The sequence below is a fragment of the Rhodobacter sp. NTK016B genome, assembly GCF_017303295.1.
GTDB lineage: Bacteria > Pseudomonadota > Alphaproteobacteria > Rhodobacterales > Rhodobacteraceae > Pararhodobacter.
The window spans coordinates 1-48,757 of the sequence record NZ_JAFKOK010000022.1 but is presented as its reverse complement, the minus strand read 5'-3'; the positions used below and the strand labels follow the sequence as shown (position 1 = coordinate 48,757).

The window sequence follows — 48,757 nt, the reverse complement described above, 5'->3', positions numbered from 1 at the left end:
AATTTGCCGTAAGGCAAAGAGGGGGGCAGACAGCCCCCCTCTCTTCAGCCCGCCAGAAGCCCGCCGGAAAGCGCGCCGTTCAGTGACCCAGGATCTGGCTCAGGAACAGCTTGGTCCGGTCCGATTGCGGGTTGTTGAAGAACTCGTAAGGTTCGTTCTGCTCGACGATCTGGCCCTGATCCATGAAGATCACCCGGTTCGCCACCGCCTGCGCGAAGCCCATCTCGTGGGTCACGCAGAGCATCGTCATCCCCTCTTCGGCGAGCTGGATCATGGTATCCAGCACCTCCTTGATCATCTCGGGGTCGAGCGCCGAGGTCGGTTCGTCGAACAGCATGATGCGCGGCTTCATGCACAGCGAGCGGGCGATCGCCACGCGCTGTTGCTGACCGCCCGACAACTGGCCGGGATACTTGTTGGCCTGTTCGGGGATCTTCACCTTTTCGAGGAAGTGCATCGCCGTTTCCTCGGCTTCGCGCTTGGGGATCTTGCGTACCCAGATCGGCGCCAGCGTGCAGTTTTCCAGAATCGTCAGATGCGGGAACAGGTTGAAGTGCTGGAACACCATCCCGACTTCCGACCGCACCTTGTCGATGTTCTTGAGGTCCGAAGACAGCTCGGTCCCGTCGACGATGATCGTGCCCTTCTGGTGTTCCTCCAGCCGATTGATGCAGCGGATCATCGTCGATTTGCCCGAGCCCGAGGGCCCGGCAATGACGATCCGTTCGCCGCGATTCACGGTCAGGTTGATATCGCGCAGAACGTGGAACTGGCCGTACCACTTGTTCATGTTGGTGATCTGGATCGCGACCTCGTCCGAGACCGTCATCTGGCTGCGGGTTGCCGCGGTATTCGTGGTTTCCATGGGTGGAACTCCTTAGCGATGGTCGGTCTGCAGGCGGCGCTCGAGATACATCGAGTAGCGCGACATCGAGAAACAGAAGACCCAGAAGATGGCACCGATGAAGATGAACAGCTCCCAGTAGATCCCCTGCCAGTCCGAGGTCGCGCGGATCGCGCTGGCCCGGCCGATCGGGTCGAGAAGGCCGATGAACACCACCAGCGTGGTATCCTTGAACAGGCCGATGAAGGTGTTGACGATGCCCGGGATCGAGATTTTCAGCGCCTGCGGCATGATGATCAGCCGCTGCGCCTTCCAGTAATCGAGGCCAAGCGCATCGGCCCCTTCGTACTGGCCGCGCGGCAGGGCGGCCAGACCGCCCCGGATCACCTCGGCCATATAGGCGGTGGCGAACAGCGTCACCATGATGATCACGCGCAGGATCAGGTCGAAATTCGTGCCCGGCGGCAGGAAGTAGTTCAGAAGCAGCGAGGCCGTGAACAGCAGGGTAATCAGCGGCACGCCGCGGATGAACTCGATGAAGACGACCGAGACGCCCTTGATGAGCGGCATGTTCGATTGCCGCCCCAGCGCCAGCAGGATCCCCAGCGGCAGCGACAAGGCGATGCCCGACACGCCGATGACGATCGAGATCATGAAGCCGCCGAATTCGCGCGACGGAACGGCCTCGATACCGATGGGCAGCGCAGTCGACAGCGTGTCGATGACCATGCCGGCAAAGAAAATCCACCAGATCAACGCCGCGATCACCGCGCCGCCGGTCTGGATCAGCGCACCGAACGCGCTGAGCAGGCGCAGCACCAGATAGCCGATGACGAAGCCCATCGCCGCGACCAGCACACCCCAGATCGGGCCGCCCCACAGCAGCCATACGCCGATGAACGGGTAGACCGCCGAGAAATACAGCAGGTTCTTGGGCGCTGCCGGAAACAGCACGGGCGCCACCGCGACAAGCAGCAGCACGAAGGCAAGGATCGGACGCCAGTAAAGCTCGGGCGGGTAGAAGCCGAAGATCAGCTGCAGCCAGTTGACCCGGATCACCGCCCAGCAGGCACCGGTCGCGCCGTCGAGGATCTCGCGGCATTCGGTCAGCGAATTGGCGTTCCAGACCGAATTGGCGAACCACGGGAACAGTTCATAGACCAGAAAGGCGACGGCGGCGATCGACAGCAGGGTCAGGATCGCGCTGACCCAGCCGTTGAACAGGTTCTCGCGAACCCATTTCGTCGCGCCCATCTCGCTGGCCGGGGGTTCGGCCTCGGGCAGCATCGTGTCGCGGACGAAGGGGACGGTTTGTGCGTGTGTGTCGCTCATCTCACCGCTCCTTCAGTCTGACGCGGTTGTTGTAGATGTTCATCGCCGTCGAGATCGCGAGGCTCACCACCAGATAGATGAGCATCATCAACATCATCCCTTCCAGCTCGCGTCCGGTCTGGTTGATGGTGATGCCGCCCAGCGTCGAGCGAAGGTCCATATACCCCACGGCAAGGCCCAGCGAGGTGTTCTTGGTAATGTTGAGATATTGCGAGATCAGCGGCGGAACGATGACGCGCAGCGCCTGCGGCAGAATCACAAGCCGCATCGTCTTGCTCGGCTGGACGCCCAGCGCAAAGGCGGCTTCGGTCTGCCCCTTGTTGATGGCAAGGATACCGGCGCGGACGATCTCGGCGATGAAGGCGCCGGTATAGATCGACAGCCCCAGCCACATCGCAAGCAGCGAGTTCCGCATCTGGATCCCGCCTTGGAAGTTGAAGCCGCGAAGCTCGGGATAATCCAGATGGAAGCCCAGCGCGAACAGCAGGATGGTGATCGGCGCCAGCAGGATCAGGATCGACTTCCACCACGTCTTGGGGCGGATGCCGGTGGCGTTCTGCACCTTGGCCGCGTGGCGCAGCAGCAGCACATTGGCCCAGATCGACAGCGCGATCACGGCGATCACCGCGATGATGTCAAGCGAGGGCTGCACGCCAAGGAAGTTGAACGAGCCGAGGCTGTTGTCGAAAAGCGGGCCGGGAACATAGACGCCGCGATTGGTGATGGCGACGGCGTCGAACACCATCGAGGCCGCGGGCGTGTCGCCGCGGAAGTCGCGCGGGGCGGGCATCGATTCCGACATCACCGCCGAGACGACGATAATCCAGATCAGCACCGGCACGTTGCGGAAGGTCTCGACATAGATCGTCATCAGCTTGGCGACGATCCAGTTCTTCGAGAGCCGCAGAACCCCGGCGATAACGCCGATGACAGTCGCGGTGGCGCAGGCCATGACCGCAAGGATCAGCGTGTTCAAAAGGCCGACGATGGCGGCGCGGCCATGGGTATAGGTGCTGTCGTATTCGATCGGGCGCTGCGAGATATCGTAGCCCGAGGTGCTCCAGAGGAAGTCGAACGAGAAGTCCTTGCCCAGAGCCGCGAGGTTGCGGATCGTGTTGTCCACCAGCCAGGCGGCGCCCAGCATCAGCAGGATCAAGGCGAAGATCTGGATCGTGTACGAGCGATAACGCGTGTCGTACAGCAGCATACCCAGAGTGAAGGACCTCTGTGGGGCCCCGCTGTCCATTGCCATAAAATGTCTCCCTGCATCCGTACCGATATTGTTATTCCTCGCGCCGGTCTTGCGGCGTCGGGTGGTACGGTTATGCGTTGTCTGAAAAGGAAAACGGCGCGCGATGGTCCCATCGCGCGCCGCTTGTCTTGCCCTTAGCGGAAGGGCGGTGCGTAGATCAGGCCGCCCTGAGTCCACTGCGCGTTCAGACCGCGCGCCAGACCGATTGGCGTCGCCTCACCGATCGTTGCGGCGAAGATCTCGCCGTAGTTGCCGCCCGCGGCAATGGCGTTGCGGGCGAATTCGGACGACAGGCCCAGCATCGCGCCGAGATCACCCTCGGTGCCCAGCAGGCGGTTGATTTCCGGGTTGTCGGTGCCGGCAGCCATCTGCTCGAGATTGGCCGAGGTCACGCCGAGCTCTTCCGCCGCGATCAGCGCGTTCAGCACCCAGCGGTTGATGTCGGCCCATTGGTCATCGCCCTGACGGACGAGCGGACCGAGCGGCTCTTTCGAGATGATCTCGGGCAGGATCACGTGATCGCCCGGGGTCTCGAACGAGGCGCGGGTGGCAGCCAGGCCCGACGCATCGGTGGTGTAGACGTCGCAGGCACCGGCAAGGTACTGCTGCTGCGCTTCGGCGTTGGTTTCGATCGGAACCGGCTCGTACGACATGTTGTTGACGCGGAAATAGTCCGCAAGGTTCAGCTCGGTGGTGGTGCCGGTCTGGATGCAGACGGTGGCGCCGTCCAGCTCGGTGGCCGAGGACACGCCCAGCTCACGCGGAACCATGAAGCCCTGACCGTCATAGTAGTTCACGCCCACGAAGGTGAAACCAAGGTCCACATCGCGCGAGAAGGTCCAGGTGGTGTTACGCGCCAGCAGGTCGATTTCGCCCGAGGCCAGCGCGGTGAAGCGGGTCTGGCCCGTGGTCGGCACAAAGTTCACGGCCATCGGGTCGCCCAGAACGGCAGCGGCGACAGCACGGCAGACAGCAACGTCAAAGCCCTGCCAGACGCCGTTGGCGTCGGGGGCCGAGAAGCCGTTCACACCGGTCGACACACCGCAGTTCAGCGTGCCTGCAGCCTGGACGTCTTCAAGCGTCGTGGCCGACGCGAAGCTCCCGGCAACAGCCGCTGCGGCCAGCGTCCCCAGAAATACCGATTGTTTCATCTTTACCTCTTCCTGTTTACACCGCTGATTGCGGCGGTCAGTTCGACCCCCTGCGGGGCCAAGCTCAGCCGGTTTGCTCCCGGCCCGTCATTGCTGTGGCAATGCGGCGCATCTTTGACGATGCTGCGTAAGCGAATTTGTGCCGATTATTATTGTCCGTCAAGTCAATCATTTCTGGGCAGCCTGCACAGGCAAGCGGCAACAGCCCGTGGCCGGGCGTGTTTTGGTGCAGCAAAACGGCTATGCGCTACAGGGTGCTGGCGGCGAAAAAACGGGCAGCGTTGGAAAAGGCATGACGTCGCGCCAAGGTCAGGCGCTGTGCCTCTTCATCCTCGCCCCATTGCTCGATCTGCCAGTCCTCATCGATTCGAGACGCGGCCCAGAGCGCGTCGACCGAGGCGATTCTCTCGGCTGCGGCAAGGCCGATCACCATGGACCCCGACATCGCCACCAGATCGTGAAAGGCGGTCAGCTGAAAGGGCGTGTAGCCTTCGACATGGCGGCGCAGTACGTCCAGCGTTTCGGGGGGCTGCGGGGTCGGCATGACGCCGGTGGTGACGTTCCAGCGCACCCCGTACCGGCCCGCCGACCATTCCAGAAGCGGGTCCCATGCCACGCGCTGACGCGCGACCAGCTCGGCGGGACTATCCGCGCGGTAGCACAGCAGATCCGTTTCGCCATACGCGGTGATGATCCCGGCCACTTCGGCGAACTGGCCGCGCACCTTGTCGATGGCGGCGTTGGCAGCGCGGGTGGCGGGCATCGTGTCGGGCACGATCTTGTCTTCCTGCGCGTGCCATTCGGCCGCGACCAGCTCTGCCATTTCCCGCGTCGGGATGACCAGCGGCGCCTTGGCGGGCGTTTTTACCGGACGGCCATCAAGGCGCACCGTGAAGCCCTCGGGCAGCTCGGCCACCGTGGCTTCGGTCCAGAATTTCTTGGGTGCCCAATCGCTCATGCCTGCCCCCATATCGTGTCGAGCGCCGAGTCGAGCTGATCGAAACCGTCGATCAGCCTGTCGGCCTGTGCCAGCCGCGTGCGCGGGTGATACCCCCATGTCACGCCAATGGTGTGGATGCCCGCCGCGCGGCCCATTTCGATGTCGAATTCGGTATCGCCGACGATGACCGCCTGCCCCGCCTCGACGCCCGTCTCACGCAGACAGGCCTCGATCATCGAGGGATGCGGTTTCGACGGGTGATCGTCGGCCACCTGCGTGGCGACGAAGACCCCCTGCAGCCCATGCGACTCGAGCAGGCTGTCGAGCCCGCGGCGGGACTTGCCCGTCGCGACGGCCAGTTGCATCAGCGGGTCGTCGCCCAGCCGGTCGAGCGCCGCGCGCGCGCCGGGATAAAGCGGGCTGCCCTTGGCGCCATTCTGGATCCGCAGCGCCTGATAGGCGCGCTTGTAGCCTTCGACCAGCGCGTCATGGGTGGCGGCGGGCACGTCGGGCGCAAGACGGATCATCGCCACGGGCAGCGACAGACCGACAATCCCCTTGATCGCGTCCACCGGCGGCACGATCAGATGCTGCGCCAGAAAGGCATGCGTCATCGAGGCGACGATATCGGCCTGACTGTCGACAAGCGTGCCATCGACATCGAAGATCACAAGTCGCAAATCCGTCATTCCTGTTCCTCGAACGGATCGGCGGGCACATCGGTCTCGCGCCAGCCCAGCGTCTTCCAGCTGCGCGCCATATGCTCGGGCAGCGGCGCCTCGATCAGGATCGGCTTGCCGGTGATCGGGTGTTCGAAGCTGATGCGGCGGGCATGCAGGTGCAGCTTACGGCTGATATCCCCGCCCAGCTGCGCACCCCAGCCATCGCCCAGATTCTCCTGCCCCGAGCCGCCGTATTTGCCGTCGCCGATGATCGGATGCCCCATCTCGGCCATATGCGCGCGAAGCTGGTGGGTGCGCCCGGTGATCGGCACCAGCGCGACCCAGGCCGCGCGGCTGCCCAGCCGGTCAAGCACGGCGTAATCGGTGGTCGCCCGCTTGGCGCCGTCGGTCTTCTCGACCTCGCCCGGATGGATGCAGCGCATCTTCTCGCTCTCGCCGCGCAAGCCCGCCTTCACCAACCCGTAGCGGATCGTGCCCATCAGCGGCTGCGGAACGCCCGCAACGATAGCCCAGTAGATCTTGCGCGTGTTGCGCGCGCGGAAGGCTTCGCCCAGACGGCGGGCGACGCGCGGGGTGCGCGCCAGCAGCAGCACGCCCGAGGTGTCCTTGTCCAGCCGGTGGACCAGCACGGGGCGGTCCTTGTAGCCGAATTTCAGCGCTTCGGTCAGCCCGTCGACATGGCGGTTGCCCTGCCCCGAGCCACCCTGCGAGGGCAGGCCGGGGGGCTTGTTGAGGGCGATGATATGCTCGTCCTTCCACAACACGCAGTCGCGGATCATCTCGGCATCGGCATCGGGGATACCGGGCACGCGCGTCGGCGGCGGCGGGGCGGCGTCGGGCAGCGGCGGGATGCGCACGCTTTGCCCGGCTTCGATCCGGTCGCCCGACTTCACGCGCTTGCCGTCGAGCCGCAGCTCGCCCTTGCGGCAGAACTTCTCCACCATGCCCTGCGTGACTTGCGGGAATTTCTTCTTCAGCCAGCGGTCGAGGCGCTGTTCGCCCTCGTCCTCGGCCACGGTAATGGTTTGCACGCCGCTCATGCCAAAAGGCTCCTTGCGATTGCCAGCCCGGCGAAAATCGCCGCCAGCGACAGACCCACCGAGGCCAGCACATAGAGCCCCGCCGTCAGGTGGTCGCCGCGCTCCCAGATCGTCATCGCGTCGAGGGAGAAGGCCGAAAAAGTGGTGAATCCGCCCAGCACGCCGGTCATCAGCAGGGGCGCGAAACGGTTGGCGCCGAGATGGCCCAGCGCGACGACGACAACGCCCATCACGAACGAGCCCACGACATTCACCGTCAGCGTTCCCCACGGAAAGCCCGGCCCTATGACACGGATCGCCGCCACCCCGGTCAGGTAGCGGCCCGAGGCGCCGATGGCGCCCCCGAGGGCGACTTGAAGAAGGGTTGTCAACATGGCGCTGCCTTCGCGCGGGCGGGCCGCAAAGTCAAGCTGAACAGGGGATCACGCGCCGCTGCGGCGGCTGCGAAGCTTGGCAAAATAGTCGACCCGCTTCTTCAGCTCACGCTCGAACCCGCGTTCGGGCGGCGCATACAGAACCGGGCGCTTCACACCGTCGGGAAAATAGTTCTGTCCGCTGAAGCCGTCCTGCGCGTCATGGTCGTATTGATAGCCCGCGCCATAGCCTTGTTCCTCCATCAGCTTGGTGGGGGCGTTGAGGATATGCGCGGGCGGCATTGCGCTGCCGGTCTTCTGCGCCAGCTGCCGCGCGGCCTTATAGGCCACGTAGACCGCGTTCGATTTGGGCGCGAGCGCCAGATAGACCACCGATTGCGCCAGCGCCAGTTCGCCCTCGGGGCTGCCCAGCCGCTCATAGGTCTGCCACGCATCCAGACACACCGCCTGCGCCTGCGGATCGGCCAGCCCGATATCCTCGACCGCCATCCGGGTCAGACGGCGGGCCAGAAAGCGCGGGTCTTCGCCCCCTTCGAGCATCCGCGCAAACCAGTAAAGCGCCGCATCGGGATCCGAGCCGCGCACCGATTTGTGCAGCGCCGAGATCAGGTTGTAATGCTCGTCGCCCGACTTGTCGTATTTCGCCGCGCGTCGCATCAGCCGCTTGGCCAGCGCGTCGGGCGCCAGCGAGCCGGGCACTTTCCACGCCATGACCTGCTCGATCAGGTTCAGCATCGCCCGACCGTCGCCATCGGCCATTTCCATCAGCACGTCGCGCGCCTCGACCGTGAGCGGCAGTTTGCGGCCCATCTCGTGCTCGGCGCGTTCGGCCATCCGTTCCAGATCGGCCAGCGACAGGCGCTTGAGCGTGATGACCTGCGCACGCGACAACACGGCGGCGTTCAGCTCGAAAGACGGGTTTTCGGTCGTGGCGCCGATCAGCAGGATCGTGCCGTCTTCCATATGCGGCAGAAAGCCGTCCTGCTGCGCCTTGTTGAAGCGGTGGATCTCGTCGACGAACAGCAGGGTCCCCTGCCCGTTCTGCCGCCGCATCTTGGCCGCCTCGAACACCTTGCGCAGCTCAGGCACGCCCGAGAAGATCGCGCTGATCTGAACGAAATGGAGGTCCGTCGCCTTGGCAAGCAGGCGGGCAATGGTGGTCTTGCCCACGCCGGGCGGCCCCCACAGGATCAGCGACGACAGCGTCCCCGCCGCCAGCATTGCGCCCAGCGGGCCGTCGGGGCCCAGCACGGCCTCTTGCCCGATCACTTCGTCCAGCGCCTTGGGCCGCAGCCGGTCGGCCAGCGGACGCGGGGCGTCTGCATGCGTGTCAGGGGCGCCGTCGGGCGAGGAATCGAAGAGGTCGGCCATGGCGCCAATGTAAAGGCTGCACGGGCGCACGGAAAGAGAGGGCGAACGCGCGACGTTATTCTTGCAACTGCAACGGCCCGTGTTGCATTCAGGCGGCATGGATGCATCTTTGACGGCATCAGGGAGATTACAATGTCCGACACGAAAACCTATGTTCACCAATCCATCGCGCAGGCCGTGCTGGATCATGGGATCACCACGATGTTCGGCCTGATGGGTGACGCGAACCTGTTCATGGTCGACCATTACGTCCGCGCCGGCGGGGGCCAGTTCGTGCCCGTGGCCTATGAAGGCAGCGCGGTGCTGATGGCCGCTGCCCATGCCCGCATCGCCCAGAGCGTGGCGGTCGCCACCGTGACCCATGGCCCGGCGTTGACCAATTGCGTGACCGCGCTGGTCGAGGCCGCCCGCGCGCAGGTGCCGATGGTGCTGCTGGCCGGTGACACGGCGGTGATGGCGCCGCAGAATCTGCAGAATATCGACCAGCGCGAGGTGGTTCAGATCACCGGCGCGGGCTTCTTGCAGATGCGCGCACCGGAAACGGCCAGCTACGATGTCGCCCACGCCATCCACCGCGCGCGGGTTGAACGGCGGCCCATCGTGCTGAACATGCCCGCCGATTTCATGTGGCAACAGGTCACGCATGAAGCCCGTGTCTTCCCGGTCTTCGGTGCGCCCGCCTATGTGCCCGAGGGCGACGATCTGGATCAGGCGGTGGGGATGATCGCCTCGGCCAAGCGGCCCATCGTGCTGGCCGGTGTGGGCGCTCTGGATGCCCGCGACAAGATCATCGCGCTGGCCGAACGGATGGAGGCCCCGCTGGCCACCACGCTCAAAGCCAAGGACCTGTTTCGCGGTCATCCGTCGAATATGGGGATCTTCGGCACGCTGTCGACGCCCGCCGCCTACGAGGCCATCGCCAAGGCCGATTGCGTCGTGGCCTTCGGCTCGAGCCTGCATCACTTCACCACCGATCAGAGCAAGCTGATGAAGGGCAAGCGGGTCGTTCAGATCAACTCGGACGCCACAGCGGCGGCGAAGAATTTCCGCCCCGACGCGGTTCTGGTCTCGGATGCGGGGCTGACCGCCGACAACATCGTCTGGTGGCTGGACGAGGCCGAGATCGCCCCCACCGGCTTCGCCAAAGAGCTGGATATCGATGAGCTGACGCGCCACCCGGTCGGACGCCCGAGCGAGACCGCCGAGGGCTGCATCAACTACGTGCAGGCGCTGGAGCGGTTGGAAAAGGCACTGCCGGAAAATCGTTTGCTGACCACCGATGGCGGGCGCTTCATGACCGAGGTGTGGTGCCGGATCTCATGCCCTGACGCGCGCAGCTTCGTCGCCACGACGAATTTCGGCTCGATCGGGCTGGGTCTGCAGGTGGCGATCGGCGCCGGCATCGCTGCGCCAGACCGGCCCGTGGTGCTGTTCACGGGCGATGGCGGCTTCATGATGGGCGGCGTGAACGAGTTCAATACCGCCGTGCGGCTGAAACAGGACCTGATCGTCATCGTCGCCAATGACAGCGCCTATGGGGCCGAGCATATCCAGTTTCTCGACCGGCAGATGGACCCCGGCCTTGCGCAGTTCGAATGGCCCTCTTTCGCCGATGTCGCCACCGCGCTGGGGGGACAGGGGATCCTTGTCACCTCGGACGATGAACTGGACACCGCGATGAAAGCCATCGAGACCCGCGACAAGCCGCTGCTGATCGAATTGCGGCTCGATCCCAACGACGTGCCGCGCATGCGGGCCTGATCAGATCCGGAAGCGCAACACGCTTCGACGGCCGCCACGCATCAGTTCGACCTCCCAGTAGCGCGAGGGATCGCTGAGCGCGCGGTCGAGCGCAGCGGTGTCGCCGACGCGCTGACGATTGACCGACAACAACACGTCGCCCGGCTGCAGGCCAGCGCGGGCGGCGAGATCGGCCACCTCGACCACGACGACGCCCGTCGCCTGCGGGTCAAGCCCCTGCTCTGCCGCGACCGCCGGGTTGATCGTCTCGGCCACCAGCCCGCGCAAGGCCATGCTGCGCACGGTCAGGCGGTTACGGGCCGGGGTTTCGGGCGGCGCGACAAGGGCCACGCCCGACTCGCGCCGGTCGGTCCCGCGCTGCCACGTCAGCGTGGCCTCGCCGCCGATGCCGCCCGCCGACAGGCGGAACATCATTTCCTGCGGCGAATTCACCGGCTCATCATTCACCGCCAGCACCACGTCGCCGCTTTGCAGACCGGCGCGGGCAAGCGGGCTTTGCGGATGAAGTTCGGTGATCGCCACGCCCTGCGGCAGACCCAGACCCAGCGCCTCGGCCAGCGTCGCGTCGACGGATTGCCCGCTCATCCCCATCCATGGGCGCTGAAAGGCGGTCGCGCCGCCCTCGGCCTGCGCCACGACCTGCGCCACAAGATTCGCGGGGATCGCAAAGCCGATCCCGTTCGACCCGCCCGAGCGCGTCAGAATCGCCGAGTTGATGCCCACCAGTCGCCCGGACATATCCACCAGCGCGCCGCCCGAATTGCCCGGATTGATCGCCGCGTCAGTCTGGATGAAATAGCCGGTCCCCGACCCCACCGCGAGGCCCGAGCGCGCCAGGGCGCTGACGATGCCGCTGCTGACGGTCTGTCCCACGCCGAACGGATTGCCGATGGCCAGCACCAGATCGCCCACTTCGGTCCGGTCGCTATCGGCAAGCTGGATGGCGGGCAGGTCGCTGGCGCCCTGCAGTCGCAGGATGGCAAGGTCGCTGGTCTCGTCGGCAAGGATCACCTCGGCGGTGAATTCGCGCCGGTCATTCAGCACGACGCGGATATCGTCGGCATTGCCCACGACATGGAAATTCGACACGACGATCCCGTCCGAGGTCAGGATCACGCCCGAGCCGAGCGCGTTCTGCACCCGGGGCGGGCGGCTGCTTCCCCCGAACAGCTGGCCGAAGAGCGGATCGTTGAAAAACGGAGATTGCTGCGCTTCGACCACGCGGCGGGCATAGATCGACACCACGGCGGGTGCCGTCTGCCGCACCACGGGCGCGAAGCTGAGCTGGATCTGCGCCTGACTGGTCGGGACTTGCGCCATGGCGGGCTGTTGCACCAGAACAGGCTGCACGGGGGCCTGCACGGGGGCCTGCACGGGGGCCTGCACGGGGGCCGGGCGCTGACCGGCATGCTGATTGGCGGGGGCTGCGGGCGGGATCGGAGAGACGGAGGGCGGCGCGGGGTTGGAAATCGACTCGGCACTGACCGGCGAGAGCGCCTGCATCGCCCCCATGGTCAGCCCCACCCCCGCGACGGCCCCGATCAGGACCAATCCGATGACGCGCATGACTGCCTCCGATGACGTTTGATGCAAGGCAGAATGGTCATGGCGCGCGCGCGGCGCAAGATATCTCACGCGAATGCGAACGCGGCGCTACAGCAGCCATACCGCTGCCAAGGCCAGAAGCGCGGGCACGCCCTGCACCAGAAAGATCCGGCGGCTGGCCGTCAGCGCCCCGTAGGCGCCCGCGACCAGCACGAAAAGCAGGAAACAGGTGGCGACGTTGCGCGCCCAGTCAGGGTCGGCGATGAACAGCGACCAGATCAGCCCGGCGGCGAGAAAGCCGTTATAGAGCCCCTGATTGGCCGCCAGCGTCTTGGTCTGCGGGAACAGCTCGCGCGGGAGCGAGCGAAAGGCGGCGGGTCCGCGCGTCTCCCATGCGAACATCTCGAGCCACAGGATATAGAGATGCAAAAGCGCAATCAGCGCGACAAGGATCATGGCGATCAGGGACATGGGCGCGGCTCCTGCGGGTTGCGACCCGGCCAAGCTTACGCCCCTGCCCCGCCCGGTCAAGCGGCCTGACAGAAAGGAAAAACCCCCGCAGCCGGGCTGCGGGGGTTCTGGTCCGGGCCGGCAGGCGGCGCGGCACTTATTCTTCCGAGGCGTCCTGCTCAAGGCGGGCCTTGTCGGCGGCGCCCTTGGCGTTCAGGTCGCGCTCGACGAATTCGATGATCGCCATCGGCGCCATGTCACCATAGCGGAAGCCGGCTTTCAGCACGCGCAGATAGCCGCCCTGACGGTCCTTGTAGCGCGGGCCGAGGACTTCGAACAGCTTGGCGACGTCCTTGTCTTCCTTCAGCATCGAGGCGGCCTGACGGCGCGCATGCAGATCGCCGCGCTTGGCGAGCGTGATCAGCTTCTCGACGATCGGGCGCAGTTCCTTGGCCTTGGGCAGAGTGGTCTTGATCTGCTCGTGCTCGATCAGCGAGCCAGCCATGTTCGAGAACAGCGCCTTGCGGTGTTCATGGGTGCGGTTGAGGCGGCGGTAACCACGGGCGTGACGCATGATGATCTCCTATGACGTCTTTTGCTTTGTGTTGCCTGCCGTGCGTTGCGGCGGGCGTCGTTGGGGCGGAATGCCCAGTCTGTTCCCCGGCTATCCGGGCATTTTGGGGGAAGGGCGGTGGCCGCCCGTCCCCGGGGCTGTAGGGTGCGTGCTATGGCACGCACCGATCCTTGCGACCGGTTCTCAGAACTGGTCTTCGAAGCGCTTGGCCAGCTCTTCGATGTTTTCCGGCGGCCAGTCTTCGACTTCCATCCCGAGATGCAGACCCATGCCCGAAAGCACTTCCTTGATCTCGTTGAGCGACTTGCGACCGAAGTTCGGGGTGCGGAGCATCTCGGCTTCGGTTTTCTGGATCAGGTCGCCGATATAGACGATGTTGTCGTTCTTCAGGCAGTTGGCCGAACGCACCGACAGTTCCAGCTCGTCCACCTTCTTCAGCAGAAGCGGGTTGAACTCGAGACCGTCGTCGTCCGCACCGCGACCAGCCGCTTCCGGCTCTTCGAAGTTCACGAAGACCTGCAGCTGGTCTTGCAGGATGCGCGCGGCGAAGGCCACGGCGTCCTCAGGCGTGACCGAGCCGTCGGTTTCGATTTTCATCGTCAGCTTGTCGTAGTCCAGCACCTGACCTTCGCGGGTCGGCGTGACTTCGTAGGCGACTTTCCTGACCGGCGAATAGATCGCGTCGATCGGGATCAGGCCGATGGGGGCGTCTTCGGGGCGGTTCTTGTCCGCGCCGACATAGCCCTTGCCGGTATTGACCGTCAGTTCCATGAACAGCTCAGCGCCGTCATCGAGGTGGCAGATCACGTGATCCTTGTTGAGGACTTCGATCCCGTTGGTCACCGCGATGTCGCCGGCTTTCACCAGCGCCGGACCACGGGCCGAGATGGTGACGCGCTTGGGCCCGTCCACATCCATTTTCAGGGCGACGCCCTTGAGGTTCAGCACGATATCCGTGACGTCCTCGCGGACCCCGGCGACCGAGGAGAATTCGTGCAGCACGTTGTCGATCTGCACCGAGGTGATGGCCGCGCCTTGCAGCGACGACATCAGAACGCGGCGCAGCGCGTTGCCCAGCGTCAGGCCGAAACCGCGCTCGAGCGGCTCCGCAACGACGGTGGCCTTCCGCGACGGATCGGCACCGGCGCGTACGTCAAGCTGCGCGGGCTTGATCAGTTCCTGCCAGTTCTTGTGGATCATGGATGTGCCTCCATTCTTGTGACCGGCTCATGACCGAAGCCGGACACGCCCGAGGGTCTCTCAATGACAGCATCGGACCGCACCCGTGAGGGCGCGGTCCGAGCAAGGTTTGCAGTCGTCAGACGCGGCGACGCTTCGGCGGGCGGCAACCATTGTGCGCCAGCGGAGTCACGTCGCGGATCGAGGTAATGGTCAGGCCGGCAGCCGCCAGCGCACGCAGCGCCGATTCGCGGCCCGAACCGGGGCCCTGCACTTCGACTTCGAGCGTGCGCAGACCGTGTTCCTGGGCCTTCTTCGCAGCATCTTCCGCCGCCAGCTGTGCAGCGTAGGGGGTCGATTTCCGCGAGCCCTTGAAGCCCATGGTGCCGGCCGACGACCACGAGATGGCGTTGCCCTGCACGTCCGAGATCAGGATCTTGGTGTTGTTGAACGTCGAGTTCACATGCGCCACACCCGCGGCGATGTTCTTCCGTTCCTTGCGCTTGACGCGCGCGACTTTGGTATCACGAGCCATTGGTCCTGCCTCCCCTTACTTCTTCTTGCCGGCGATAGCCTTCGCCGGACCCTTGCGGGTGCGGGCGTTGGTATGGGTACGCTGGCCGCGGACGGGCAGGTTACGGCGGTGACGCAGGCCACGGTACGAGCCCATGTCCATCATGCGTTTGATGTTCATCTGCGTCTCGCGGCGAAGGTCGCCTTCGACGGTCAGATTGGCGTCGATGTACTCGCGGATCGCCAGAACTTCGTCGTCAGTCAGCTGGTTGACGCGGCGGGCCGCATCAATGTTCAGCGCTGCGATGATCTGTTCGGCGGTCGAGGGGCCGATACCGGTGATATAGGTCAGCGCGACGGGAACGCGCTTTCCCGTGGGGATGTTGACGCCAGCAATACGTGCCACGCGGTTATTCCTTCTGTTGCGGTTCCGTAGTCCCAGAACCTTTTTTCACAACACGAGCCTGCGGGGCCGTGCCAAGCGAACTGACCGTTGACCTTGGGTCTGATGACAACAGGGCCAAAAAAACGATCCGAGTCGGCGAACGGCTCGGATTGCTCGGTCAGGGGCTTCGGGTAGGCGGTTTTCGGCTGGCCGTCAAGAGCCAGCGCGTTCTGTCAAGACGTTTTTCGGCTGTCCGCGCGCTTTGCGTGGGGTCACCCGTCCCTTGCGAACGACGCATCCGCTTTGAGGGATGACTATAGAGCACCCGGCATGGCGTTTCCAGAGGCTCGGTGCCCAAGCGGCGGGATTGCCGTCACCACCGGCAGCCGGAGGAAACCCACGGAAACGAAGACCCCCTCCCGCGCGGGCACGGGAGGGGGTCGGTATCGTGTCATGTCAGCCTGTGGGCCGTGTCTGTGAGCCGTGTCAGCCGTCCAGAGCCGACGCCACCTCTGCCGTGACCTTGGCCATGTCCTGCAGCCCGTCCACCACTTTCAGGTTGCCCTTGCAATGGTAGTAGCCGATCAGCGGCGAGGTCTTCTTGTAGTATTCCATCAGGCGCTGGCGCAGGCTGTCCTCGTTGTCGTCGGCGCGGCGCTTGAGATCGTGCGATCCGCAGACATCGCAGGTGCCTTCGACCTTCGTGGGCTTCGTGCGGTCATGATAGACCTCACCGCAATTGCCGCAGGTGAAGCGGCCGGTGATGCGATCCACCAGTGCCTCGTCATCGACGCGCAATTCCACCACGGCGTCCAGCGTCAGGCCCTTCTTGTCCAGCAGATCGCCCAGCGCGTCGGCCTGAGCCAGCGTGCGGGGGAAGCCATCGAAGATGAAGCCGGTGGCATCGACCGTTTCGATCTGCTCGGCGATCAGGCCGATGACGATCTCGTCGGTGACAAGCTGGCCCGCATCCATGATCGCCGCGACCTTCTGGCCCATCTCGGTGCCCGACGAACGCGCCGCACGCAGCATGTCCCCGGTCGAGAGTTGCACCATGCCACGACCCTCGACGAGAATGCGCGCCTGCGTGCCCTTGCCTGCGCCCGGGGCGCCCAGAAGAATAATGTTCATCGCAGAGCCGGTCCTTTCCGCGGGTTCTTGCCGCGGTTCTTTCCGCGCAGTTGCGAGCGCTCAAGCAGGCTTTCGTACTGATGAGCGACGAGATGGGACTGAACCTGGCTCATCGTGTCCAGCGTGACCGCCACGACGATCAGCACCGAGGTGCCGCCGAAGTAGAACGGGATCGAGAGCTGCGAGCGCAGGATCTCGGGCATCAGCGCCACGCCGGCCAGATAGATGGCACCGACAGTGGTGAGACGGGTCACGACGTAATACAGGTATTCTTCGGTCCGTTTGCCGGGGCGGATGCCCGGAATGAAGCCGTTCTGGTTCTTCAGGTTATCGGCCACGTCATCGGGTTTGAACGACACGTTCAGCGTGTAGAAGAACGTGAAGAACACGATGAGCGCCGTGAAGAACAGCAGGTAAAGCGGCTGACCGGGCCCGAAATAGGCAAGGATCGTCGCCATGATCGGGTTGGTCGACTGCCCCGAGAAGGTCGACAGCGTGGTCGGCAGCAGCAGCAGCGACGAGGCGAAGATGGCCGGGATCACGTTGGCCGGGTTCACCTTGATCGGCAGGTGCGACGAGCCGCCGTCATAGACCTTCATCCCCACCTGACGGCGTGGATATTGGATATGCACCTTCCTCAGCGCCCTCTCCATGAACACCACGAAGGCCACAAGCGCCACCATCATCGCCATGATGCCGATAATCACCGCCCACGAGATCGTGCCGGTCCGGCCCTGGCTGAGGAACTGCGCGAGCTGCGCGGGAACTTCGGCGATGATGCCGACGAAGATGATCAGCGAGACGCCGTTACCGATGCCGCGCGCGGTGATCTGCTCGCCCAGCCACATCAGGAACAGCGTGCCGCCCACCAGCGTGATCACGGTCGAAATGCGGAAGAACCAGCCCGGATCGGTCACCAGGTCGCCCGCTTCCAGCGAGATGGCCAGACCATAGCTCTGCACCAGCGCCAGAAACACCGTGCCGTAGCGCGTGTACTGGTTCAGCTTCCGCCGCCCCAGCTCGCCTTCCTTGCGCAGCTGTTGCCACGGGCCGTACATCGCCGCGACAAGCTGCACGATGATCGAGGCCGAGATATAGGGCATGATGCCCAGTGCGAAGATCCCCATCCGGGCGATGGCGCCGCCGGTGAACATGTTGAGCATGCCCCCGATCCCTGCCGCCGCCTCGGTCATGAACTCGCGCAGCGAAGCGCCGTCGATGCCGGGGACCGGAATATAGGTCCCCAGACGATAGACGATCAGCAGACCGATCGCGAAGAGGATACGTTGGCGGAGGTCCTTCGCCTTGGCGAGCGTGGCCCACGAAGTGTTAGCCGCCATTTGCTCTGCAGCAGAAGCCATGTTCCCGTCTCTTTCATGACAGCGCCGCCGGCCCGGGTTCCGGTCGGCGGCGCAGCAAAACCCATGGTGAAGATGTAAGGGGCGAAGCCCGCCCCCACAACACCTTATTCGGCCGTTTCGACCGCCGCCACGGTGGTCTTCAGCGAACCGCCGGCTTTCTCGACGGCTTCGATGGCCGATTTCGAGGCGCCCGACACGGTGATCGTGACCTTCTGGGTCAGCTCACCCTTGCCCAGCACGCGGATGCCGTCGAGCTTGCGGCGCACGAGGCCCGAAGCGACCAGCACGTCCTCGTTGATCTCGGCTTTGGCGTCGATCTTGCCGGCTTCGATGAACTTGGCGATGGCGCCGAGGTTCGTCACAGCCCATTCCTTGCGGTTCGGCTTGGTGAAGCCGCGCTTCGGCAGGCGGCGATACAGCGGCATCTGACCGCCTTCATAGGCGTTGATGGCCACGCCCGAGCGCGACTTCTGACCCTTGATACCACGGCCAGCGGTCTTGCCCTTGCCCGAGCCGGGACCGCGCGCAACGCGCTTCTTGGTCTTGGTGGCGCCGGGATTGTCGCGAAGTTCGTTCAGTTTCATTGTCGCATCTCCTGTGCCGGAATACCCCGCCTGCGACGGAAAGGGGCAACTCGGCGTGACGTTTCGTGAATCGGCGGGTTGCCGACCGGGGCGCGTATAGACGGGTTGGCGCGCGCGTTCAAGTGGGGGCTGCCATGCATGGCCTAGAGCAGCAGCAAGACCAGCACCTGCGGGGCGAAGATGCGCAACCCCATGACCAGCGGATAGACCGAGGCATAGGCAACCGACGCCGCCGGCGAGTCGCTTTGCGCATTGGCGAAGGCCAGCGCGGGCGGGTCGGTCATCGAACCGGCCAGCACGCCGCAAAGCGACAGATAGTTAAAGCCGAAGACCAGCCGCGCGGTCAGCCCCACGACCACAAGCGGGATCAGCGTGATGGCGATGCCATAGCCCAGCCATGCCAGCCCTGCCCCATGGATCAGTGTCTCGAGAAAGCGATCCCCCGCCTTGAGCCCCACCACGGCCAGAAACAGTACGATGCCGAATTCCCGCAGCGCGCGGTTCGCGACCGGCGGCATGGCCCACATGAACGGCCCCCAATGCCCCAGCCGACCCAGCACGATGGCCGCCACCAGCGGGCCGCCCGCAAGACCCAGCTTCAGCGGCGCGGGCAGCCCAGGCAGCGCCAGCGGGATTGCGCCCAGCAACACGCCCAGCGCGATGCCGACGAACAGTCCGGGGAAATCGACCTCGTCCAGCCGCTTGCGCTGATCGCCAAGAACGCCGCGCACGGTGTCCAGCGCCTCGGCCGGTCCCACCGCCGTGACGATGTCGCCGTATTCAAGCGTGCTGTCGGCTTCGACCGGCAATTCGACACCTGCGCGCAGGATGCGGCTGACGGTAACGCCATAGCTTTCGGTCAGCGCCAGCGCCCGCAGGCGGTGGCCCAGAACGCGGCGCTCGGTCACCACCATGCGCGCCCAGCGCAGCGCCGTGCCCTTGGTCGACAGGGGCTCGTCCACGCTCTGGCCAAGGACGCGCTGCAGGGTGCGGACCTTGTCCCCGGGTCCGACGAGGTGAAGCATGTCCCCCAGCGCGATAACCGTCTCGCGCCGGGGCACAATCAGCGCGTCGCCCTTGCGCATCCGCGAGGCGACGACGCCCGCATCGAACAGCCCCGGCACTGACGATAGCGGCAGCCCGTCGAAATTCGCGTTGCGCAGCACGATGTTGAGGCTGGGCAGCGTCGTGCCCTGTCGCCGGTCGGCCTCGTAGGCGTCCGCTGCGGCCTCGATCGACGAGCGTGTGACCACGCGCACCAGCAGCATCGACACCAAAATGCCGACGATCCCGAAAGGATAGGCGACGGCATAGCCAAGGGGCGGCGTCGCGACCTGTTCCGCGGAGGCCCCCGCATCGGCCAGCGCCTGCACCGCCGCGCCCAGACCGGGCGTGTTGGTCACCGCGCCCGACATCAGCCCGACCAGCGCCGGGACGGGCACCGCAAAGAGCAGATGGATCAGCAGCGTCACCGCCACGCCAAGCCCCACGATGGCCGCCGCCGCGACATTGAAGCGCAGGCCTGCGGTGCGCAGTGAGGCGAAGAAACCCGGCCCGACCTGAATGCCGATGGTAAAGACGAACAGGATCAAGCCGAATTCGCGGATGAATTCCAGCATCTCGGCGCTGAGCGCGATGCCCGTGCGCGCCAGCAGATCCCCCAGCAGGATCCCCGCGAACAGCACGCCGCCGATGCCCAGCCCGACACCCCACAGCTTGAGCCGCCCGAACAGAAGCCCCAGCGCCCCGGCCAGCGAGATCGCCAGCATGGTCAGGCCGATATCGCCCAGAAAATCGCTGAAGGGGGGCATTGGGGTCGCCTCGAAATCGCTGCGTCGCGGCATGCTGACAGGTTCGGGCGGCCAGCGTCAATGGTCGCTGGCCCGATGCCCCCAATGGCCGGGGCTTTCGCCCCTGCCCGTCAGCGCACCCGCACCGGCAGGCTTTCATACCCCCGGAAGCGCGCCAGCGGGACCATCCGCGCCTCGCCATTGGCGGCCAGCTTGGGGAAGCGCTTCACCAGCCCGCCGATGGCAATGCGCCCCTCGACCCGGGCCAGCGTCGCGCCGAGGCAGATATGGATCCCGGTCGCGAAGGCGAGATGCTTGTTGGGCTTGCGCCCCAGATCCACACGGTCGGGATCGTCGAACACCGCCGGATCCCGGTTCGCCGCCGCGATAGAGGTGTGAATATAGGTCCCCTCGGGCAGCACCACGTCGCCCAGATCGATCTCTTCGCCCGCCGTGCGGTTGCCCTGCTGCAGCGGGCTCTCAAAGCGCAGGAACTCCTCGACCGCCGTGGTGATCAGGTCGGGATCGTCCAGCAGGCGCCGGTGCTGATCGGGGTTGTTCAACAGAATGCCGACCGAGTTCCCAACAAGGCTGGTGGTGGTTTCGTGCCCGGCATTGAGCAGGAAGATGCAGTTCTGCATCAGCTCTTCATCGGTCAGTTTGCGCCCGTCGATCTCGCCGAAGATCAGGCTTTCAAGAACCTCGCCCTCCATCGCGCCCTCGCGGTTGCGGCGGCGGTGGTCGATGATGTCGGTCAGGATCTCGGTGAATTCGGTGACGGCCTCGTTGCCTGCCTTCAGCCGCTCGGGCGGAACAACCGGGTCCAGCGCCCCAAGGATCGCCAGCGAATAGCCGCGCAGCTTCTGGCGGTATTCGGGCGGAATGCCCAGCATGAAGCTGATGATCTCGGTCGGCAGGACCTTGGCGAAGTCGTCGATCAGGTCCAGCTCGCCCTTTTCCTCGACAGTGTCGAGCAGCCGGTCGACGATCCCTTCGATCAGCCCCTCGAACACCTGTAGCTTGCGCGGCGTGAAGGCCGAGGCGAGCAGCTTGCGCACCACGGTATGATAGGGCGGATCGTTGAAGACGAGGCTGGTCGTGTGGTGAGTCTTCAGCGGGCATTCGCCAAACTTCTTGCCGAATTCCTCGGTCTTGTTGGACAGCATGGCGCGCGACTGGTAGACCTTCAGCACATCGGCATGGCGGGTCAGGAAGACCGAACCATCGGCGTTGCGGTGCACCGGGCTTTCACTGCGCAGCTTGTGCAGCACCGGATAGGGGTTGCGGATGTAATCCATCCCGATGGCGTTGAGATCGAAATCGGCGATGTCGAGCATGGTGGCCCTCCCTGGCTTGGGCGCAAAGTGGCGCAGGGGGCGCGCGGGGGCAAGGGGCGTCGTCGCGATTGCAACGATGCCGTGCGGTTGCGGCGTCAGGGCATGAAGATGGCGATGTCGCCCACCACCTCGTTCACGCCCCATTGCCGGTGCATCAGCCGACCGTTGAGGATGTAGAGCTCATCCACGCGGTACTCGCTCAGATCGAAACCGTCGTTGCGGCTGAGGCGGATGAATGCGTCGTGCTCTTCAAGCCCCGGCTCGACCACGGCGAACAGATCGGGCGGCATGGTCAGATCGACGGTGCGCAAGATGTCGAGCACATCGTCATACTCGGTGATCCGCTCGTCACCGAAGCGACAGAACGCCTCGGCCCCCAGAGAAACCGTCGCGCTGCCCACCGACAGCAGAGGGCTGTCGCGCCCCACCAAAGCCACCGCCGAGCCCAGCAGCCGCGCGGTGCTGGCCAGCAGGCCGCCGCTATCAACCTCGGCATCGCCGGGCTCTGTGGCGCCGACATGGGCGCGTCCGGTGCGGGGATCGACAAGAATATAGAGCATCGCGTCGCCGGTGCCGGTTTCGTTGCGCGCGGCTTCGGTTGCGGCATTGACGGCGGGCGAGGCATTTCGGGTCAGAAACTGCGACAGCCGGTAATCGCAGAAATCGGCATGCGCCGTACCGGCGGCCAGGATCATCGCCAGGCTGAGAATCGCTTTCCGCATCGGCTCTCTCGTCGGGTTGCGAGGCCAAGGGGTAGCCGGAGGACAGGCATGGCGGAAGGGGCGGGCGATCAACTTGCGAAGAGGCAAGCGCGAGCCGGGCGATCGGCTGGGCGCATGAAAAAAGGGCGGGGAGAACCCCGCCCTTCAATCTGCGCTGAACGTCGGGTTCAGGCTTTTTCTTCGACGATCGCCACGAGGTGCGGGATCGAGTTCACCATGCCGCGCACCGAGGGGGTATCCTCGAGCTCGCGGGTGCGGTGCATCTTGTTCAGACCCAGGCCCTTCAGCGTTTCGCGCTGCTTGGCGGGGCGACGGATCGGCGAGCCGATCTGCTTGACGACGATGGTAGCCATGTCCGTCTCTCCTTACGCTTCGGCCGAGGCCGGGGCATCGTCCTTGCGGAGGATGTCGGCGACCTTCTTGCTGCGACGCTGTGCGACCTGACGCGGGCTGACCTGCTTTTTCAGGCCGTCCATCGTGGCGCGGATCATGTTGTACGGGTTCTGCGAGCCGAGCGATTTCGCAACGACGTCCTGCAGGCCCAGCATCTCGAACACGGCGCGCATCGGGCCGCCCGCGATGATCCCGGTACCGGCAACGGCGGTCCGCATCACGACTTTACCGGCGCCGTGGCGGCCTTCGATGTCGTGGTGCAGCGTGCGACCGTCGCGCAGCGGGACGCGGATCATGTTGCGCTTGGCTTGTTCGGTGGCTTTGCGAACGGCCTCGGGGACCTCTTTCGCCTTGCCTTTGCCGAAGCCGACGCGGCCTTTCTGGTCGCCGACGACGACGAGCGCGGCGAAGCCGAAGCGCTTACCACCCTTGACGGTCTTCGAGACGCGGTTGATCGCTACGAGACGATCGGCGAATTCCGGATTTTCGTCGCGATCGTCACGACGGCTCCGGCGGTTATCACGTTCTGCCATGGATTGGCATCCTTTCGTGGTGGCGCGGCTTGGCGGCGCCGGTGGGATCCGATCGCAGTGGCCCCGCGCAAAGGCGGGGCCCTGGATCATCGAGGCGGCACGGAAACACCCGTGCCGCCTGCAAACATCAGAACTTCAGGCCACCTTCGCGGGCGGCATCGGCCAGGGCCTTGATCTTCCCGTGGAACAGGAAGCCACCACGGTCAAAGTAGCATTCCTCGACGCCGGCCGCTTTCGCGCGCTCGGCAATCTTGGCGCCAACCTTGGTCGCGGCGTCGATGTTGTTCACACCGACGACACCCAGCTCTTTTTCCAGCGTCGACGCTGCGGCGACCGTGGTCCCCTTGGCATCGTCGATCAGCTGGACGCTGATGTTCTTGTTCGAGCGGTGCACCGACAGCCGAAGGCGGCCATTGGCGGTTTTCCGCAGTTTGTTCCGGACGCGTTGGCGACGCTTCTGGAACAGCTTGAGCTTTTTGTTCGCCATCTGTCGCGTCCTTACTTCTTCTTGCCTTCCTTGCGGAAGATGTACTCACCCTTGTAGCGAATGCCTTTGCCCTTGTAGGGCTCGGGCGCACGCCACTCGCGAATATTCGCGGCGACCTGGCCAACCTGCTGCTGATCGATGCCTTCGATCACGACTTCGGTCGGTTTCGGAACGGTGACGGTGATGCCCTGCGGAACCTCGAAGATGACTTCGTGGCTGTAGCCCAGCGAGAGCTTCAGGTCCTTGCCCTGCATCGCGGCGCGGTAACCCACACCCTGCAGTTCCAGTTCCTTCTTGAACCCGTCGGTAACACCGATGGTCAGGTTCTCGACCATCGAGCGGGTCATCCCCCATTGCTGACGGGCACGCTTCGAGGTGCCGCGCGGGGTCACCTTGATCGCACCGTCTTCCTGGGTGATCGTCACATCGTCGGTCGCGGTGAAGGTCAGGGTGCCTTTCGGACCCTTCACGCTCACCGTCTGACCGGAGATCGTCGCGGTTGCGCCCGAAGGCACGGCGACTGGCTTCTTGCCGATACGAGACATGATGCCCTCCTCAGAACACGCGGCAGAGCACTTCGCCGCCGACATTGGCAGCGCGTGCGTTCGCATCCGACATGACGCCCTTCGGGGTCGAAACCACCGAGACGCCAAGGCCGTTGCGGACCGACGGGATTTCCTTGGCGCCGGCATAGACGCGGCGGCCAGGGGTGGAGATGCGCTTCAGCTCGCGGATCGCAGGCTCGCCCGAGGCATACTTGAGCTGGATTTCCAGCTCAGGATGGCCCTCGACCGAAGTCGCGTGTTCGTAACCGCGGATGTAGCCTTCGTCGGCCAGCACATCGAGAACCCAAGCGCGAAGCTTGGAAGCCGGGGTGCGGACGGTCGACTTGCCGCGCAGCTGGGCGTTGCGAATGCGGGTCAGCATATCGCCGAGAGGATCGTTCATAGACATGTGCGCTCCCCCTTACCAGCTCGACTTGACCATGCCCGGAATGTGGCCGTTCGACCCCAGTTCCCGCAGCATGATACGCGACAGTTGCAGTTTACGGTAATACGCCTTCGGACGACCGGTCAGCTGGCAACGGTTGTGCAGCCGGGTGGCCGACGAGTTGCGCGGCAGTTCAGCCAGCTTCAGGTTCGCCTTGAAGCGATCTTCCATCGAGGCATTCGGGTCGGTGGCGACTTCCTTCAGAGCGGCACGCTTGGCGGCGTATTGCTGCACCAGCTTCTGACGCTTCTTCTCGCGTTCGACCATGGATTTTTTAGCCATGTTTCTCTCTCCTTCCGCGTCAGGCCATGAACGGCATGTTGAAGTGCTTCAACAATGCCTTGGCTTCCGCGTCGGTGTTCGCGGTGGTGCAGATGATGATGTCCATGCCCAGAACGTCGTCGACCTTGTCGAAGTCGATTTCCGGGAAGACGATGTGCTCCTTCATGCCCATGGCGTAGTTGCCACGGCCGTCGAACGAGTCACCCTTGACGCCACGAAAGTCGCGGACGCGGGGCAGCGCGATGACGATAAGGCGCTCGAAGAACTCGTACATCCGGTCGCCGCGCAGCGTGACCTTGGTACCGAGCGGCATTTCCTCGCGAACGCGGAAGCCGGCGATCGAGTTCTTCGCCTTGGTGATCACGGCCTGCTGGCCGGCGATCAGGGTCAGGTCGGCCTGCGCCGATTTCACCTTCTTGGTGTCCTTGACCGCATCGCCGACGCCCATGTTCAGGACGATCTTGTCCAGACGCGGGATCATCATGTCGTTCTTGTAGCCGAACTCTTCTTTCAGGGCCGCACGGATGCGGTCCTTGTAGTCGGCCTTGAAACGCGGGGTGTAAGTGGCTGCGTCGAGCATCAGATCACGTCTCCCGTGGTCTTGGCGAAACGCACCTTCTTGCCGTCTTCCTCGCGGAAGCCGACGCGGGTGGCTTTGCCGTTTGCGTCCACCAGCGCCAGGTTCGACAGGTCGATCGGCTTCGCAACCGGAAGACGGCCGCCCTGGTTTTCCTGGCTTTGACGGGTGTGGCGGATGGCGATGTTGACGCCGTCGACAATGGCCTTGCCGTCTTTCGGCATCACAGTGGTGATCTCACCCTGCTTGCCCTTATCCTTGCCGGCAAGAACGACGACCTTGTCGCCCTTCTTCAGTTTCGCAGCCATCAGAGCACCTCCGGCGCAAGCGAAATGATCTTCATGAAGTTCTTCGAGCGCAGCTCGCGAACGACCGGGCCGAAGATACGGGTCCCGACCGGCTCACCCTGGTTGTTCAGGATGACGGCGGCGTTGCGGTCAAAGCGGATGGCGGTACCATCTTCGCGGCGAACTTCCTTGGCGGTGCGCACGACGACGGCCTTGCGGACGTCACCCTTTTTCACGCGGCCTTTCGGAATGGCTTCTTTGACCGACACCACGATGATGTCGCCCACAGAAGCATAGCGGCGATGCGAGCCGCCCAGAACCTTGATGCACTGCACCCGGCGAGCGCCGGAGTTGTCAGCAACATCCAGATTGGTCTGCATCTGGATCATGGAAAGTCTCCCGACCTTTGGGGGTTATCCCCAGGGTTTCGTAGAACCCTGGCGAGTGGTGTTTCAGGCGTCAGCCTCGGTCACGACGCGCCAGCGCTTCGACTTCGAGATCGGCGCGCATTCTTCAATGCGAACGGTGTCACCGACCTTGAATTGGTTGTTCGCGTCATGCGCGCGGTACTTCTTTGAAGACCGCACGGTTTTTTTCATGACGGGGTGCGTGAAGCGACGCTCGACGAGGACGGTGATCGTCTGCTCGTTGGTGTCCGAGGTCACGGTGCCTTGCAGGATGCGTTTGGGCATGTCTCGTTATCCTCAGTTCGCCGCCGCTTCAGCGGCTTTCTGGTTCAGAATCGTCTGCACACGGGCGACGTCGCGACGGACGGCGCGGATGCGGGCAGTGTTTTCCAGCTGATTGGTGGCCTTCTGGAAACGAAGATTGAAGGCCTCTTTCTTCAGCGAAACGAGCTGCTCACGCAGCTCTTCCGGCGATTTGCCGGTCAGTTCAGCGGCGGTCATGCGCCTGCTCCTTTTTCAACATCACCAGAGGGCCCTTTCGGGGTGACCCTTTGCCCGGTGGAGTCAATGACAAACCCGCTGATTCCGTCGCCGGAATCCGCAGGATGCGGCCCTATACGGGAGCCACGCCCTCAAGGCAAGCCCGGCGGGCGGAAAACCGTTGGAAAGTTGCGTCTTGGGGAATGTTTCACGGCGTCGGACGCCTGAACGGGCGGATCGGACGACGCCCGGAAGCGCAGGCCCTCGCGATTCGCCTCGGGCCCGATGGGTGGCGTGACGGCTGCCTGTCGGGACGCGGCGAGAAGAAACGGGGTGTCTGGCGGTGCTGGCTAGCAGAGGCTCTGCGCCCCGCTTGGCTGGCTGGCTGGAACCCGTTCCATCCGCTGAGGCGTTAGATAGGGGCGCACGCGACGGAGCGCAAGAGAAATCCAGGTAAATCAATAAGTTGACTGATTTAATCAGATTTTCACATGGACCGGGAACCGCGATGGCGAGCCGCCGGCCGGGGCGCCGTCTGCACGAAGTCCACGCGCGGCAATGCACGCAAATATCTGAAAATGCTCTGTATTATTAAGATTCTGGCGACTTGATCGCGGATCGGACGGCCCGCATCATGCCCGCACCCGTGCGTCCGGCGCGGGAATGTTCAACCCGTGTCAGGATATACTTGCCTATGAAGGAACTCGCGGCTTCGACGATCTCGCTCGCCCTGCTGACCTTTGCTCTCGCGGCACAGGCGCAATCTCATGGCGACACGCACGGCGATTCGCAGGCCGCCGGTCACGGAACAGACACTCACGCCGCAGCGTCGGTCACTCATACTGCGGCCCCGGTGCAGAACAGCACGCAAGACAGCCACGCCGCCGCACCCACAGCACCGGCGGGCCATGGGGGCGGCCATGGGGGCCCGGTATCCGACGACATCATCGCCGCGCAGCGTGCGGCGCTTTACCATTCCTCAATCGGTGTGGGCTTCGGCCCGCAATCTCCGCGCGACATCGACAGGGCTTTCGGCGCCAATGCCCGGGTCTTCGCCACCGCCCCGCACCACACGCGGATGAATCTGTGCAACATCCACCTGCATGAAGGCGCAGAGCACCGCGGCGGCGATTTCACCCTTTATATCGGCAATGGCGACGGGGAAGGTTACGGAACCGGTTTCGCCTATGTCGGTCGACTGACCCCGGAAGAGCTTACGCCTTATCATCGCCCGGTAGGCGCCACCGAACACGGCTCGATCGAACCCGGCGACACGATTGAAGTGCATTTCGTCTACACCACCGCCGATGTGCGCCCCGGTGCGACACTGGGCGCGTGTCTGGACGACGAAACCGGCAACCCCCAGCTTCGGGTCGAAGCGCAGATCATGGTCGTGGTCAATGACGACAGCGCCGCGCGCTTCACCACGCTGGCCGCGCTGTCGTCGATCGACGGTTACGCACAGGCACCGAACCTGCCGATGACAATGGGGATGCCGGTCGTCTATCAGGGCTCGACCACGGGCCCCGGCTATAACGAGATCGGCTCGCCCTATCAGGTGACGTGGAGCGTCCGGCCGCAGGTGATGCGCGTCTCGATAGCGTCGCTGGACGCCTGGTTCGCGGGGAACGTATTCAACGAAGACCACGCCCACGGCGTACGCAATCTGGTGATCGAACCCGAGCTTCTCTCACCAATCCTACGATAGCGCATGCCCTCATCGCGCCTCGTCTGCTGCGCTCAGTCACGAACAGGATGCGGCAGACATATATAGATGTGGGCGCCGGTATCGGAGGGCTGTCGCAAAACGCTGACTTGGCCCCGCGCTACAGGAGTGTCAGTACGGCCCCACGCGTCACTCGCTCAGGCGGGTGACACCACAGCCCCGCACCCTCGACGAGTAAGGACTCGACCGAAGGCGCACCCGGCTCTCAGGTGAAGCACTCTCCTGAGAGCCCTAATAACAGACGCGCCTCGCCACATCCCTGAGCAGATGACCGCCAGCGTCGGCAAGCCGCTGAATCCCGGCGAAACAACGGACCCCCGCAAAGCGAACCAAGGGCGCCGACGCGCGAGACACGGTCGCTGCGCACCGGGAATAGCGCCCGTTGTCGAAAGCCTGCAAAACCCCTCTTGATTTCCGCCCGCGCAGCCCGTATCCCCCGCCGCAGGCCTAGGGGTATAGCTCAGTTGGTAGAGCATCGGTCTCCAAAACCGAGGGTCGGGGGTTCGAGTCCCTCTGCCCCTGCCAGGCCCGAACGGAACGCGTCGACGCGACATCGGACGCAACCGCCCTCCCCCCAATGATATGCATCGCCGGGCGCCCTTGCGCCCGACCGGAAAAACCGCTTTCCTCAGCCGTTGACCCCCTTGTGTTGCAAAAACGACATCAAGTCCGGCTTCCTGAGCGCCGCTCCGCCGCTGTCGGACCCGACGGGTTGAAACGTGGCAAGGGCGGGCGTATCTCGGCGCGGTGCCGCAGACCTGCGGTCGATTCTTGTGCCCAGAGGTAGTTTCCATGGCCCGGACCAACCCGTTGACGTTCCTCCAGCAGGTGCGCTCTGAGACCGCGAAAGTGTCGTGGCCGACGCGGCGCGAAGTCGGCGTGAGCACGGTCATGGTGCTGGTGCTGACCGGGCTGACGGCGGTGTTCTTCTTCCTTGTGGACCTGCTGATCCGCACCGGGCTCGGCGCGATCCTGGGCTTCGTGAGCTAAGGCATCCGGCGCGCCCCTCGGGGCTGCGATGGCCTTGAAAACAGGGCCGCGCAGGACGCTCAAAGCGGGACAAGACCCTCAATTGCGCTTGAATCTCGCCCCCGCTGACGTTAAAGGCAGCAACACATTCCGGCAGATAGGCGCGCACCGATTCGGTGCGCACATTTTTTATCTGCGGGGCGCACAGGGTCCGGCAGCCTTCAATCGCTTGACCTGAAACGATTTTCGCGACGGCAAGGCCGTCAGAGACGGGGAAATGGCATGGCCAAGCGTTGGTACTCGGTGAGCGTTCTCTCGAACTTCGAGAAGAAGGTCGCCGAAGCGATCCGCCAGGCCGCCACCGAGGCGGCGCTCGAGGACCAGATCGAAGAAGTTCTGGTTCCGACCGAAGAGGTCATCGAAGTTCGCCGCGGCAAGAAGGTCACCTCGGAGCGTCGCTTCATGCCCGGCTATGTGCTGGTACGCATGGAACTGACGCCCCGCACGCAGCATCTGGTGAGCTCGATCAACCGTGTGACCGGGTTCCTCGGCCAGCACGGCAAGCCGAGCCCGATGCGCGACGAGGAAGTGAACCTGATCCTGAACCGCGTCGAAGAAGGCGAAGCCGCACCGCGCAACCTGATCCGCTTCGAAGTGGGCGAGCAGGTCAAGGTGTCGGACGGCCCGTTCGACGGATTCTCCGGCATGGTCGAGGAAGTCGACGACGACAATGGCCGCCTGAAGGTCATGGTCTCGATCTTCGGCCGCCCGACGCCGGTGGAACTGGAATTCACGCAGGTGACCAAGGGCGCCTGAGTGATCACCGTGGGAGGGCGGCTTTCGGGCCACCCGGACCACTAAGCAGGCCCCGCCGGGCAGTCCGGGCCGGGGCGTTGTGAGAAAGGAGCGGCCACATGGCCAAGAAAGTCATCGGGCAGCTGAAGCTGCAAGTTAAGGCCGGTCAGGCCAACCCCTCGCCGCCCGTGGGCCCTGCCCTGGGTCAGCGCGGCATCAACATCATGCAGTTCTGCAAAGACTTCAACGCGAAGTCGGCGGACATGGAACCCGGCGCGCCGGTTCCGGTGGTGATCACCTACTACCAGGACAAGTCGTTCAGCATGGAGCTGAAGACCCCGCCTGCGTCGTGGTACCTGAAGAAAGCCGCTGGCCTGAAGCCCGTCGGCAAGCGCAACCGCGCCCGTGGTTCGGTCAAGCCGGGCCGTGAAACCGCCGGCACCGTGACTGTCAAGCAGGTGCGCGAGATCGCCGAAGCGAAGATGAAAGACCTGAACGCCAACGACGTCGAAGGCGCGATGCAGATCATCCTCGGCTCGGCAAAGTCGTGCGGTATCGAGGTGAAGGGGTAAATCATGGCCAAGCTCGGTAAACGTACCCGCACCGCCCGCGAAGCCTTCGGCAGCACGGCCAACGTCACCGTCGAAGACGCGGTGAAGCTGGTTAAAGGCGCTGCCTCGGCCAAGTTCGACGAAACCATCGAAGTCGCGATCAATCTCGGCGTCGACCCCCGTCACGCCGACCAGATGGTCCGCGGCGTCGTCTCGCTGCCGAACGGCACCGGCAAGACCGTCCGCGTCGCCGTCTTCGCCCGTGGCGCGAAGGCCGATGAGGCCCGCGAAGCTGGCGCCGACATCGTCGGTGACGAAGACCTGATGCAGACCATCCAGTCGGGCACGATCGAATTCGATCGCTGCATCGCGACGCCGGACATGATGCCGATCGTCGGCCGTCTGGGCAAGATCCTGGGTCCGCGCAACCTGATGCCGAACCCGAAGGTCGGCACCGTGACCATGGACGTGGCGACGGCCGTTGCCAACGCCAAGGGCGGTGAAGTCCAGTTCAAAGTTGAAAAGGCCGGGATCATCCACGCCGGTATCGGCAAGGTCTCGTTCGACGAAGGCAAACTGGTCGAAAACGTCCGCGCCATCGTCGACGCGGTCAACAAGGCGAAGCCGTCGGGCGCCAAGGGTGCCTATCTGAAGAAGGTCTCGCTGTCCTCGACCATGGGTCCGGGCGTCAGCGTCGATCTGGCTTCGGCCACCGGCGCCGCCTGATCCGACCGGATCGAAGCTTCCCGAAAGGCCCCGCCCCGCGCGGGGCCTTTTGCCGTAAGGGCGGCGGCCCAAGGCTTGGCACGGAAATTGCTTTGCGCCCCCTTGGCATCGGACGGCGAAGCGGTTATCTGTCCCGTCCTGTAGCAGGGTGCGATTCGGTCGTGCCCCGTTGCGCATCGTCCGAGACGGTGGGCGGTTGGGATCTCCCTTCCATAAGTCCTGCCTGAGACGGGAAAGAATAAGAATTCTAGCGGGTGGCACATGCTGACCCCGGGATGACTTGGACGGACCCGTAGCGGACCCGACATCGGGGTCTCTTGAACCCGGTGAAAATAGAGCCGGAGGGTCCGCAAGGCCCTCCAAACTTGGAGCAAACCTGTGGATAGAGCCCAAAAAGAAGCAGTGGTCGACGAACTCGGCCAGATCTTCGAAAGCTCTGGCGTGGTTGTGGTTGCACACTACGCGGGTCTCACGGTTGCCGAGATGCAGGCCCTGCGCGCGAAAATGCGTGAAGCAGGCGGGGCCGTTCGCGTTGCCAAGAACAAGCTCGCCAAGATCGCCCTGGATGGAAAGCCGTGCGCCAGCATCGCAGACCTTCTGACGGGCATGACCGTACTCGCCTATTCCGAAGACCCCGTCGCCGCGGCGAAGGTGGTTGTGGACTACGCCAAGGAGAACAAAAAGTTCGAGATCCTTGGCGGTGCTATGGGCGGTTCGGCTCTGGACCAGAACGGTGTGAAAGCCGTGTCCGAAATGCCGTCGCGCGAGGAGCTTATCGCTTCGATCGTGTCGTGCATCGGGGCACCGGCTTCGAACATCGCTGGTGCGATTGGCGCGCCTGCTTCGAACATCGCGGGCATCCTCTCCACCCTGGAGGAGCGGGACGCCGCTTGAGCAACTCTTGGCCCGCGTGGCGGTACTCACCCCATGTCGGCAACACCCTGTTAGAATGGAACTGAACAATGGCTGATCTGAAAGCACTCGCCGAAAGCATCGTCAACCTGACCCTGCTGGAAGCCCAAGAACTGAAAACCATCCTGAAGGATGAGTACGGCATCGAGCCCGCCGCTGGCGGCGCCGTGATGATGGCTGGCCCGGCTGCCGGTGGCGACGCTGGCGCTGCCGAAGAAGAAAAAACCGAATTCGACGTCATCCTCGTCGAAGCCGGTGGCAACAAAATCGCGGTCATCAAAGAAGTCCGCGGCATCACCGGTCTTGGTCTGAAAGAAGCCAAGGAACTGGTCGAAGCCGGTGGCAAAGCCGTGAAAGAAGCTGCTCCGAAGGCGGAAGCCGAAGAGATCAAGACCAAGCTGGAAGCCGCTGGCGCCAAGGTCGAGCTGAAGTAATCGCCAGGGTGTCGCGCGCATGCGCCGCACCTTGACCACATGACATGGCTGGGTCCGGGATTTTCCGGGCCCGGCCAAAGCTGTTTTCTGAACGCTGTTTCCGGCAGGCGCTTGCGTGACAAGCCCCTTCCAGAAGCAGTCGAGGCTCGGGAGCGAACCTTTGGGACGGTTCGCAGGAATGGAGCCTCCGCTTCTGTTTCGCACGGGATGCCCCGCCGAGGCCCGACGGCAGGCGCATCCGCGAACGATGAAAGGTGATACCGAGCATGGCTCAGTCCTATGTTGGCCAGAAGCGCATCCGCCGGATGTTCGGCAAGATCCGCGAAGTGCTGGAGATGCCCAACCTGATCGAGGTACAGAAGTCGTCCTACGACCTGTTCCTGCGCTCGGGTGACAGCGACAAGCCCCTCGACGGTGAAGGTCTGATGGGTACGTTCCAGTCCGTCTTCCCGATCAAGGACTTCAACGAAACCGCGGTTCTGGAATTCGTCAAGTACGATCTGGAAAAGCCGAAATACGACATCGACGAGTGCCAGCAGCGCGACATGACCTATTCGGCGCCGCTGAAGGTCACGCTGCGTCTGATCGTGTTCGATGTGGACCCGGATACGGGCGCCAAGTCGGTCAAGGACATCAAGGAGCAGGAAGTCTTCATGGGCGACATGCCCCTGATGACGCCGGTCGGCACCTTCATCGTGAACGGCACCGAGCGTGTCGTCGTGTCGCAGATGCACCGTTCGCCGGGCGTGTTCTTCGACCACGACAAGGGCAAGACGCACTCGTCGGGCAAGCTGCTGTTCCAGTGCCGCATCATTCCCTATCGCGGCTCGTGGCTGGACTTCGAATTCGACCCGAAGGATCTGGTCTTCGCGCGTATCGACCGTCGCCGCAAACTGCCGGTGACGACGCTTCTTTATGCGCTGGGGCTCGATCAGGAAGGCATCATGGATGCCTATTACGACAAGGTCAGCTATCGGCTTGAGAAGAACCGCGGTTGGGTCACCAAGTTCTTCCCCGAGCGCGTGCGCGGCACCCGTCCGGCCATGGATCTGGTCGACGCGGCCACCGGCGAGGTCATCCTCAATGCCGGTGAAAAGGCGACGCCGCGTCTGGTCAAGAAATGGATCGACGACGGCCAGATCACCGAGCTTCTGGTTCCCTTCGAGAACATCCTGGGCCGGTTCGCCGCCGAGGACGTGATCAACGAGGAAACCGGCGAGATCTGGATCGAAGCCGGTGACGAGATTACCTGGGAAGTCGACAAAGACGGCGACGTCAAGGGCGGCACGCTGAAGACGCTGCTGGATCAGGGCATCACCGAGCTGTCGGTTCTGGACATCGATAACGTCAACGTGGGTGCCTATATCCGCAACACGCTGGCCGCCGACAAGAACATGAACCGCGAACAGGCGCTGATGGATATCTATCGCGTCATGCGTCCGGGCGAGCCGCCGACCGTGGACGCCGCCGCCGCGCTGTTCGACACCCTGTTCTTCGACAGCGAGCGTTACGATCTGTCCGCCGTGGGCCGCGTGAAGATGAACATGCGTCTGGCTCTCGACGCGCCGGATACGCAGCGCACGCTGCGCAAGGAAGACATCATCGCCTGCATCAAGGCGCTGGTCGACCTGCGTGACGGTCGTGGCGAAATCGACGACATCGACCACCTCGGCAACCGCCGGGTGCGCTCGGTCGGCGAGCTGATGGAAAACCAGTACCGTCTGGGCCTTCTGCGCATGGAGCGCGCGATCCGCGAGCGCATGTCGTCGGTGGATATCGATACCGTCATGCCGCAGGACCTGATCAACGCAAAGCCTGCCGCGGCGGCGGTGCGTGAATTCTTCGGCTCGTCGCAGCTGTCGCAGTTCATGGACCAGACCAACCCGCTGTCGGAAGTGACGCACAAGCGTCGGCTCTCGGCGCTTGGCCCGGGCGGTCTGACGCGTGAGCGTGCGGGCTTCGAGGTCCGCGACGTTCACCCGACCCACTATGGCCGGATGTGCCCGATTGAAACGCCGGAAGGTCAGAACATCGGTCTGATCAACTCGCTGGCCACCTATGCCCGCGTGAACAAATACGGCTTCATCGAGACCCCGTATCGCAAGGTCATCGACGGCAAGGTGACGGACGAGGTGCAATACCTCTCGGCCACCGAGGAACAGCGCCACGTGATCGCACAGGCGAACGCCACGCTCAACGAGCAGGGCGAATTCGTCAACGATCTGGTGTCGACCCGTCAGGGCGGCGAATTCATGCTGAACCCGCGCGAGGGTATCGACATGATCGACGTGTCGCCCAAGCAGCTTGTGTCGGTCGCGGCCTCGCTCATTCCGTTCCTTGAGAATGACGACGCCAACCGCGCGCTGATGGGCTCGAACATGATGCGTCAGGCGGTGCCGCTGCTGCAAAGCGACGCGCCGCTGGTGGGGACCGGGATCGAAGGCATCGTTGCCCGCGACTCGGGCGCCGCGATCATGGCGCGCCGTGCCGGTATCGTCGATCAGGTCGACGCGCAGCGGATCGTTGTGCGCGCGACCGAGATGCTGGAACCGGGTGAACCGGGCGTCGACATCTATCGTCTGCGCAAGTTCAAGCGTTCGAACCAGTCGTCCTGCATCAACCAGCGTCCGCTGGTGAAGGTGGGTGACGTGGTCGATCGCGGGGCGATCGTGGCGGATGGTCCCTCGACCGATATGGGCGAACTGGCCGTGGGCCGGAACGTCGTCGTCGCGTTCATGCCGTGGAACGGCTACAACTACGAAGACTCGATCCTTATCTCCGAGCGGATCCTGAAGGACGACGTCTATACCTCGATCCATATCGAGGAATACGAAGTCGCCGCCCGCGATACCAAGCTGGGCCCGGAAGAGATCACCCGCGACATCCCGAACGTCGGCGAGGAAGCCCTGCGCAACCTCGACGAAGCCGGGATCGTGTATATTGGCGCCGAAGTGCAGGCCGGGGATATTCTGGTCGGCAAGATCACTCCGAAGGGCGAAAGCCCGATGACGCCGGAAGAAAAGCTTCTGCGCGCCATCTTCGGTGAGAAAGCCTCGGACGTGCGCGACACCTCGCTGCGTCTGCCGCCGGGTGCCTATGGTACGGTCGTGGAAGTCCGCGTCTTCAACCGTCACGGTGTCGACAAGGACGAGCGCGCGCTGCAGATCGAACGCGAAGAGATCGAGCGTCTGTCGCGCGACCGCGATGACGAGATGGCGATCCTCGAGCGCAACATCTACTCGCGTCTCAAGCAGCTGATCCTCGGCAAGGTCGCGGTCAAAGGCCCCAAAGGCGTTCGCCCGAACTCGGAAATCACCGAGGAACTGCTCGACAGCCTGTCGCGCGGTCAGTGGTGGCAGCTTGCGCTGGCCGAAGAGGCCGAAGCGCAAGAAGTCGAAGCGCTCAACGCGCTGTTCGACCAGCAGAAGCGTCAGCTGACGCACCGTTTCGACGACAAGGTCGAGAAAGTGCGCCGGGGCGACGATCTGCCGCCGGGCGTGATGAAAATGGTCAAGGTCTTCCTGGCGGTGAAGCGCAAGCTGCAGCCGGGCGACAAGATGGCCGGTCGTCACGGGAACAAGGGTGTCGTGTCGAAAGTGGTGCCGCAAGAGGACATGCCGTTCCTCGCCGACGGGACCACGGTCGATCTGGTGCTCAACCCGCTGGGCGTGCCGTCGCGGATGAACGTGGGTCAGATCCTCGAGACGCATATGGGCTGGGCCCTGCGCGGCCTTGGGGTTCAGATCGACGAGGCGCTGCAGGAATACCGTCGTTCGGGCGACCTGACGCCGGTGCGCGATGCGCTGAAGCACGGCTATGGCGATCAGGTCTATGACGACGCGTTCGCCGGCATGGAAGAAGAGCGTCTGGTCGAGGCCGCCTCGGCCGTGACCAAGGGGGTGCCGATCGGCACGCCGGTCTTCAACGGCGCCAAGGAGATGGACGTCAACGACGCGCTGCGTCGGGCGGGCTTCAACGAAAGCGGCCAGTCGGTCGTCTTCGATGGCCGCTCGGGCGAGCAGTTCGTGCGTCCGGTTACCGTCGGCGTCAAGTACATGCTGAAGCTGCACCACCTTGTCGACGACAAGCTGCACGCACGCTCCACCGGCCCGTACTCGCTCGTCACGCAGCAGCCGCTGGGTGGTAAGGCGCAGTTCGGCGGTCAGCGTCTGGGGGAAATGGAGGTCTGGGCTCTGGAAGCCTATGGTGCCGCCTATACCCTGCAAGAGATGCTGACGGTGAAGTCGGACGACGTGGCAGGCCGGACCAAGGTCTACGAGAGCATCGTCAAGGGCGAGGACAATTTCGAGGCCGGTGTGCCCGAATCCTTCAACGTTCTGGTGAAGGAAGTCCGCGGCCTCGGCCTGAACATGGAACTCCTGGATTCGGAGGAAGACGAGTAACGGCGCGTCCCGCCACGCATCCTGCACGACGCTGTAGGGTGCGTGGTGTCCACGCACCGCGCCCGTCCCCCCTTCGAGCCGCATCAAGGATCATACGATGAACCAGGAACTGACCACGAACCCGTTCAACCCGCTGGCCGCGCCCAAGCAATTCGACGAGATCAAGATCTCGCTCGCCTCGCCGGAACGCATCCTGTCGTGGTCCTACGGGGAAATCAAAAAGCCCGAGACGATCAACTACCGCACGTTCAAGCCCGAGCGTGACGGCCTGTTCTGCGCGCGCATTTTCGGTCCGATCAAGGACTACGAATGCCTGTGCGGCAAATACAAGCGCATGAAGTATCGCGGCGTCGTCTGCGAGAAATGCGGTGTCGAAGTCACGCTGCAGAAGGTCCGCCGTGAACGGATGGGCCATATCGAGCTGGCTTCGCCGGTTGCGCATATCTGGTTCCTCAAGTCGCTGCCCTCGCGCATCGGCCTGATGCTGGACATGACGCTGCGCGATCTCGAGCGTATCCTGTATTTCGAAAACTACGTGGTGATCGAACCCGGTCTGACCGAGCTGTCCTATGGCCAGCTGATGACCGAAGAAGAATACATGGACGCGCAGGACAATTTCGGCGCTGACGCCTTCACCGCCGGTATCGGCGCCGAGGCGATCCGCGAAATGCTGTCGGCCATCGACCTTGCGTCGGAAGCCGAGAAGCTGCGCGAAGAGCTGAAGGAAGCCACCGGCGAGCTGAAGCCCAAGAAGATCATCAAACGCCTGAAGGTGGTTGAGAGCTTCCTCGAGTCGGGCAACCGTCCCGAATGGATGATCCTGACCGTGCTGCCGGTCATCCCGCCCGAGCTGCGCCCGCTGGTGCCGCTGGACGGGGGCCGTTTCGCGACCTCGGATCTCAACGACCTGTATCGCCGGGTGATCAACCGGAACAACCGTCTGAAGCGTCTGATCGAGCTTCGTGCGCCCGACATCATCGTGCGTAACGAAAAGCGGATGCTCCAGGAATCGGTCGATGCGCTGTTCGATAACGGCCGTCGCGGCCGCGTCATCACGGGCAACAACAAGCGCCCGCTGAAGTCGCTGTCGGACATGCTGAAGGGTAAGCAGGGTCGCTTCCGCCAGAACCTTCTGGGTAAGCGGGTCGACTTCTCGGGCCGTTCGGTCATCGTGACCGGGCCTGAGCTGAAGCTGCATCAATGCGGTCTGCCCAAGAAGATGGCGCTCGAGCTGTTCAAGCCGTTCATCTATTCGCGGCTCGAAGCCAAGGGCCTGTCCTCGACGGTCAAGCAGGCGAAGAAACTGGTCGAGAAAGAGCGTCCCGAAGTCTGGGATATCCTCGACGAGGTCATCCGCGAGCACCCGGTTCTTCTGAACCGCGCGCCGACGCTGCACCGTCTGGGCATTCAGGCCTTTGAACCCCAGCTGATCGAAGGGAAAGCCATCCAGCTTCACCCGCTGGTCTGCTCGGCCTTCAACGCCGACTTCGACGGTGACCAGATGGCCGTTCACGTTCCGCTCTCGCTGGAAGCCCAGCTGGAAGCGCGCGTGCTGATGATGTCGACCAACAACGTGCTGTCGCCCGCCAACGGCGCGCCGATCATCGTTCCGTCGCAGGACATGGTGCTGGGTCTCTACTACACCACCATGATGCGCGAAGGCATGAAGGGCGAAGGCATGGCTTTCGCCGATATCGACGAAGTCGAGCACGCGCTCGCTTCGGGCGAAGTGCATCTGCACGCCAAGGTCACTGGCCGGATCCTGCAGATCGACGAAAGCGGCAACGAGGTCATCAAGCGCTATGAGACCACGCCGGGCCGTCTGCGTCTGGGCGGTCTTCTGCCGCTCAACGCCAAGGCGCCCTTCGAGCTGGTCAACCGCCTGCTGCGGAAGAAAGACGTGCAAAACGTCATCGACACCGTCTACCGTTATTGCGGTCAGAAGGAATCGGTCATCTTCTGTGACCAGATCATGGGTCTGGGCTTCCGTCAGGCGTTCCGCGCCGGCATCTCGTTCGGCAAGGACGACATGCTGATTCCGGGCACCAAGTGGGATCTCGTCAACGAGACCCGCGATCAGGTGAAGGAATTCGAACAGCAATATCTCGACGGTCTGATCACCCAGGGTGAGAAGTACAACAAGGTCGTCGATGCCTGGTCGAAAGCCTCGGACGCGGTCGCAGCGGCGATGATGGCGGAAATCTCGGCCGTCCGTTACGACGACGAGGGCCGCGAGCTCGAGCCGAACTCGGTCTACATGATGTCTCACTCGGGCGCGCGGGGCTCGCCCGCCCAGATGAAGCAGCTGGGCGGCATGCGCGGCCTGATGGCCAAACCGTCGGGCGAGATCATCGAAACGCCGATTATCTCGAACTTCAAAGAAGGCCTGACCGTGCTCGAGTACTTTAACTCGACCCACGGCGCCCGGAAGGGTCTGGCCGATACCGCGCTGAAGACGGCGAACTCGGGCTACCTGACCCGTCGTCTGGTGGACGTGGCGCAGGACTGCATCGTCCGTGAAGACGATTGCGGCACCGACCGGTCGATCACCGCCTCGGCGGCGATCAACGACGGTGAAGTCGTCGCCTCGCTGGCCGAGCGTATTCTGGGCCGTGTCGCGGCCGAGGATGTGATCAACCCGGCCACTGGCGAGATCGTCGTCGAGCACAACCAGCTCATCGACGAACGCGACGCCGACCTGATCGAAGCCGCCGGCCTTGCCACGGTGAAGATCCGCTCGCCGCTGACCTGTGAAGCGGAAGAGGGCGTCTGCGCCAAGTGCTACGGCCGCGACCTCGCGCGCGGTACGCTGGTCAACAAAGGCGAAGCGGTGGGCATCATCGCCGCGCAGTCGATCGGTGAACCGGGCACGCAGCTGACGATGCGGACCTTCCACATCGGCGGCATCGCGCAGGGTGGTTCGCAATCGTTCCAGGAATCGGGTTCTGCGGGCAAGATCGAGTTCCGCAATACCAACGTTCTGGAAAATGCGGCGGGCGACCTGATCGTTCTGGGCCGGAACATGCAGATCGCGATCATCGACGAAAACGGTGTCGAGCGTGTGGCGCACAAACTGACCTATGGTACGAAGCTGTTCGTGCGCGACGGTCAGGACGTGGCGCGCGGCGACAAGCTCTACGAATGGGACCCCTATACCCTGCCGATCATCGCCGAAAAGGCCGGTGTGACGAAGTTCGTGGATCTGGTCGCGGGTCTGTCGGTGCGTGAAGACACCGACGAGGCCACCGGCATGTCGCAGAAGATCGTGACGGATTGGCGTTCGGTTCCGCGTGGCGGCGATCTCAAGCCCGAGATCATCGTCATGAACAAGGAAACCGGCGAGCCGATGCGCAACGATGCGGGCAACCCGGTCGTCTACCCGATGTCGGTCGACGCGATTCTGTCGGTCGAAGACGGACAGGATGTGCGTCCGGGTGACGTCGTCGCGCGTATCCCGCGGGAAGGGGCCAAGACCAAGGACATCACCGGGGGTCTTCCCCGCGTGGCGGAACTGTTCGAGGCGCGTCGTCCCAAGGACCACGCGATCATCTGCGAAATCGACGGCTATGTGCGCTTTGCGAAAGACTACAAGAACAAGCGCCGTATCTCGATCGAGCCCGTGGACGAGAATGTCGATGCGGCCGAGTACCTGGTGCCCAAGGGCAAGCACATCCCCGTGCAAGAGGGCGATTTCGTCCAGCGCGGCGACTACATCATGGATGGCAACCCCGCGCCGCACGACATCCTGCGGATTCTGGGTATCGAGGCTCTGGCGAACTACCTGATCGACGAAGTGCAGGACGTGTACCGACTGCAGGGCGTGAAGATCAACGACAAGCATATCGAGGTGATCGTGCGGCAGATGCTGCAGAAACTTGAGATCCTCGACAGCGGCGACACCACGCTGCTGAAGGGCGAAACCGTTGACAAGTTCGAGTTCGACGAGGCCAACGAAAAGGTCGAGTCGATGGGCCTGCGTCCCGCTCGGGGCGAACCGATCCTGCTGGGTATCACCAAGGCGTCGCTGCAGACCCGCAGCTTCATCTCGGCGGCCTCGTTCCAGGAAACGACGCGCGTGCTGACCGAGGCTTCGGTCATCGGCAAGCGCGACAAGCTCGTCGGCCTGAAAGAGAACGTCATCGTTGGTCGTCTGATCCCGGCGGGCACGGGTGGCGTCGCCACCGCGACCCGCAAGATCGCCGCCGACCGCGATGCCGAGGTGATCGAACAGCGCCGCGCCGAAGCCGAAGCCGTGCTGGTTGCCCCCTCGGGCGAGCCCACCGCGGACCAGGTCTTTGCCGAACCGCAGGCGGATGACGACGACCGCTGATCGCCAGCTCTTTTAAAAACAAAGCCCCCCGCAAGCTGCTTGCGGGGGGCTTTTCGTTGGGCCCGGCGTCTCACCCTCTGGCTGTGCCCCGACGCTGTCGCGCCCGCTCGGCGCAGGCGGCATGATCGAAACGCGCCAGAAAGACCTGCGCCCGGCGGCACGGATCATCGAAATACTGATCCGGCCCCCGCATCTTGCGCGCATTCAACGCCGGGGTGTCGAGAAGGTCGAAACGCACGCTTTCCACCGTGCATCGCCACTCGGCACCGCTCGCCCGCCGCCATCCCCGGACATGGTGCCGCAACAGGGCCTCCCGGTCGGAATACCCATGAAAGTCGAAGGCAATGGTCCCGTCTGTGACATAGACATGGTTCCCGGGCTTGCCGTCGGCGGGGATGATCCGCTCGGCCCAAAAGCCGGGCAGCGGGGCGTTGCGCAGATAGACCCCGGCAAGGATATGGCAGGCGCCGTGACCGAAGAAAATGCGGTCAGGCAAAAGCCAGCGGCGCTGCGGATCCTGCTTGATGCCGGGTTTGAGCCTGTACATTCGCTCAGGATACCGGCTTGCCGGGACGGGTAAAGGCCACGCGGCCCTATTCCACGCCGCTGCGCCGCGCGTCCCAGACGGTGAGGGCGAACAGCACGAAGCCCGCCGCACTCAGCGCCGCGCCGACATAGCCCGCGACGGGGAAGTCATAGCCCGCAGCAATGAAGCGCGCGGCAAGGAACGGCCCCAGAGCATTGGCCACGTTGAACCCCGCATGGTGCAGCGATGCCGCCAGTTGCTGCGCGTCGCCCGCGATGTTCATCAGCCGGGTCTGCAGCACCGTCGAGACGCCGCTGAGCAGGCACATCATGAAGACTGCGATGCCCATCGCCCACAGGCCGGTCTGCACGGCGAAGGGGAACAGGAACAGGATCACCGCCCCGCCGCCAAAGGACACATAGGCCGTCAGGTTCAGATTGCGGTCGGCGCACCAGCCCATGAACAGCGTGAAGAAGGTCATGCCGATCCCGGTGATGAACAGCATGATCGCCACGGCGTTTTCACCGGCGCCGAGCGTGCTTTGGACGGTCGAGGCGATATAGGTATAGACCGCGAAGAAACCGCCGAAGCCGATCGCACCCGTCAGCAGCGTCAGCCAGACCTGCCGGTTCTTCAGCGCGCCCAGCTCTTTGAGCGGCGCGGCATCGGGATCGGCGGGCGTGCGCGGCGCCTTCCACAGCACCGCCAAAGCCGTCAGCAGCGCCAGAACGACAACGATCAGGTACGCCGCGCGCCAGTTCAACAGTTGCGCCAGCAGGCTCGCCGCAGGCACGCCGATGGTGGTGGCCAGCGTCAGGCCCAGAAACACCCGCGCCACGGCATAGGCCTTGCGGTTGGGCGGCACGACCGAGGCCGCGACCAGCATCGCCACGCCGAAATAGGCGCCATGCGGCAGACCCGACAGGAACCGCGCAAGGGTGAAGGTGCCGAAACCGGGCGCCAGCGCCGAGAGCAGGTTGAACACCGCAAAGGCGACCATCAGCCAGATCAGCAGCATCCGCTTGCGAAACCGCGCCGCCGCCACGGCCAGCAGCGGAGCGCCGACGACGACCCCCAGCGCATAGGCGCTGATCGCGTCCGCCGCGCGGGCCTCGGTCACCCCGAGCTCTGCGGCGAAATCGGGCAGCAGCGCCATCGAGGCGAATTCGGTCATGCCGATGGCGAAGCCGCCCATCGCCAGAGCGGTAATCACCGTTCCGGCCGGGATCTGCCTGCCGCCGGGAAATCCGAGGCCGTTGGCGCAAGAAGGCGCGAGATCGGTCATGCGTGTCGCTTCGTGTTCGGGGGACCAGGAGGCCGGTCCCGTATTGAGCCTCCCTGCCCCGCTCACCTAGCCCGCGTGCGGCTTTCAGGCAAGCCCGGCGCCATCCGGAGCGCTTTTCTTTTCGCCTGTGAAATGCCATCACAGGCGGGTTCCTGCCGGGGTATTCCATGCTGTCCGACAATGCGCGCGGCGCGATTCTGATGATGACCGGAATGGCAGCCTACACGCTGTCGGATTCGGTGATGAAGCTGCTGGGCCCGTCGATGCCGATGTTCCAGACGCTGGCCTGGCGGGGCCTCGGCGTGACCCTGATCCTTGGCCTGATCGCGTGGCGGGCGGGGGCGTTCCGCGTTCGGCTGGGGCGGCGCGACCGCTGGCTGGTGGTGGGGCGGACGCTGGCGGATACCGGATCGGTCTGGTTCTTCCTTCAGGCGCTCTATCACATGCCCATCGCCAACCTGACGGCGATCCTGCAATCGCTACCGCTCACCGTGACGCTGGGGGCGGCCCTGTTCCTGCGCGAGCCGGTCGGCTGGCGCAGGCTGGCGGCGATTAGCGTGGGCTTTCTGGGTGTGCTGCTGGTGGTGCGGCCGCAGGCGGGCGCGTTCGACATCCATGCTTTGTACGCCCTGATCTGCGTGGCCTTCGTCACCACCCGTGAATTGCTCACCCGCCGGGTCTCGCGCGCCGTACCGTCGCTGCTGATCGCATGGGCCAATGGCGCGGCGGTGATGGTGTTCGGGCTGATCGGCGCTGCGGGCGAAGACTTTGTCACGCCGGACGCCACCACCGCGCCGCTCTTGGTCGCCACCTCGGTCGCCATCGTCGCGGGCTATCTGATGGCGGTGATGGCGGTGCGCACGGGCGAATTGGGTTTCGTCACGCCCTTCCGCTATGCAGGCCTTGTCTGGGCGCTGGTGCTGGGCTTCGTGCTGTTCGCCGAATGGCCCGACCCGGTGACGCTGCTGGGGGCCGGGCTGATCGTGGCGACGGGGCTCTTCACCTTCTACCGCGAGCGCGTCACGAGCCGTCGGCAACGTCGCGGTACACCGACTGGACGTGTTCCTGGGTGATACCGAAGGCTTTTTCGAACTTGCTCTCTTCTTCGGGCGTCAGGTAGCGCAGCTTGGTGCCGATGCGGTCGCGGGAATCGTTGTGATCGTTGACGCCCCGGATCCACATATCGGGATCGGTACGGGTGATGGTCGGCATATGCTGCCAGACCTCGTGATGGGTGAAGTTCATCACGCACAGATCGGTATCGGGCCGAAAGGCGATGGCGAAGGACACGCCGAGATACAGCGCCTTCTGTCGCTCGGCGCGGATACCCTTGGCGGTCGGGCGCGCGTTCCAGCCACGGGTGAAGTCGATGGCCACATGGCGCGAGCCTTCGAACAGCATGAAGTTCTGATCGAGGATCCGGCGGCATTTATGCACGAAACCCACGCCGATCGCGTCGTCGTCATCAAGACGGAACTGGATCGAATAGCTGCCCGGGACGCGGTATTCGTCGATCACCTCTTTCATGACTTCGCGGTGACGGCCCGGCGCGCGCGGCACGATGACCACCTGTTCGATATCGGCGGTGATGGCGCGCAGCTGCTCCATCCGTTCGGGCGGGAAGTCCTCGCCCACGACGACAAGGAAGATGAAATCCTGATCGGTCTGGGTGCGCAGCGACGGCAGGGTAAAGGTCTCGAACAGGCGAAACCGCTCGTCCAGACGCTCGGGCGCATAAAGGAAAGCAGCGCGTTGTTCGGGGCTTTCGTGCTCGGTCTTGAAGCCGCCCAGAGCGGGGTACGAGAACCGGCACAGACCGATGACATGCGCGTTGCGCGACGCGCGCCTGCGCTCGAGATACTCCTTGACGGCCATGCTGCCTGCCCCGTTGTTTTTTCGTAACGTAGCAAGGGCGCGGACGCGCGGCAACGCGCCTTGGACCGGGTGCGGCGTGTTGACAAGGGGGGCGACTCCCCCTATACGGCGCGCACCCGGGATCGGTCTGTGCCGAATCCGGGGCTTAAGAACACAATAGTGATCACGATCCGGGCGGTGCATGCCCCGATCCTCTGAGATTCCACCGCGACGCCAACCCCCGGAAAGGGCGCGTCGGCGGTTTTGTGCTTTGCGGACGCGCAAGGCAGACAAAACGAACTGCCCCCGGATTCCCCGTTGACGAACGGTGGTTGAACGGGCCGCAAGAGATAGGGCGAGCTGAATGCCTACGATTCAACAGCTGATCCGCAAGCCGCGGCAGCCGAAAGTTAAACGCTCCAAGTCGCAGCACCTGGAGAACTGTCCGCAGAAGCGCGGCGTCTGCACCCGCGTCTACACCACGACGCCGAAGAAGCCGAACTCGGCTATGCGGAAAGTCGCCAAAGTGCGTCTGACCAACGGCTACGAGGTCATCAGCTACATCCCCGGCGAGAAGCACAACCTGCAAGAGCACTCGGTCGTGCTCATCCGCGGCGGCCGCGTCAAGGACCTTCCGGGTGTCCGTTACCACATCCTGCGCGGCGTGCTCGATACGCAGGGCGTCAAAGATCGTCGTCAGCGCCGCTCGAAATACGGCGCGAAGCGTCCGAAGTAAGGAGAGACATCCATGTCGCGTCGTCACGCTGCTGAAAAGCGCGCAGTCCTGCCGGACGCCAAATTTGGCGATACCGTGCTGACCAAGTTCATGAACAACCTGATGGTCGACGGCAAGAAGTCGGTCGCCGAATCCATCGTCTACAACGCGCTGGACCGCGTCGAGAAGCGCCTCAAGCGCGCGCCGATCGAGGTCTTCCACGAGGCGCTGGACAACATCAAGCCGTCCGTCGAAGTGCGTTCGCGCCGCGTCGGTGGTGCGACCTACCAGGTCCCCGTCGAAGTCCGCATCGAGCGCCGTGAAGCGCTGGCCATCCGCTGGCTGATCACCGCCGCGCGCAAGCGCAACGAAAACACCATGGAAGAGCGCCTCGCTGGCGAGCTGTCGGATGCGGTCAACAACCGCGGCACGGCCGTCAAGAAGCGTGAAGACACCCACAAGATGGCCGACGCGAACAAAGCGTTCAGCCACTACCGCTGGTAAGGATTCCCGACCATGGCACGCGACTATCCGCTCACGCGATATCGTAACTTCGGCATCATGGCCCACATTGATGCCGGCAAGACGACCACGACCGAGCGCATTCTGTTCTACACCGGCAAGTCCCACAAGATCGGCGAAGTCCATGACGGCGCCGCGACCATGGACTGGATGGAGCAGGAGCAGGAACGCGGTATCACGATCACCTCGGCCGCCACGACCACGTTCTGGCAGCGTCAGGAAGATCCGACCGCCGAAGGCACCTCGGACACCAAGTACCGCTTCAACATCATCGACACCCCCGGCCACGTTGACTTCACCATCGAAGTTGAGCGTTCGCTCGCGGTTCTCGACGGCGCCGTCTGCCTGCTGGACGGTAACGCCGGTGTCGAGCCGCAGACCGAAACGGTGTGGCGTCAGGCCGACCGCTACAAGGTCCCGCGGATCGTGTTCGTCAACAAGATGGACAAGATTGGCGCTGACTATTTCAAGTGCGTCGAAATGATCAAGGAACGCACCGGCGGCACCCCCTGCCCGATCGCGTTCCCGATCGGCGCCGAGGACCAGCTGGAAGGCATCGTCGACCTGATCAAGATGGAAGAGTGGGTCTGGAAGGGTGAAGACCTCGGCGCAAGCTGGGTTCGTCAGCCGATCCGTGCCGAGCTTCAGGACATGGCCGACGAGTGGCGCGGCAAGATGATCGAACTCGCCGTCGACATGGACGACGAGGCGATGATGGAGTATCTCGAGGGCAACGAGCCCGACGAGGCGACTCTGCGCAGCCTGCTCCGCAAGGGCACCCTGTCGCTGACGTTCTTCCCGGTTCTGGGTGGTTCGGCGTTCAAGAACAAGGGCGTCCAGCCCCTGCTGAACGCGGTCATCGACCTGCTGCCGGCGCCGATCGACGTCCCGATGCTGATGGGCTTCTCGCCCGACGACGAGACCGAAGAGCGCAACATCGAGCGTCCGGCTTCGGACGAAGCGCCGTTCTCGGCGCTGGCGTTCAAGATCATGAACGACCCGTTCGTCGGCTCGCTGACTTTCGCGCGGATCTATTCGGGCGTCCTGAAAAAGGGTGACTCGATCCTGAACTCGACGAAGGGCAAGCGCGAGCGCATCGGTCGTATGATGATGATGCACTCGAACAACCGCGAAGAGATCGACGAAGCCTTTGCAGGCGACATCATCGCGCTGGCCGGTCTGAAAGAGACCACTACCGGTGACACGCTGAGCGACGCCAACAAGAAGGTCGTTCTCGAAACGATGAGCTTCCCCGATCCGGTCATCGAGATCGCGGTGGAGCCGAAGTCGAAAGCCGACCAGGAGAAGATGGGCCTCGCCCTCGCTCGCCTGGCTGCCGAAGACCCGTCGTTCCGCGTCGAGACCAACTTCGAGTCGGGCCAGACGATCATGAAGGGGATGGGCGAACTCCACCTCGACATTCTCGTCGACCGTATGCGTCGTGAGTTCAAAGTCGAAGCCAATATCGGTGCGCCGCAGGTGGCTTACCGCGAGACCATCTCGCACGCCGCCGAGGTCGACTACACGCACAAGAAACAGACCGGTGGTACCGGCCAGTTCGCGCGCGTGAAGCTCGAGATCACCCCGACCGAGCCGGGCGAGGGTTATTCGTTCGAAAGCCGCATCATCGGTGGTGCGGTGCCGAAGGAATACATCCCCGGTGTCGAAAAGGGCATCAAATCGGTGATGGATTCGGGCCCGCTGGCCGGCTTCCCGGTGATCGACTTCAAGGTCGCGCTGGTTGACGGTGCGTTCCACGACGTCGACTCGTCGGTTCTGGCCTTCGAAATCGCGTCCCGCGCCGGGATGCGTGAAGGTCTGAAAAAGGCCGGTGCGAAACTGCTCGAGCCGATCATGAAGGTCGAAGTCGTGACGCCGGAAGAATATACCGGTTCGATCATCGGCGACCTCACCAGCCGTCGTGGCATGGTCCAAGGCCAGGAGTCGCGCGGCAACGCCAACGTCATCAACGCGATGGTGCCGCTGGCGAATATGTTCGGCTACATCAACAACCTGCGCTCGATGTCCTCGGGTCGTGCGGTGTTCACCATGCTCTTCGACCACTACGACGCGGTTCCGCAGAACCTCTCGGAAGAGATCCAGAAGAAATACGCTTGACGGTGAGGCGGGGATAACCCCGCCCTACCACCCCTGTAGGCCGGGATCTGCCCGGCATCACCGACACACGAATAAGGAGCTGCCATCATGGCGAAGGCAAAGTTTGAACGTAACAAACCGCACGTCAACATCGGCA

The 48,757-nt window shown here is 63.9% G+C and carries 49 protein-coding genes and 1 tRNA gene; 15 read left to right on the top strand and 35 right to left on the bottom strand.

Annotated features, from left to right (window positions below; genetic code table 11):
• Positions 1–79: 79 nt before the first annotated feature.
• From JI664_RS22155 to JI664_RS22115, 9 genes are all read right to left on the bottom strand, one after another.
• Positions 80–865 (bottom strand): amino acid ABC transporter ATP-binding protein, encoded by a 786-nt coding sequence (locus JI664_RS22155; protein WP_286174238.1) that lies wholly within the window; start codon positions 863–865, stop codon positions 80–82.
• A gap of 12 nt (positions 866–877) precedes the next feature.
• Positions 878–2,176 carry an amino acid ABC transporter permease gene (locus JI664_RS22150; protein WP_207015964.1) on the bottom strand — a complete coding sequence of 433 codons (1,299 nt, stop codon included), beginning with the start codon at positions 2,174–2,176 and terminating at the stop codon, positions 878–880.
• 1 nt (position 2,177) lies between these two features.
• Positions 2,178–3,428, bottom strand: coding sequence for an amino acid ABC transporter permease (locus JI664_RS22145; RefSeq protein WP_207015963.1), 1,251 nt, complete (start codon positions 3,426–3,428; stop codon positions 2,178–2,180).
• Positions 3,429–3,562: 134 nt separating this feature from the next.
• Positions 3,563–4,579 (bottom strand): amino acid ABC transporter substrate-binding protein, encoded by a 1,017-nt coding sequence (locus tag JI664_RS22140; protein ID WP_207015962.1) that lies wholly within the window; start codon positions 4,577–4,579, stop codon positions 3,563–3,565.
• A gap of 247 nt (positions 4,580–4,826) precedes the next feature.
• Positions 4,827–5,537 carry an ATP12 family chaperone protein gene (locus tag JI664_RS22135; protein WP_207015961.1) on the bottom strand — a complete coding sequence of 237 codons (711 nt, stop codon included), beginning with the start codon at positions 5,535–5,537 and terminating at the stop codon, positions 4,827–4,829.
• Complete coding sequence (locus tag JI664_RS22130; protein WP_207015960.1) at positions 5,534–6,208, bottom strand: HAD-IA family hydrolase; 675 nt, start codon at positions 6,206–6,208, stop codon at positions 5,534–5,536. Before JI664_RS22130 ends, JI664_RS22135 begins: the two co-directional genes overlap by 4 nt.
• Positions 6,205–7,242 carry an RluA family pseudouridine synthase gene (locus tag JI664_RS22125; RefSeq protein WP_207015959.1) on the bottom strand — a complete coding sequence of 346 codons (1,038 nt, stop codon included), beginning with the start codon at positions 7,240–7,242 and terminating at the stop codon, positions 6,205–6,207. Before JI664_RS22125 ends, JI664_RS22130 begins: the two co-directional genes overlap by 4 nt.
• On the bottom strand, positions 7,239–7,616 hold the full coding sequence (gene crcB, locus JI664_RS22120) for a fluoride efflux transporter CrcB (RefSeq protein ID WP_207015958.1): 378 nt from the start codon (positions 7,614–7,616) through the stop codon (positions 7,239–7,241). Before crcB ends, JI664_RS22125 begins: the two co-directional genes overlap by 4 nt.
• Positions 7,617–7,664: 48 nt before the next feature.
• Positions 7,665–8,987: a replication-associated recombination protein A gene (locus tag JI664_RS22115; RefSeq protein ID WP_207015957.1), complete on the bottom strand. Its 1,323-nt coding sequence runs from the start codon at positions 8,985–8,987 to the stop codon at positions 7,665–7,667.
• Between the two features lie 132 nt (positions 8,988–9,119).
• On the opposite strand from JI664_RS22115, the gene JI664_RS22110 reads away from it, so the two are divergent.
• Positions 9,120–10,748: a thiamine pyrophosphate-binding protein gene (locus JI664_RS22110; RefSeq protein WP_207015956.1), complete on the top strand. Its 1,629-nt coding sequence runs from the start codon at positions 9,120–9,122 to the stop codon at positions 10,746–10,748.
• Here the strand turns inward: JI664_RS22110 and JI664_RS22105 are convergent, their stop codons facing one another.
• The 23 genes from JI664_RS22105 to rpmC all read right to left on the bottom strand — a co-directional run bounded on the left by JI664_RS22105 (position 10,749) and on the right by rpmC (position 26,776).
• Positions 10,749–12,068, bottom strand: coding sequence for a trypsin-like peptidase domain-containing protein (locus JI664_RS22105; RefSeq protein ID WP_207015966.1), 1,320 nt, complete (start codon positions 12,066–12,068; stop codon positions 10,749–10,751).
• A gap of 333 nt (positions 12,069–12,401) precedes the next feature.
• Positions 12,402–12,764 (bottom strand): DUF1304 domain-containing protein, encoded by a 363-nt coding sequence (locus JI664_RS22100; RefSeq protein ID WP_286174237.1) that lies wholly within the window; start codon positions 12,762–12,764, stop codon positions 12,402–12,404.
• Between the two features lie 136 nt (positions 12,765–12,900).
• A complete protein-coding gene (gene rplQ, locus JI664_RS22095) occupies positions 12,901–13,317 on the bottom strand; it encodes a 50S ribosomal protein L17 (protein WP_207015955.1) in 417 nt (138 codons plus the stop codon).
• Between the two features lie 183 nt (positions 13,318–13,500).
• Positions 13,501–14,517, bottom strand: a complete 1,017-nt coding sequence (locus JI664_RS22090) for a DNA-directed RNA polymerase subunit alpha (RefSeq protein ID WP_207015954.1) — start codon at positions 14,515–14,517, stop codon at positions 13,501–13,503.
• Between the two features lie 118 nt (positions 14,518–14,635).
• Positions 14,636–15,031: a 30S ribosomal protein S11 gene (gene rpsK / locus JI664_RS22085; protein ID WP_109534123.1), complete on the bottom strand. Its 396-nt coding sequence runs from the start codon at positions 15,029–15,031 to the stop codon at positions 14,636–14,638.
• 15 nt (positions 15,032–15,046) lie between these two features.
• Positions 15,047–15,415, bottom strand: a complete 369-nt coding sequence (gene rpsM, locus JI664_RS22080; protein ID WP_207015953.1) for a 30S ribosomal protein S13 — start codon at positions 15,413–15,415, stop codon at positions 15,047–15,049.
• A gap of 465 nt (positions 15,416–15,880) precedes the next feature.
• Positions 15,881–16,525 carry an adenylate kinase gene (locus JI664_RS22075; RefSeq protein ID WP_207015952.1) on the bottom strand — a complete coding sequence of 215 codons (645 nt, stop codon included), beginning with the start codon at positions 16,523–16,525 and terminating at the stop codon, positions 15,881–15,883.
• Complete coding sequence (gene secY, locus JI664_RS22070) at positions 16,522–17,886, bottom strand: preprotein translocase subunit SecY (RefSeq protein ID WP_207015951.1); 1,365 nt, start codon at positions 17,884–17,886, stop codon at positions 16,522–16,524. The genes JI664_RS22075 and secY overlap by 4 nt, the downstream gene beginning before the upstream one ends.
• A 104-nt stretch (positions 17,887–17,990) precedes the next feature.
• A complete protein-coding gene (gene rplO / locus JI664_RS22065; RefSeq protein ID WP_207015950.1) occupies positions 17,991–18,470 on the bottom strand; it encodes a 50S ribosomal protein L15 in 480 nt (159 codons plus the stop codon).
• A gap of 143 nt (positions 18,471–18,613) precedes the next feature.
• Positions 18,614–20,281, bottom strand: coding sequence for a putative transporter (locus JI664_RS22060; RefSeq protein ID WP_207015949.1), 1,668 nt, complete (start codon positions 20,279–20,281; stop codon positions 18,614–18,616).
• A gap of 110 nt (positions 20,282–20,391) precedes the next feature.
• Entirely contained in the window at positions 20,392–21,597 is a 1,206-nt protein-coding gene (locus JI664_RS22055; protein ID WP_207015948.1) for a cytochrome P450, read from the bottom strand.
• A 95-nt stretch (positions 21,598–21,692) separates the two neighbouring features.
• Positions 21,693–22,319 carry a hypothetical protein gene (locus tag JI664_RS22050; RefSeq protein WP_207015947.1) on the bottom strand — a complete coding sequence of 209 codons (627 nt, stop codon included), beginning with the start codon at positions 22,317–22,319 and terminating at the stop codon, positions 21,693–21,695.
• A 167-nt stretch (positions 22,320–22,486) separates the two neighbouring features.
• Complete coding sequence (gene rpmD / locus JI664_RS22045) at positions 22,487–22,672, bottom strand: 50S ribosomal protein L30 (protein WP_109534115.1); 186 nt, start codon at positions 22,670–22,672, stop codon at positions 22,487–22,489.
• A 12-nt stretch (positions 22,673–22,684) separates the two neighbouring features.
• Positions 22,685–23,245: a 30S ribosomal protein S5 gene (gene rpsE, locus JI664_RS22040; RefSeq protein ID WP_109534114.1), complete on the bottom strand. Its 561-nt coding sequence runs from the start codon at positions 23,243–23,245 to the stop codon at positions 22,685–22,687.
• A gap of 127 nt (positions 23,246–23,372) precedes the next feature.
• The gene (gene rplR, locus JI664_RS22035) at positions 23,373–23,732 is read right to left on the bottom strand and encodes a 50S ribosomal protein L18 (RefSeq protein WP_207015946.1); all 360 of its coding nucleotides are present in this window, start codon (positions 23,730–23,732) and stop codon (positions 23,373–23,375) included.
• 11 nt (positions 23,733–23,743) lie between these two features.
• Positions 23,744–24,277 (bottom strand): 50S ribosomal protein L6, encoded by a 534-nt coding sequence (gene rplF / locus JI664_RS22030; protein ID WP_207015945.1) that lies wholly within the window; start codon positions 24,275–24,277, stop codon positions 23,744–23,746.
• 10 nt (positions 24,278–24,287) lie between these two features.
• Entirely contained in the window at positions 24,288–24,686 is a 399-nt protein-coding gene (gene rpsH / locus JI664_RS22025) for a 30S ribosomal protein S8 (protein WP_207015944.1), read from the bottom strand.
• A 12-nt stretch (positions 24,687–24,698) separates the two neighbouring features.
• Positions 24,699–25,004: a 30S ribosomal protein S14 gene (gene rpsN / locus JI664_RS22020; RefSeq protein ID WP_109534111.1), complete on the bottom strand. Its 306-nt coding sequence runs from the start codon at positions 25,002–25,004 to the stop codon at positions 24,699–24,701.
• Between the two features lie 19 nt (positions 25,005–25,023).
• Positions 25,024–25,584 carry a 50S ribosomal protein L5 gene (gene rplE, locus JI664_RS22015; RefSeq protein WP_207015943.1) on the bottom strand — a complete coding sequence of 187 codons (561 nt, stop codon included), beginning with the start codon at positions 25,582–25,584 and terminating at the stop codon, positions 25,024–25,026.
• Entirely contained in the window at positions 25,584–25,889 is a 306-nt protein-coding gene (gene rplX, locus JI664_RS22010; protein WP_207015942.1) for a 50S ribosomal protein L24, read from the bottom strand. The genes rplE and rplX overlap by 1 nt, the downstream gene beginning before the upstream one ends.
• Positions 25,889–26,257 (bottom strand): 50S ribosomal protein L14, encoded by a 369-nt coding sequence (rplN, locus tag JI664_RS22005; RefSeq protein ID WP_109534108.1) that lies wholly within the window; start codon positions 26,255–26,257, stop codon positions 25,889–25,891. The genes rplX and rplN overlap by 1 nt, the downstream gene beginning before the upstream one ends.
• 63 nt (positions 26,258–26,320) lie before the next feature.
• Positions 26,321–26,560 (bottom strand): 30S ribosomal protein S17, encoded by a 240-nt coding sequence (gene rpsQ / locus JI664_RS22000; RefSeq protein WP_207015941.1) that lies wholly within the window; start codon positions 26,558–26,560, stop codon positions 26,321–26,323.
• A 12-nt stretch (positions 26,561–26,572) separates the two neighbouring features.
• Entirely contained in the window at positions 26,573–26,776 is a 204-nt protein-coding gene (gene rpmC / locus JI664_RS21995; protein WP_109534106.1) for a 50S ribosomal protein L29, read from the bottom strand.
• 673 nt (positions 26,777–27,449) lie between these two features.
• On the opposite strand from rpmC, the gene JI664_RS21990 reads away from it, so the two are divergent.
• The 10 genes from JI664_RS21990 to rpoC all read left to right on the top strand — a co-directional run bounded on the left by JI664_RS21990 (position 27,450) and on the right by rpoC (position 41,601).
• Entirely contained in the window at positions 27,450–28,463 is a 1,014-nt protein-coding gene (locus JI664_RS21990) for a delta-class carbonic anhydrase (protein ID WP_207015940.1), read from the top strand.
• Between the two features lie 467 nt (positions 28,464–28,930).
• Positions 28,931–29,006 (top strand) — tRNA-Trp (locus JI664_RS21985).
• A gap of 267 nt (positions 29,007–29,273) precedes the next feature.
• Positions 29,274–29,471: a preprotein translocase subunit SecE gene (gene secE / locus JI664_RS21980; protein ID WP_207015939.1), complete on the top strand. Its 198-nt coding sequence runs from the start codon at positions 29,274–29,276 to the stop codon at positions 29,469–29,471.
• Positions 29,472–29,732: 261 nt separating this feature from the next.
• Entirely contained in the window at positions 29,733–30,266 is a 534-nt protein-coding gene (nusG, locus tag JI664_RS21975) for a transcription termination/antitermination protein NusG (protein ID WP_207015938.1), read from the top strand.
• Between the two features lie 98 nt (positions 30,267–30,364).
• Positions 30,365–30,817, top strand: coding sequence for a 50S ribosomal protein L11 (rplK, locus tag JI664_RS21970; RefSeq protein ID WP_207015937.1), 453 nt, complete (start codon positions 30,365–30,367; stop codon positions 30,815–30,817).
• A gap of 3 nt (positions 30,818–30,820) precedes the next feature.
• Positions 30,821–31,522, top strand: a complete 702-nt coding sequence (rplA, locus tag JI664_RS21965) for a 50S ribosomal protein L1 (RefSeq protein WP_207015936.1) — start codon at positions 30,821–30,823, stop codon at positions 31,520–31,522.
• Positions 31,523–31,900: 378 nt separating this feature from the next.
• The gene (gene rplJ, locus JI664_RS21960) at positions 31,901–32,416 is read left to right on the top strand and encodes a 50S ribosomal protein L10 (protein ID WP_207015935.1); all 516 of its coding nucleotides are present in this window, start codon (positions 31,901–31,903) and stop codon (positions 32,414–32,416) included.
• A 68-nt stretch (positions 32,417–32,484) separates the two neighbouring features.
• Positions 32,485–32,868: a 50S ribosomal protein L7/L12 gene (rplL, locus tag JI664_RS21955; RefSeq protein ID WP_109534100.1), complete on the top strand. Its 384-nt coding sequence runs from the start codon at positions 32,485–32,487 to the stop codon at positions 32,866–32,868.
• A 266-nt stretch (positions 32,869–33,134) separates the two neighbouring features.
• Positions 33,135–37,271 (top strand): DNA-directed RNA polymerase subunit beta, encoded by a 4,137-nt coding sequence (rpoB, locus tag JI664_RS21950; RefSeq protein WP_207015934.1) that lies wholly within the window; start codon positions 33,135–33,137, stop codon positions 37,269–37,271.
• A 97-nt stretch (positions 37,272–37,368) separates the two neighbouring features.
• Complete coding sequence (gene rpoC, locus JI664_RS21945) at positions 37,369–41,601, top strand: DNA-directed RNA polymerase subunit beta' (protein WP_207015933.1); 4,233 nt, start codon at positions 37,369–37,371, stop codon at positions 41,599–41,601.
• 70 nt (positions 41,602–41,671) lie between these two features.
• Here rpoC and JI664_RS21940 read toward each other — a convergent pair whose 3' ends face one another.
• Positions 41,672–42,148 (bottom strand): hypothetical protein, encoded by a 477-nt coding sequence (locus tag JI664_RS21940; RefSeq protein WP_207015932.1) that lies wholly within the window; start codon positions 42,146–42,148, stop codon positions 41,672–41,674.
• Positions 42,149–42,194: 46 nt separating this feature from the next.
• On the bottom strand, positions 42,195–43,412 hold the full coding sequence (locus tag JI664_RS21935) for an MFS transporter (protein ID WP_207015931.1): 1,218 nt from the start codon (positions 43,410–43,412) through the stop codon (positions 42,195–42,197).
• A 167-nt stretch (positions 43,413–43,579) separates the two neighbouring features.
• Here JI664_RS21935 and JI664_RS21930 point away from each other — a divergent pair, with 167 nt between their 5' ends.
• Complete coding sequence (locus JI664_RS21930) at positions 43,580–44,485, top strand: DMT family transporter (protein ID WP_207015930.1); 906 nt, start codon at positions 43,580–43,582, stop codon at positions 44,483–44,485.
• Here the strand turns inward: JI664_RS21930 and JI664_RS21925 are convergent.
• Positions 44,433–45,287, bottom strand: a complete 855-nt coding sequence (locus JI664_RS21925; protein ID WP_207015929.1) for a glycosyltransferase — start codon at positions 45,285–45,287, stop codon at positions 44,433–44,435. The genes JI664_RS21930 and JI664_RS21925 overlap by 53 nt on opposite strands.
• 343 nt (positions 45,288–45,630) lie before the next feature.
• Here JI664_RS21925 and rpsL point away from each other — a divergent pair, with 343 nt between their 5' ends.
• From rpsL to fusA, 3 genes are read left to right on the top strand one after another with little or no spacing between them, the layout of a single operon-like run.
• Positions 45,631–46,002 (top strand): 30S ribosomal protein S12, encoded by a 372-nt coding sequence (gene rpsL / locus JI664_RS21920; RefSeq protein WP_109534093.1) that lies wholly within the window; start codon positions 45,631–45,633, stop codon positions 46,000–46,002.
• 12 nt (positions 46,003–46,014) lie between these two features.
• On the top strand, positions 46,015–46,485 hold the full coding sequence (gene rpsG / locus JI664_RS21915) for a 30S ribosomal protein S7 (protein ID WP_207015928.1): 471 nt from the start codon (positions 46,015–46,017) through the stop codon (positions 46,483–46,485).
• 12 nt (positions 46,486–46,497) lie between these two features.
• Positions 46,498–48,621, top strand: a complete 2,124-nt coding sequence (gene fusA, locus JI664_RS21910; protein ID WP_207015927.1) for an elongation factor G — start codon at positions 46,498–46,500, stop codon at positions 48,619–48,621.
• Positions 48,622–48,757: the final 136 nt, after the last annotated feature.

Excerpts from the sequence above, each read along its gene's own strand:
- JI664_RS22155 (WP_286174238.1), bottom strand. The coding sequence starts at position 865 with ATGGAAACCACGAATACCGCGGCAACCCGCAGCCAGATGACGGTCTCG.
- JI664_RS22150 (WP_207015964.1), bottom strand. The coding sequence starts at position 2,176 with ATGAGCGACACACACGCACAAACCGTCCCCTTCGTCCGCGACACGATG.
- JI664_RS22145 (WP_207015963.1), bottom strand. The coding sequence starts at position 3,428 with ATGGCAATGGACAGCGGGGCCCCACAGAGGTCCTTCACTCTGGGTATG.
- JI664_RS22140 (WP_207015962.1), bottom strand. The coding sequence starts at position 4,579 with ATGAAACAATCGGTATTTCTGGGGACGCTGGCCGCAGCGGCTGTTGCC.
- JI664_RS22135 (WP_207015961.1), bottom strand. The coding sequence starts at position 5,537 with ATGAGCGATTGGGCACCCAAGAAATTCTGGACCGAAGCCACGGTGGCC.
- JI664_RS22130 (WP_207015960.1), bottom strand. The coding sequence starts at position 6,208 with ATGACGGATTTGCGACTTGTGATCTTCGATGTCGATGGCACGCTTGTC.
- JI664_RS22125 (WP_207015959.1), bottom strand. The coding sequence starts at position 7,242 with ATGAGCGGCGTGCAAACCATTACCGTGGCCGAGGACGAGGGCGAACAG.
- crcB (WP_207015958.1), bottom strand. The coding sequence starts at position 7,616 with ATGTTGACAACCCTTCTTCAAGTCGCCCTCGGGGGCGCCATCGGCGCC.
- JI664_RS22115 (WP_207015957.1), bottom strand. The coding sequence starts at position 8,987 with ATGGCCGACCTCTTCGATTCCTCGCCCGACGGCGCCCCTGACACGCAT.
- JI664_RS22110 (WP_207015956.1), top strand. The coding sequence starts at position 9,120 with ATGTCCGACACGAAAACCTATGTTCACCAATCCATCGCGCAGGCCGTG.
- JI664_RS22105 (WP_207015966.1), bottom strand. The coding sequence starts at position 12,068 with ATGGCGCAAGTCCCGACCAGTCAGGCGCAGATCCAGCTCAGCTTCGCG.
- JI664_RS22100 (WP_286174237.1), bottom strand. The coding sequence starts at position 12,764 with ATGTCCCTGATCGCCATGATCCTTGTCGCGCTGATTGCGCTTTTGCAT.
- rplQ (WP_207015955.1), bottom strand. The coding sequence starts at position 13,317 with ATGCGTCACGCCCGTGGTTACCGCCGCCTCAACCGCACCCATGAACAC.
- JI664_RS22090 (WP_207015954.1), bottom strand. The coding sequence starts at position 14,517 with ATGATCCACAAGAACTGGCAGGAACTGATCAAGCCCGCGCAGCTTGAC.
- rpsK (WP_109534123.1), bottom strand. The coding sequence starts at position 15,031 with ATGGCTCGTGATACCAAAGTCGCGCGCGTCAAGCGCAAGGAACGGAAG.
- JI664_RS22075 (WP_207015952.1), bottom strand. The coding sequence starts at position 16,525 with ATGAACATTATTCTTCTGGGCGCCCCGGGCGCAGGCAAGGGCACGCAG.
- secY (WP_207015951.1), bottom strand. The coding sequence starts at position 17,886 with ATGGCTTCTGCTGCAGAGCAAATGGCGGCTAACACTTCGTGGGCCACG.
- rplO (WP_207015950.1), bottom strand. The coding sequence starts at position 18,470 with ATGAAACTGAACGAACTTCGCGACAATCCCGGCGCCACCAAGACCAAG.
- JI664_RS22060 (WP_207015949.1), bottom strand. The coding sequence starts at position 20,281 with ATGCCCCCCTTCAGCGATTTTCTGGGCGATATCGGCCTGACCATGCTG.
- JI664_RS22055 (WP_207015948.1), bottom strand. The coding sequence starts at position 21,597 with ATGCTCGACATCGCCGATTTCGATCTCAACGCCATCGGGATGGATTAC.
- JI664_RS22050 (WP_207015947.1), bottom strand. The coding sequence starts at position 22,319 with ATGCGGAAAGCGATTCTCAGCCTGGCGATGATCCTGGCCGCCGGTACG.
- rpmD (WP_109534115.1), bottom strand. The coding sequence starts at position 22,672 with ATGGCTACCATCGTCGTCAAGCAGATCGGCTCGCCGATCCGTCGCCCC.
- rpsE (WP_109534114.1), bottom strand. The coding sequence starts at position 23,245 with ATGGCAGAACGTGATAACCGCCGGAGCCGTCGTGACGATCGCGACGAA.
- rplR (WP_207015946.1), bottom strand. The coding sequence starts at position 23,732 with ATGGCGAACAAAAAGCTCAAGCTGTTCCAGAAGCGTCGCCAACGCGTC.
- rplF (WP_207015945.1), bottom strand. The coding sequence starts at position 24,277 with ATGTCTCGTATCGGCAAGAAGCCAGTCGCCGTGCCTTCGGGCGCAACC.
- rpsH (WP_207015944.1), bottom strand. The coding sequence starts at position 24,686 with ATGTCTATGAACGATCCTCTCGGCGATATGCTGACCCGCATTCGCAAC.
- rpsN (WP_109534111.1), bottom strand. The coding sequence starts at position 25,004 with ATGGCTAAAAAATCCATGGTCGAACGCGAGAAGAAGCGTCAGAAGCTG.
- rplE (WP_207015943.1), bottom strand. The coding sequence starts at position 25,584 with ATGCTCGACGCAGCCACTTACACCCCGCGTTTCAAGGCCGACTACAAG.
- rplX (WP_207015942.1), bottom strand. The coding sequence starts at position 25,889 with ATGGCTGCGAAACTGAAGAAGGGCGACAAGGTCGTCGTTCTTGCCGGC.
- rplN (WP_109534108.1), bottom strand. The coding sequence starts at position 26,257 with ATGATCCAGATGCAGACCAATCTGGATGTTGCTGACAACTCCGGCGCT.
- rpsQ (WP_207015941.1), bottom strand. The coding sequence starts at position 26,560 with ATGCCCAAACGCATCCTGCAAGGCACCGTGACCTCGGACACCAACGAG.
- rpmC (WP_109534106.1), bottom strand. The coding sequence starts at position 26,776 with ATGACCGCCGCTGAACTGACCGGCAAATCGCCGGAAGAGCTGCGTGAG.
- JI664_RS21990 (WP_207015940.1), top strand. The coding sequence starts at position 27,450 with ATGAAGGAACTCGCGGCTTCGACGATCTCGCTCGCCCTGCTGACCTTT.
- secE (WP_207015939.1), top strand. The coding sequence starts at position 29,274 with ATGGCCCGGACCAACCCGTTGACGTTCCTCCAGCAGGTGCGCTCTGAG.
- nusG (WP_207015938.1), top strand. The coding sequence starts at position 29,733 with ATGGCCAAGCGTTGGTACTCGGTGAGCGTTCTCTCGAACTTCGAGAAG.
- rplK (WP_207015937.1), top strand. The coding sequence starts at position 30,365 with ATGGCCAAGAAAGTCATCGGGCAGCTGAAGCTGCAAGTTAAGGCCGGT.
- rplA (WP_207015936.1), top strand. The coding sequence starts at position 30,821 with ATGGCCAAGCTCGGTAAACGTACCCGCACCGCCCGCGAAGCCTTCGGC.
- rplL (WP_109534100.1), top strand. The coding sequence starts at position 32,485 with ATGGCTGATCTGAAAGCACTCGCCGAAAGCATCGTCAACCTGACCCTG.
- rpoB (WP_207015934.1), top strand. The coding sequence starts at position 33,135 with ATGGCTCAGTCCTATGTTGGCCAGAAGCGCATCCGCCGGATGTTCGGC.
- rpoC (WP_207015933.1), top strand. The coding sequence starts at position 37,369 with ATGAACCAGGAACTGACCACGAACCCGTTCAACCCGCTGGCCGCGCCC.
- JI664_RS21940 (WP_207015932.1), bottom strand. The coding sequence starts at position 42,148 with ATGTACAGGCTCAAACCCGGCATCAAGCAGGATCCGCAGCGCCGCTGG.
- JI664_RS21935 (WP_207015931.1), bottom strand. The coding sequence starts at position 43,412 with ATGACCGATCTCGCGCCTTCTTGCGCCAACGGCCTCGGATTTCCCGGC.
- JI664_RS21930 (WP_207015930.1), top strand. The coding sequence starts at position 43,580 with ATGCTGTCCGACAATGCGCGCGGCGCGATTCTGATGATGACCGGAATG.
- JI664_RS21925 (WP_207015929.1), bottom strand. The coding sequence starts at position 45,287 with ATGGCCGTCAAGGAGTATCTCGAGCGCAGGCGCGCGTCGCGCAACGCG.
- rpsL (WP_109534093.1), top strand. The coding sequence starts at position 45,631 with ATGCCTACGATTCAACAGCTGATCCGCAAGCCGCGGCAGCCGAAAGTT.
- rpsG (WP_207015928.1), top strand. The coding sequence starts at position 46,015 with ATGTCGCGTCGTCACGCTGCTGAAAAGCGCGCAGTCCTGCCGGACGCC.
- fusA (WP_207015927.1), top strand. The coding sequence starts at position 46,498 with ATGGCACGCGACTATCCGCTCACGCGATATCGTAACTTCGGCATCATG.